50 protein-coding genes and 2 pseudogenes (1 of these 52 only partly in view) are annotated in these 56133 nt (G+C 63.8%); 24 read left to right on the top strand and 28 right to left on the bottom strand.

Annotation, left to right across the window (positions count from 1 at the left end; translation table 11 throughout):
- From F6X59_RS26635 to ycaC, 4 genes are all read right to left on the bottom strand, one after another.
- Window positions 1-1677, bottom strand: partial view of an amidohydrolase gene (locus F6X59_RS26635; protein WP_178120133.1) — the 5' portion only. It extends 165 nt beyond the left edge of the window; 1677 of the gene's 1842 nt are visible here — the first part of the coding sequence; its start codon is at window positions 1675-1677; the stop codon falls past the left edge of the window.
- Window positions 1678-1986: 309 nt separating this feature from the next.
- The gene (locus F6X59_RS26630) at window positions 1987-2805 is read right to left on the bottom strand and encodes an alpha/beta fold hydrolase (RefSeq protein ID WP_152959061.1); all 819 of its coding nucleotides are present in this window, start codon (window positions 2803-2805) and stop codon (window positions 1987-1989) included.
- Window positions 2806-2843: 38 nt separating this feature from the next.
- Window positions 2844-3410, bottom strand: coding sequence for an antibiotic biosynthesis monooxygenase (locus F6X59_RS26625; protein ID WP_152959060.1), 567 nt, complete (start codon window positions 3408-3410; stop codon window positions 2844-2846).
- A 114-nt stretch (window positions 3411-3524) separates the two neighbouring features.
- Entirely contained in the window at window positions 3525-4154 is a 630-nt protein-coding gene (gene ycaC, locus F6X59_RS26620; protein WP_152959059.1) for an isochorismate family cysteine hydrolase YcaC, read from the bottom strand.
- A 223-nt stretch (window positions 4155-4377) separates the two neighbouring features.
- Here ycaC and F6X59_RS26615 point away from each other — a divergent pair, with 223 nt between their 5' ends.
- The gene (locus F6X59_RS26615; protein ID WP_152959058.1) at window positions 4378-5805 is read left to right on the top strand and encodes a mechanosensitive ion channel family protein; all 1428 of its coding nucleotides are present in this window, start codon (window positions 4378-4380) and stop codon (window positions 5803-5805) included.
- A gap of 8 nt (window positions 5806-5813) precedes the next feature.
- Here F6X59_RS26615 and F6X59_RS26610 read toward each other — a convergent pair whose 3' ends face one another.
- A complete protein-coding gene (locus F6X59_RS26610; RefSeq protein WP_152959057.1) occupies window positions 5814-7100 on the bottom strand; it encodes an FAD-binding oxidoreductase in 1287 nt (428 codons plus the stop codon).
- Between the two features lie 156 nt (window positions 7101-7256).
- Entirely contained in the window at window positions 7257-8747 is a 1491-nt protein-coding gene (locus tag F6X59_RS26605; RefSeq protein WP_152959056.1) for an aldehyde dehydrogenase family protein, read from the bottom strand.
- A gap of 136 nt (window positions 8748-8883) precedes the next feature.
- On the opposite strand from F6X59_RS26605, the gene F6X59_RS26600 reads away from it, so the two are divergent.
- Window positions 8884-9774: a LysR family transcriptional regulator gene (locus F6X59_RS26600; RefSeq protein WP_152959055.1), complete on the top strand. Its 891-nt coding sequence runs from the start codon at window positions 8884-8886 to the stop codon at window positions 9772-9774.
- Window positions 9775-9902: 128 nt separating this feature from the next.
- Window positions 9903-11288: a VOC family protein gene (locus tag F6X59_RS26595; RefSeq protein WP_152959054.1), complete on the top strand. Its 1386-nt coding sequence runs from the start codon at window positions 9903-9905 to the stop codon at window positions 11286-11288.
- Between the two features lie 40 nt (window positions 11289-11328).
- Here F6X59_RS26595 and F6X59_RS29060 read toward each other — a convergent pair whose 3' ends face one another.
- The 3 genes and pseudogenes from F6X59_RS29060 to F6X59_RS26585 form a co-directional block, all read right to left on the bottom strand.
- The gene (locus tag F6X59_RS29060; RefSeq protein ID WP_372240553.1) at window positions 11329-12051 is read right to left on the bottom strand and encodes a methyl-accepting chemotaxis protein; all 723 of its coding nucleotides are present in this window, start codon (window positions 12049-12051) and stop codon (window positions 11329-11331) included.
- Between the two features lie 135 nt (window positions 12052-12186).
- Window positions 12187-13227, bottom strand: a pseudogene (locus tag F6X59_RS29055) (Cache 3/Cache 2 fusion domain-containing protein); the annotation flags it as partial.
- Between the two features lie 187 nt (window positions 13228-13414).
- Window positions 13415-14341 carry a LysR substrate-binding domain-containing protein gene (locus tag F6X59_RS26585; RefSeq protein ID WP_152959052.1) on the bottom strand — a complete coding sequence of 309 codons (927 nt, stop codon included), beginning with the start codon at window positions 14339-14341 and terminating at the stop codon, window positions 13415-13417.
- Between the two features lie 154 nt (window positions 14342-14495).
- On the opposite strand from F6X59_RS26585, the gene F6X59_RS26580 reads away from it, so the two are divergent.
- Complete coding sequence (locus tag F6X59_RS26580) at window positions 14496-15878, top strand: NorM family multidrug efflux MATE transporter (protein WP_152959051.1); 1383 nt, start codon at window positions 14496-14498, stop codon at window positions 15876-15878.
- 41 nt (window positions 15879-15919) lie between these two features.
- On the opposite strand, the gene F6X59_RS26575 is transcribed toward F6X59_RS26580, so the two are convergent.
- Entirely contained in the window at window positions 15920-17587 is a 1668-nt protein-coding gene (locus tag F6X59_RS26575) for a bifunctional diguanylate cyclase/phosphodiesterase (RefSeq protein ID WP_152959050.1), read from the bottom strand.
- A gap of 300 nt (window positions 17588-17887) precedes the next feature.
- Here F6X59_RS26575 and rep point away from each other — a divergent pair, with 300 nt between their 5' ends.
- Entirely contained in the window at window positions 17888-19897 is a 2010-nt protein-coding gene (gene rep, locus F6X59_RS26570; protein WP_152959049.1) for a DNA helicase Rep, read from the top strand.
- 64 nt (window positions 19898-19961) lie between these two features.
- Window positions 19962-20534: a xanthine phosphoribosyltransferase gene (locus tag F6X59_RS26565; protein WP_003253535.1), complete on the top strand. Its 573-nt coding sequence runs from the start codon at window positions 19962-19964 to the stop codon at window positions 20532-20534.
- Window positions 20535-20593: 59 nt separating this feature from the next.
- On the opposite strand, the gene F6X59_RS26560 is transcribed toward F6X59_RS26565, so the two are convergent.
- The 5 genes from F6X59_RS26560 to dadA form a co-directional block, all read right to left on the bottom strand.
- Window positions 20594-22459 carry an acetyl-CoA hydrolase/transferase C-terminal domain-containing protein gene (locus tag F6X59_RS26560; RefSeq protein ID WP_152959048.1) on the bottom strand — a complete coding sequence of 622 codons (1866 nt, stop codon included), beginning with the start codon at window positions 22457-22459 and terminating at the stop codon, window positions 20594-20596.
- 144 nt (window positions 22460-22603) lie between these two features.
- Window positions 22604-23008, bottom strand: coding sequence for a cytochrome c5 family protein (locus tag F6X59_RS26555; RefSeq protein WP_152959102.1), 405 nt, complete (start codon window positions 23006-23008; stop codon window positions 22604-22606).
- Window positions 23009-23162: 154 nt separating this feature from the next.
- Entirely contained in the window at window positions 23163-23711 is a 549-nt protein-coding gene (locus tag F6X59_RS26550) for a cupin domain-containing protein (RefSeq protein ID WP_152959047.1), read from the bottom strand.
- A gap of 110 nt (window positions 23712-23821) precedes the next feature.
- Window positions 23822-24895, bottom strand: a complete 1074-nt coding sequence (alr, locus tag F6X59_RS26545) for an alanine racemase (protein WP_152959046.1) — start codon at window positions 24893-24895, stop codon at window positions 23822-23824.
- 129 nt (window positions 24896-25024) lie between these two features.
- Window positions 25025-26329, bottom strand: coding sequence for a D-amino acid dehydrogenase (gene dadA, locus F6X59_RS26540; RefSeq protein WP_152959045.1), 1305 nt, complete (start codon window positions 26327-26329; stop codon window positions 25025-25027).
- Window positions 26330-26482: 153 nt separating this feature from the next.
- On the opposite strand from dadA, the gene dadR reads away from it, so the two are divergent.
- Complete coding sequence (dadR, locus tag F6X59_RS26535; RefSeq protein ID WP_003258963.1) at window positions 26483-26971, top strand: transcriptional regulator DadR; 489 nt, start codon at window positions 26483-26485, stop codon at window positions 26969-26971.
- A gap of 2 nt (window positions 26972-26973) precedes the next feature.
- On the opposite strand, the gene F6X59_RS26530 is transcribed toward dadR, so the two are convergent.
- On the bottom strand, window positions 26974-27327 hold the full coding sequence (locus F6X59_RS26530) for a YkgJ family cysteine cluster protein (RefSeq protein WP_110639854.1): 354 nt from the start codon (window positions 27325-27327) through the stop codon (window positions 26974-26976).
- Window positions 27328-27429: 102 nt separating this feature from the next.
- On the opposite strand from F6X59_RS26530, the gene F6X59_RS26525 reads away from it, so the two are divergent.
- On the top strand, window positions 27430-28722 hold the full coding sequence (locus F6X59_RS26525) for an FAD-binding oxidoreductase (RefSeq protein ID WP_152959044.1): 1293 nt from the start codon (window positions 27430-27432) through the stop codon (window positions 28720-28722).
- A 12-nt stretch (window positions 28723-28734) separates the two neighbouring features.
- Here F6X59_RS26525 and F6X59_RS26520 read toward each other — a convergent pair whose 3' ends face one another.
- On the bottom strand, window positions 28735-28965 hold the full coding sequence (locus F6X59_RS26520; RefSeq protein ID WP_152959043.1) for a DUF1127 domain-containing protein: 231 nt from the start codon (window positions 28963-28965) through the stop codon (window positions 28735-28737).
- Window positions 28966-29144: 179 nt separating this feature from the next.
- On the opposite strand from F6X59_RS26520, the gene F6X59_RS26515 reads away from it, so the two are divergent.
- Together F6X59_RS26515 and F6X59_RS26510 are read left to right on the top strand one after the other, a co-directional pair.
- Window positions 29145-30575, top strand: coding sequence for a PLP-dependent aminotransferase family protein (locus F6X59_RS26515; protein WP_346653334.1), 1431 nt, complete (start codon window positions 29145-29147; stop codon window positions 30573-30575).
- A 60-nt stretch (window positions 30576-30635) separates the two neighbouring features.
- Window positions 30636-32192: a phospholipase D family protein gene (locus F6X59_RS26510; protein ID WP_152959042.1), complete on the top strand. Its 1557-nt coding sequence runs from the start codon at window positions 30636-30638 to the stop codon at window positions 32190-32192.
- Between the two features lie 2 nt (window positions 32193-32194).
- Here the strand turns inward: F6X59_RS26510 and F6X59_RS26505 are convergent, their stop codons facing one another.
- Together F6X59_RS26505 and F6X59_RS26500 are read right to left on the bottom strand one after the other, a co-directional pair.
- A complete protein-coding gene (locus F6X59_RS26505; protein ID WP_152959041.1) occupies window positions 32195-33334 on the bottom strand; it encodes an MFS transporter in 1140 nt (379 codons plus the stop codon).
- A 103-nt stretch (window positions 33335-33437) separates the two neighbouring features.
- The gene (locus F6X59_RS26500) at window positions 33438-34931 is read right to left on the bottom strand and encodes an aldehyde dehydrogenase (RefSeq protein WP_060507675.1); all 1494 of its coding nucleotides are present in this window, start codon (window positions 34929-34931) and stop codon (window positions 33438-33440) included.
- 190 nt (window positions 34932-35121) lie between these two features.
- On the opposite strand from F6X59_RS26500, the gene F6X59_RS26495 reads away from it, so the two are divergent.
- Window positions 35122-35481: a cupin domain-containing protein gene (locus F6X59_RS26495; protein ID WP_152959040.1), complete on the top strand. Its 360-nt coding sequence runs from the start codon at window positions 35122-35124 to the stop codon at window positions 35479-35481.
- A gap of 71 nt (window positions 35482-35552) precedes the next feature.
- Here the strand turns inward: F6X59_RS26495 and rpmG are convergent, their stop codons facing one another.
- Together rpmG and rpmB are read right to left on the bottom strand one after the other, a co-directional pair.
- Entirely contained in the window at window positions 35553-35708 is a 156-nt protein-coding gene (gene rpmG / locus F6X59_RS26490; protein ID WP_003253507.1) for a 50S ribosomal protein L33, read from the bottom strand.
- Between the two features lie 11 nt (window positions 35709-35719).
- Complete coding sequence (gene rpmB, locus F6X59_RS26485) at window positions 35720-35956, bottom strand: 50S ribosomal protein L28 (protein ID WP_003253504.1); 237 nt, start codon at window positions 35954-35956, stop codon at window positions 35720-35722.
- A 361-nt stretch (window positions 35957-36317) separates the two neighbouring features.
- On the opposite strand from rpmB, the gene F6X59_RS26480 reads away from it, so the two are divergent.
- Window positions 36318-37907, top strand: a complete 1590-nt coding sequence (locus F6X59_RS26480; protein WP_152959039.1) for an ABC transporter substrate-binding protein — start codon at window positions 36318-36320, stop codon at window positions 37905-37907.
- 94 nt (window positions 37908-38001) lie between these two features.
- On the opposite strand, the gene radC is transcribed toward F6X59_RS26480, so the two are convergent.
- Window positions 38002-38682: a DNA repair protein RadC gene (radC, locus tag F6X59_RS26475; protein WP_152959038.1), complete on the bottom strand. Its 681-nt coding sequence runs from the start codon at window positions 38680-38682 to the stop codon at window positions 38002-38004.
- Between the two features lie 129 nt (window positions 38683-38811).
- On the opposite strand from radC, the gene coaBC reads away from it, so the two are divergent.
- The 4 genes and pseudogenes from coaBC (at window position 38812) to argB (ending at window position 42932) form a co-directional block, all read left to right on the top strand.
- A complete protein-coding gene (gene coaBC / locus F6X59_RS26470; protein WP_054886763.1) occupies window positions 38812-40023 on the top strand; it encodes a bifunctional phosphopantothenoylcysteine decarboxylase/phosphopantothenate--cysteine ligase CoaBC in 1212 nt (403 codons plus the stop codon).
- A 5-nt stretch (window positions 40024-40028) separates the two neighbouring features.
- Entirely contained in the window at window positions 40029-40484 is a 456-nt protein-coding gene (gene dut / locus F6X59_RS26465; RefSeq protein WP_152959037.1) for a dUTP diphosphatase, read from the top strand.
- A 135-nt stretch (window positions 40485-40619) separates the two neighbouring features.
- A pseudogene (locus F6X59_RS26460) lies at window positions 40620-41993 on the top strand (phosphomannomutase/phosphoglucomutase); the annotation flags it as partial.
- A gap of 30 nt (window positions 41994-42023) precedes the next feature.
- On the top strand, window positions 42024-42932 hold the full coding sequence (argB, locus tag F6X59_RS26455) for an acetylglutamate kinase (protein WP_103448477.1): 909 nt from the start codon (window positions 42024-42026) through the stop codon (window positions 42930-42932).
- Between the two features lie 65 nt (window positions 42933-42997).
- Here the strand turns inward: argB and pyrE are convergent, their stop codons facing one another.
- Window positions 42998-43639, bottom strand: a complete 642-nt coding sequence (gene pyrE / locus F6X59_RS26450; RefSeq protein WP_008091580.1) for an orotate phosphoribosyltransferase — start codon at window positions 43637-43639, stop codon at window positions 42998-43000.
- 80 nt (window positions 43640-43719) lie between these two features.
- Between pyrE and F6X59_RS26445 the strand changes: the two genes are divergently transcribed.
- Entirely contained in the window at window positions 43720-44499 is a 780-nt protein-coding gene (locus F6X59_RS26445) for an exodeoxyribonuclease III (RefSeq protein WP_008091582.1), read from the top strand.
- Between the two features lie 28 nt (window positions 44500-44527).
- On the opposite strand, the gene F6X59_RS26440 is transcribed toward F6X59_RS26445, so the two are convergent.
- Window positions 44528-44896, bottom strand: a complete 369-nt coding sequence (locus F6X59_RS26440; protein ID WP_152959035.1) for a DUF4870 domain-containing protein — start codon at window positions 44894-44896, stop codon at window positions 44528-44530.
- A 23-nt stretch (window positions 44897-44919) separates the two neighbouring features.
- Window positions 44920-45642 (bottom strand): ribonuclease PH, encoded by a 723-nt coding sequence (gene rph / locus F6X59_RS26435; RefSeq protein ID WP_085621521.1) that lies wholly within the window; start codon window positions 45640-45642, stop codon window positions 44920-44922.
- A 205-nt stretch (window positions 45643-45847) separates the two neighbouring features.
- Between rph and F6X59_RS26430 the strand changes: the two genes are divergently transcribed.
- Window positions 45848-46711 (top strand): YicC/YloC family endoribonuclease, encoded by an 864-nt coding sequence (locus F6X59_RS26430; RefSeq protein WP_152959034.1) that lies wholly within the window; start codon window positions 45848-45850, stop codon window positions 46709-46711.
- Window positions 46712-46724: 13 nt separating this feature from the next.
- Window positions 46725-47345, top strand: a complete 621-nt coding sequence (gene gmk, locus F6X59_RS26425; RefSeq protein ID WP_152959033.1) for a guanylate kinase — start codon at window positions 46725-46727, stop codon at window positions 47343-47345.
- 35 nt (window positions 47346-47380) lie between these two features.
- Here gmk and F6X59_RS26420 read toward each other — a convergent pair whose 3' ends face one another.
- The 3 genes from F6X59_RS26420 to F6X59_RS26410 all read right to left on the bottom strand — a co-directional run bounded on the left by F6X59_RS26420 (window position 47381) and on the right by F6X59_RS26410 (window position 51179).
- Window positions 47381-48919: an APC family permease gene (locus F6X59_RS26420; protein WP_152959032.1), complete on the bottom strand. Its 1539-nt coding sequence runs from the start codon at window positions 48917-48919 to the stop codon at window positions 47381-47383.
- Window positions 48920-49036: 117 nt separating this feature from the next.
- A complete protein-coding gene (locus F6X59_RS26415) occupies window positions 49037-49792 on the bottom strand; it encodes a gamma-glutamyl-gamma-aminobutyrate hydrolase family protein (protein WP_152959031.1) in 756 nt (251 codons plus the stop codon).
- 4 nt (window positions 49793-49796) lie between these two features.
- Window positions 49797-51179: a glutamine synthetase family protein gene (locus F6X59_RS26410; RefSeq protein WP_152959030.1), complete on the bottom strand. Its 1383-nt coding sequence runs from the start codon at window positions 51177-51179 to the stop codon at window positions 49797-49799.
- 205 nt (window positions 51180-51384) lie between these two features.
- On the opposite strand from F6X59_RS26410, the gene F6X59_RS26405 reads away from it, so the two are divergent.
- The 5 genes from F6X59_RS26405 (at window position 51385) to F6X59_RS26385 (ending at window position 56066) form a co-directional block, all read left to right on the top strand.
- Window positions 51385-52257: a LysR family transcriptional regulator gene (locus F6X59_RS26405; protein WP_060507695.1), complete on the top strand. Its 873-nt coding sequence runs from the start codon at window positions 51385-51387 to the stop codon at window positions 52255-52257.
- Between the two features lie 192 nt (window positions 52258-52449).
- Window positions 52450-52713 (top strand): DNA-directed RNA polymerase subunit omega, encoded by a 264-nt coding sequence (rpoZ, locus tag F6X59_RS26400; RefSeq protein WP_012312123.1) that lies wholly within the window; start codon window positions 52450-52452, stop codon window positions 52711-52713.
- A 59-nt stretch (window positions 52714-52772) separates the two neighbouring features.
- Complete coding sequence (gene spoT / locus F6X59_RS26395; protein WP_103448468.1) at window positions 52773-54881, top strand: bifunctional GTP diphosphokinase/guanosine-3',5'-bis pyrophosphate 3'-pyrophosphohydrolase; 2109 nt, start codon at window positions 52773-52775, stop codon at window positions 54879-54881.
- Between the two features lie 23 nt (window positions 54882-54904).
- Window positions 54905-55285: a RidA family protein gene (locus tag F6X59_RS26390; RefSeq protein ID WP_003253379.1), complete on the top strand. Its 381-nt coding sequence runs from the start codon at window positions 54905-54907 to the stop codon at window positions 55283-55285.
- Between the two features lie 55 nt (window positions 55286-55340).
- Window positions 55341-56066, top strand: a complete 726-nt coding sequence (locus F6X59_RS26385; protein ID WP_152959029.1) for a hypothetical protein — start codon at window positions 55341-55343, stop codon at window positions 56064-56066.
- Window positions 56067-56133: the final 67 nt, after the last annotated feature.

Genomic DNA, 56133 nt, shown 5'->3' with positions numbered 1-56133 from the left:
CCCCGGCACCTTGACCACTGGCGACCACTCCGGCAACACCGGCACCTGCGGCGGGCCGAGCTTGTCGAACTCGCCGGCACCGTACACGACCTTGCCATCGACAATGGTCAGCACCGACTCGATGCCCTTGATCGCTTCTTCATCGACACTGAAGAAGTCCAGCGACAGTGCCGCCAGGTCGGCCAGCTGGCCGACCTTGATCTGGCCCTTCTTGCCTTGCTCGCTGGAGAACCAGGCACTGCCCTGGGTGAACAGTTGCAGCGCGGTGTCGCGGCTGAGGCCTTCCGGGTACAGCTCCATGCCGCCGACGGTCTTGCCGCTGACCAGCCAGTACAGCGAGGTCCATGGGTTGTAGCTGGACACGCGGGTGGCGTCGGTACCGGCACCCACCGGCACGCCCATGTCGAGCATGCGCTTGATCGGCGGGGTCTGCTCAGCGGCCTTGGCGCCGTAACGGTCGACGAAGTACTCACCCTGGAAGGCCATGCGGTCCTGGATGGCGATGCCGCCGCCCAGTGCACGCACGCGTTCGATGTTCTGCGGGGTGATGGTTTCGGCGTGGTCGAAGAACCACGGCAGGCCATTGAACGGGATGTCGCGGTTGACCTTCTCGAACACGTCGAGCATGCGCGTGATCGACTCGTTGTAGGTGGCGTGCAAGCGGAATGGCCAACGTTGCTCAACCAGGTGGCGCACCACCGGCTCCAGCTCTTCTTCCATGGTCTGCGGCAGGTCCGGGCGCGGTTCGAGGAAGTCCTCGAAGTCGGCGGCGGAAAACACCAGCATCTCGCCAGCGCCGTTGTGGCGCAGGAAGTCGGTGCCGCTGTGCAGCTTGACGCTCGAAGTCCACTTGCGGAAGTCGTCGAGCTCTTCCTTGGGCTTCTGGGTGAACAGGTTGTAGGCGATGCGTACGGTCAGCTGGTTGTTGTCGGCCAGCTCCTGGATCACCGAGTAGTCATCAGGGAAGTTCTGGTAGCCGCCGCCGGCATCGATGGCACTGGTCAGGCCCAGACGGTTCAGCTCACGCATGAACTGGCGGGTGGAGTTGACCTGATATTCCAGTGGCAGCTTCGGCCCTTTGGCCAGGGTGGCGTAGAGGATCATCGCGTTGGGGCGGGCAATCAGCATGCCGGTCGGGTTGCCGAATTTGTCGCGCTGGATCTCGCCACCCGGCGGGTTCGGCGTGGTCTTGTCGTAGCCAACCGCCTTGAGTGCGGCGCGGTTGAGCAGCGCACGGTCATACAGGTGCAGCAGGAACACCGGGGTGTCGGGCGCGGCCTGGTTGATTTCTTCCAGGGTCGGCATGCGCTTTTCGGCGAACTGGAATTCGTTCCAGCCACCAACCACACGCACCCACTGCGGCGTCGGCGTGCGCGCAGCCTGGTCCTTGAGCATGCGCAGGGCATCGGCCACCGACGGCACGCCTTCCCAGCGCAGTTCCAGGTTGTAGTTCAGGCCACCACGGATCAGGTGCAGGTGCGAGTCGTTCAGGCCGGGTATCACCGTGCGCTGCTTGAGGTCGATGATCTGCGTGGCGCTGCCCTTGTGGGCCATGGCCTCGGCGTCGTTGCCCACGGCGATGAAGCGGCCGTCCTTGATGGCGACGGCAGTGGCGGTGGGCTTTTCGCGGTCAACGGTGTGCAGTTTGCCGTTGAACAGAATCAGGTCGGCGGTCATGGAACCTCCTTGGGTGGATGCGTGGGCGGAACCGGCTTGGCCGGTAAAGGGCAATGCGGACCAGAGGGCGCCGGCGGCACCTAGCACGGTGCTGGTGGCGAGGAACTGGCGACGAGTCTTGTCGTTGCGGTCCTGGGGCATGGGCTTCTCCATCTGGGTGCAGCGGCAAGCACAACTGCGGAGCATGCCAGCTGATACAGGGTCAGGGCTTGGATGGATGTGCGGTGGGTTGTTGAAGGTTAGCCCTGTTCACGTATTGTGCTGCCTGGGCTGGTCACTTCGCGGGCGAACCCGCGAAGGCCTCCACCGTCACTTCTGGAGAAACGCCAGCAGGTCCTCGTTCAACTGCTGCGCATGCGTAACGGCAAACCCGTGCGGCGCGCCGGCATACACTTTCAGCTCGGCCCCGCGAATCAGCTCCGCCGCCCGCTTGCCGGTGGCCTCGAACGGCACGATCTGGTCATCATCGCCATGGATCACCAGGGTCGGCACATCGATCCTGGCCATGTCCGGACGGAAGTCGGTCTCCGAGAACGCCGTCACGCAATCCAGCGTGCCCTTGATCGAGGCCATCAGCGCGATGTTCAAGGTCTGCGTCTGCACGCCCTGGGATACCTGCTGGCCATGGTTCAGGCCATAGAACGGTGTGGCGAAATCGGCGATGAACTGCGCACGATCGGCACGCAGGCCAGCAACGATACCGTCGAACACCGACAGGTCGACTCCTTCCGGGTTGTCCTCACGCTTGCCGAACACCGGCGTCACCGCGCCCAACAGCACCAGCCCGGCCACCCGCGCGCTGCCGTGGCGGGCGATGTAGCGGCTGACATCACCGCCACCCATCGAAAAGCCCACCAGGGTCACGTCGCGCAGGTCGAGGTGTTCGATCAGCTGGGCGATGTCGTCGGCGAAGGTGTCGTAGTCGTAGCCGGTCCACGGCTGGCTCGAACGGCCGAAGCCACGGCGGTCGAAAGCGATGGCACGGTAGCCGCGGCTGGCCAGGAACTCCATCTGCGAGTCCCACATGTCGGCGTCTAGTGGCCAGCCGTGGCTGAACAGCACCGGTTTGCCGCTGCCCCAGTCCTTGTAGTAGATCGAAGTGCCGTCGCGGGTAACGAGAGTGGTCATGTCGGTATCTCCTTGAAGTGTCGGGTTGAAGGCGTGGCTCAGCCGCGCAGCCAGTTGGCGCAGCGGCGGGTTACCCAAGGCATGATGTAGAACACCACGGGCAGGATGACGAACAGGTTGGCGATGAGGTTGCCGCTGATCGGGCCGCCCAACTGCGGGAAGCGTGCAAACAGCGGCGCCAGCAATTGCGGGATGACCATGGTCATCGGGCAGATCACCAGGTAAGTCAGCAGCGCCTGCTTCCAGCGCGGTGGTTGCGCGGCGTTGACGCTCGGCGGGGTGAACCAGAACTCCGGGTCGTCGTGCACCTGGGTATGGTCACCGCCTTCGAGCAAGGGCAGTACTTCGTTGACCAGCGCCTGGCGTTCGGCCGAGTTGACCCAGGCCTGCAGCAGGCTGGCGTCGGCGAAGCGCACCACGGTGGTGAAGTGCAGCCCGCCTTCATCGGGGCGGATGACGTTGACGTCCAGGTGCCCCGGCTGGCGACGTGCGGCGCTGACCGTACGCTTGAGCCACGCTTCGTAAGCCGCCAGCGACTCGGCGCGGGCCTTGTGCTGGATGACCAGGGTCACCACGTTGCGGTTGTCTTGGAGTGCGGTGTTCATCGGCGTTCCTTGGGATGAGCTTGCCCGCATCCACTGTGCAACGGCAGACGGGCGGAGGATTGGATGGGTGTGCTGCCCTTGCCGGGCACCGCCTGGCGGTGCCCGGCGCCCGGCTTACTGGTTGGCGTTGAAGGCGTTGTAGCTGGTCATCAGGTTGCGGTAGTCCGGGATGTGGTTGGAGCACAGCGCGGCCAGGCCTTCGATGTCGTTGCGCCAGTCGCGGTGCAGCTCACAGGCCACGCCGAACCAGGTCATCAGTTGCGCGCCGGCCTGGCTCATGCGGTCGTGGGCGGCGTCGCGGGTCATGGCGTTGAAGGTGCCGGAGGCATCGGTCACCACGAACACGTCGAACTCTTCTTCCAGGGCCGACAGCGCTGGGAAGGCCACGCACACTTCAGTCACTACGCCAGCGATGATCAGTTGCTTCTTGCCGGTGGCCTTCACCGCTTTCACGAAGTCTTCGTTGTCCCAGGCGTTGATCTGGCCTGGGCGGGCGATGTACGGGGCGTCCGGGAACAGCGCTTTCAGTTCCGGCACCAGCGGGCCATTGGGGCCTTGCTCGAAGCTGGTGGTGAGGATGGTCGGCAGGTTGAAGAACTTGGCCAGGTCCGCCAGGGCCAGCACGTTGTTCTTGAACGCGTCCGGCTCGATGTCGCGGACCAGGGACAGCAGGCCCGCCTGGTGGTCGACCAGCAGGACTGCGGCGTCGTCTTTGTTCAGGCGGTTGTATTTGAAGTTGGTCATGGTCGTAGCTCCTAAGGGTTTTGATTTGTTCAGTAAGTTGGGTGTTTCGCGTTGATGGGAGAAGATTAAAACCAACACCTTTGGAGCGGTAGATAGCGGTTTTTGGCTTTAGCGTTCCATTTAAGGAACGATCGGTTGGCAGCGGATTTACTGGCCTCATTGCTTGCCCGACCAAGCTGCTCTATTACTACGCACAGCCCTCCCTTCATCCCCCGAGACTTCCATGCTGGCGTTCATCCAGTCGTCCCCGTTGTTGCTCGGCACCATCCTCATCCTGCTCGACCTCGTGCTCTGGCAGTTGATCCCTATCCAGCGCCGGGCCTGGCGGATCGGCGCGCGGCTGGTGACCTTCCTGCTGTTCAGCGCGGTGCTGGTGGCTGCCGGGATGAGCCCGCTGCAACCGCCGCCGTGGCCCGACGATGTAGCGCGCAACCTGATCGCCACGGTATTGGCCATCGGCTGGTGGCTGTTTGGCGCGCGCACGGTGACGGTGGTGTTCGGCCTGCTGCTGGTGGCCCGTGGCAGCCATGGTGGGCGCTTGCTGCAGGATGTGCTGGGGGCACTGATCTTCCTCGCGGCCGTGGTCGCGGCTGCGGGCTATGTGCTGCAACTGCCGGTGAAGGGCCTGCTGGCCACTTCCGGGGTGATGGCCATCGTCATCGGCCTGGCGCTGCAAAGCACCCTGGCCGACGTGTTCAGCGGCATCGTGCTGAACACCACGCGGCCCTATCAGATTGGCGATTCGATCTCCATCGACGGCACCGAGGGCAAGGTGCTGGATATCGACTGGCGCGCCACGCGCCTGCTCACCGGCAGTGGCAGTTTGGCGGTGATCCCCAACTCGGTGGCGGCCAAGGCGCGGCTGCTCAACCACAGCCGCCCGGCCGATGTGAACGGGGTGTCGATCTGTGTGGTGGTGCCGGCCAAGGTACGCCCGAGGCGGGTTTTCGATGCGCTGGAAAAAGCCCTGCAGGGCACCAGCGCGATCCTCGCCTCACCCAAGCCCAAGGTCACGGTAAAGGCCTCGACACTGGAGTCGGTGGAGTACGAAGCCAGCGGCTTCATCATGGACATGGCCGGCAAGACCGATGCTCGCAACCAGCTGTTCGACCTGGCGCATCGCCATCTGGAAGCCAACGGGGTGATGTGGAACGTCGACCTGGCCATGCCACCACGCAGCCGCCAGCGCGAAGTGCTGGACGAGGTGCGGGTGTTCCGCTCGCTGAGTGGCGAAGAGCGGGATGCCTTGAGCCAACGCATGACTGCCGTGGAGTACCTGGCCGATCAGGTGATCCTGGGCGTTGGCGAACAGTCCGATCATTTGCTGGTGATTGGCAGCGGCGTGGTTTCAGCGTCGGTGCGCGATGGCGACAAGCTGCTGGAGGCCGGGCGCATGGGGCCGGGTGAGGTGTTGGGGATCGAGGGGATCATCGACGAAGACGACTCGATGGCCGAGTTCCGGACCTTGACCAGTTGCGTGCTGTACCGCATTGAAAAGGCACAGGTGAAAAGCTGCCTTGAGCAGCGTGGGGAGGTGCAGGCGGCGCTGAGCAAGTTGCAGCGGTTCCGGCGCCAGAATCGGGAATCGTTGTTGCTGCAGAAGCCGGTTTCGATCAAGAAAGGCGGCTTCCTCAGCTGGTTGCACAAGTAAGCCGGTGCTTACAGCACAACTCTCAGGCATTGCCCCGCGTGGTACAGCGAGAAGCCGGACTCATAGAACGCGGTCCGCAACGAAGGCGCACTCACGCCCTTCATCGGCGAGAACGGGATCGGCAGGCTGTCCGCCTCGCCCTTCAGCAGGAACTCGGCAAACGCCCGGCCAATCACGGTCCCGGTGGTATTGCCGCGGCCGTTATAGCCCGTCACCGCCACCAACCCCGGGGCCGGCTCGAACAACCGCATCAGGTGGTCCGGCGTGAAGTCGATGCAGCCGGTCCAGTGCATTTCCCACTCGACCTTGCCCAGCTCCGGGTAGTAATGGCTCTGGATCCGGTCGGCCCAGCTGCGCACGAACCAGGACGGCTTGTTGTCGACCCGGCCGAGGCTGCCCAGCAGCAGGCGGCCCTGGTCGTCACGGCGAATGCTGCTGAGTACGGTGCGGGTGTCCCACGAACCTTGGCCGTGCGGCAGCACCTTGTCAGCGGCCGCGCCGTGCAGCGGCTTCGACGCCACCTGATAGTAGTAGCCACGGAAGAACTGCTTCTGCAGGTTGCTCCAGTCGCCTTCGGTGTAGGCGCCAGTGGAAATCACCACTTTCTCGGCGCGTACCGAGCCACGTGCGGTCTTCACCCGCCAGGCATCGCCATCGCGCTCAAGGCCCTCGACCGAGGATTGCTGGAACAGCTTGCCGCCCAGGCGGGCCACGGCGGCGGCCAGGCCTTGGGTGTAGCCCATCGGGTTGATGGTGCCAGCGCGGCGGTCGAGCAGCGCGGCGGAAATCTTGTCGGTACCGCAGTATTCCTGGCACTGGGCGCCGGTCAGCAGCTCGACGTCGGCACCACGGCGGCGCCATTGTTCGTGGCGGGCTTCGAGGTCGGCGATGCCGGTGGCGTTGTGCGCCATGTGCAGCGTGCCTTTGTGCTGGGCCTGGCAGTCGATGCCGAGGCGCTCGATCATGGCGAACACTTCAGCCGGGGCTTCACCCAACACCTTGTTCAGGCGGCTGCCCTGCTTCTGGCCAAGGGTTGCCTCAACGTCATCGGGGCGGATCCAGGTGCCGGCGTTGACCAGGCCGACGTTGCGCCCGGAGCCGCCGTGGCCGATTTTCCAAGCCTCCAGCAGGATCACCGACTTGCCCTGTTCGAGCAGGTGGATGGCCGCCGACAGGCCGGTGATGCCGCCGCCGATCACGCAGACATCGGCCTTGTGCTCACCGGCCAGGGCCTGGCTGGCGACGGTCGGTTGGCTGACGTGTTCCCACAAGCATTGTTGACGCAGTTCGGACATGGCCCGGCTCCAGCAGTGTTGTTCTTGTTGGGGCTGCCTTGCAGCCCATCGCTGGCAAGCCAGCTCCCACAGGGAGCTCACAAGCCTGGGGCCTGAGTGTTCCCTGTGGGAGCCGGCTTGCCGGCGAAACGGGGGCAAAGCCCCCGCCTGCGATCATCAATCGAACACGATACCCTGCGCCAGCGGCAGCTCGCGCGAGTAGTTCACGGTGTTGGTCTGACGACGCATGTAGCCTTTCCAGGCATCGGAACCGGACTCACGACCACCGCCCGTCTCCTTCTCGCCACCGAACGCACCGCCAATCTCGGCGCCGCTGGTGCCGATGTTGACGTTGGCAATGCCGCAGTCGCTGCCGGTAGCACTCTGGAAGCGCTCGGCTTCGCGAATGTCGGTGGTGAAGATGCACGACGACAGGCCTTGTGGCACTTCGTTGTTCAGGCGCAGGGCCTCTTCGAAGTCGTCGTAGGCCAGCACGTAGAGGATCGGCGCGAAGGTCTCGTGGCGCACCACGTCGCTTTGCGCAGGCATCTCGGCAATGGCCGGGGTGACGTAGTAGGCGTTCGGATACTGCTCGGCCAGCTGACGCTCGCCCCCGAATACCTGACCACCCTCGTCACGGGCCTTGGCCAGTGCGCCCTGCATGGCGTCGAACGACTGCTTGTCGATCAGCGGGCCAACCAGGTTGTCCTTGCGTGGGTCACCGATGCGCACTTTGCCGTAGGCGGCTTTGACGCGGGCAACCACTTCGTCCTTGATCGAGCGGTGCACGATCAGGCGACGCAGGGTGGTGCAGCGCTGGCCGGCGGTGCCGACAGCGGAGAACAGGATGCCGCGCACGGCCAGGTCGAGGTCGGCGCTCGGGGCCAGGATCATGGCGTTGTTGCCACCCAGCTCCAGAATGCTGCGGCCGAAACGGGCCGCAACGCGTGGGCCGACTTCACGACCCATGCGGGTGCTGCCGGTGGCGCTGACCAGCGGTACGCGTGGGTCGTCGACCATGGCTTCGCCAGCTTCACGGCCGCCGATCACCAGCTGCGCCAGGCCAGCCGGGGCTTCACCGAAGGCTTTCAGGGCTTTCTCGAACAGCGCCTGGCAAGCCAGGGCGGTCAGCGGGGTCTTCTCGGAAGGCTTCCACACCACCGAGTTACCGGCCACCAGGGCCAGTGCGGTGTTCCAGGCCCATACCGCAACCGGGAAGTTGAAGGCGCTGATCACGCCGACCACGCCCAGCGGGTGCCAGGTTTCACGCATGTGGTGGCCCGGGCGCTCGGAGGCGATGGTCAGGCCGTACAGCTGGCGCGACAGGCCGACGGCGAAGTCGCAGATGTCGATCATTTCCTGCACTTCGCCCAGGCCTTCCTGGGTGATCTTGCCAGCTTCGATCGAGACCAGCTCGCCGAGGTCGGCCTTGTGCTCACGCAGCACTTCGCCAAACAGGCGCACCAGCTCGCCACGGCGCGGGGCCGGCACGCTGCGCCAGGCTTCGAAGGCGCTCTGGGCCTGATCGATGCGGGCGATGGTCTCGGCTTTGCCGAGCAATTTCACCGAGGCGATCTGGCTGCCGTCGATCGGCGTGTGAACAGGGTAGTCGCCCTGGGTGTAAGCCTCGGCAGCAACGCCAAGGCGCTCGAGCAATCCAGCAACCATTTGTGCTTCTCCTACATCGGGTGATGGGGTGGAAAAATGATGTGGATCAGTATTAATCCGATCACACCGGTGCAACAAACGACCTTTATTCCGCATATCATTCCGTCAGGTAATGATTTGAGCCGCAGAGACCGCTATGTCCAAACGCCTGGTGCCCTCCATGACCGCCCTGCAGTGCTTCGAAGCTGCAGCCCGTCACCTGAGCTTTACCCGTGCCGCCGAAGAACTGCACCTGACCCAGAGCGCGGTCAGCAAGCAGGTGGCGCAGCTCGAAGAGATGCTGCGCCACCACCTGTTCCTGCGTATCCGCCGGCGCCTGCAACTTACCCCCGCTGGCAGCCTGTACCTGGCCGAGGTCAACAAGATCCTCACCCAGGTCGACATGTCCAGCCGCTACGTGCTCACCTACGGCGAGCAGACCGAGATATTGAAGGTAGCCACTCAACCGAGTTTTGGCGTGCGCTGGCTGATCCCGCACCTCAAGGGCTTCGGCAAACGGCACACGAACATCCACCTCGACATCCGCAACGAAATGGAACCGTTCGCTTTGCTGCAGGGCTCGGCGGACGTGGTGTTCTTCTATGGCCAGGGCACCTGGCCGGGGGCCACTTGCGTGGAGCTGTTCGGCGAAGAGGTGGTGCCGGTGTGCGCGCCGGAGTTGCTGGCCGGGCGCAAGCTGGGGGATGCCGGTGAGTTGGCGGACATGGTGTTGCTGCAGAGCACGTCGCGCCCAGAGGCCTGGCATGAGTGGTTCCTGGAACTGGGGTTGCACAGTGTCAGTGCCTACCATGGACCGCGCTTCGATACGTTCTATATGGCATTGAGTGCGGCGCAGGCCGGCTGTGGGGTGGCGTTGGTGCCACGGTATCTGGTGGCTAAAGAGCTGACTGAGGGTAGCTTGGTGATTGCGTGGAATCATGCGATGCCCAGTGCCGGCAAACATTACCTGGCGTATGCCGAGCATGCGGCGGAGGTGCCCAAGGTGCGGGCGTTGGTGGAGTGGATTCGCGAGCAGCTAGCGACTTGAGGGCGTGCCCGCGAAAAGGCCCTTGAGGTCGATCAAAAATGGAATGACTGACTCACTTTTTTTCGCTTGTGAGCCAAGTGCATTCCCAGCTTTCATGTAAGCGTCCGAACCTAACCAGGAAGCTAGCGATGCCCGCCCACGATTTCGTCAGCCCCGACAGCATCCGCGCGCAGTTCTCTGCCGCCATGTCGCTCATGTACAAACAGGAAGTGCCGCTGTACGGCACGCTGCTGGAGCTGGTGAGCGAAATCAACCAGCAGGTCTTGGCCGATCAGCCCAAGGTGGCTGAGGCCCTGCGCTGGACCGGCGAGATCGAGCGCCTGGACCAGGAACGCCACGGCGCCATCCGCGTCGGCACCGCCGAAGAGCTGGCGACCATCGCCCGCCTGTTCGCGGTGATGGGCATGGCGCCGGTCGGCTACTACGACCTCAGCTCAGCCGGCGTGCCGGTGCACTCCACCGCGTTCCGCGCCGTGCATGAACAATCGCTGCACGTCAGCCCGTTCCGTGTGTTCACCTCGCTGCTGCGCCTGGAGCTGATCGACAACCTGCCACTGCGCGAACTGGCGCAGGGCATCCTGGCCAAGCGCCAGATCTTCACCGCGCGCGCACTCGAACTGATTGCCCAATCCGAGCGCGATGGCGGCCTGAACGCAGCCGATGCCGACGAGTTCGTCCGCGAAGCACTGCATACCTTCCGCTGGCACCAGGACGCCACGGTCACCGCCGAGCAGTATCAGCAGTTGCATGACCAGCACCGCCTGATCGCCGACGTGGTGGCCTTCAAAGGCCCGCACATCAACCACCTGACCCCACGCACCCTGGACATCGACGCGATCCAGCTCGGCATGCCGGCCAAGGGCATTCCGCCGAAGGCCGTGGTCGAAGGCCCGCCCACCCGCCGTCACCCGATCCTGCTGCGCCAGACCAGCTTCAAGGCACTGCAGGAGAAGGTTGCGTTCAGCGATCACCAGGGTAGCCATACCGCACGTTTCGGCGAGATCGAACAACGCGGTGCAGCACTGACGCCGAAAGGCCGACAGCTGTACGACAAGCTGCTCGACGCCACCCGCGCCGCCTTGGGTGGCGCGCCGGTCGAGGCCAATGCCGAACGCTACATGGCGCTGCTGCAGGAAAGCTTCGCTGAGTTTCCGGATGACCTGGCGCAGATGCGTGAGCAAGGGTTGGCGTATTTCCGTTACTTCGCCACCGAGCAGGGCCTGGCGGCGCGTGAGCAAGCGGATCGCCCGACCCGGCTGGAAGACCTGATCGCGGCTGGCCATGTGCACTTCGAGGCGCTGGTGTACGAGGACTTCCTGCCAGTGAGTGCGGCGGGGATCTTCCAGTCGAACCTGGGGGATGAAGGCCAGGCCGAGTACGGCAGCAATGCCAACCGTGAGGCGTTCGAAGCGGCGCTGGGGCTGCAGGTGCAGGATGAGCTGGCGCTGTACGCGCAGAGCGAGCGGCGCTCGTTGCAGGCCTGTGCCCAGGCGCTGAACCTCGGTTCGATGTAAGGCTCAGGATTGCCGGGGGCGCTTTGCGCCCCCAGCGGTCTCAGCGGAAGCGGTCCACTTCCTCGCGCAGTTGCGCCGCCAACCCTTCCAGCTCTCGCGCAGTAAAGGCCAGCTCATTGGCCACATCACGCTGCTCGCTGTTGGCCTGGGCAATGCTCTGCAGGTTACGGCTGAGCACAGTGGCCGTGCTGCTCTGCTCCTGAGTCGCCGTGCTGATCACGGCAAACTGCTCACCCGCCGTACGGCTCTGCTCATCGATCCGCGCCAGCGCTTCGGCGACCTTGTCGTTGCGCGCCAGCCCTTCCTGCATCAGCTGGTTGCCCTGCTCCAGGGTATGGATGGCGTGCCCGGTCTGCTGCTGGATGCTGGTAATCATCCCGGAAATCTCATCGGTAGCCTGGCGCGTGCGCGCGGCCAGCCCGCGCACCTCATCCGCGACCACGGCAAAGCCACGGCCCTGCTCACCAGCCCGCGCTGCCTCGATGGCGGCGTTCAGCGCCAGCAGGTTGGTCTGCTCGGCAATCGCGGTAATCACGCTGATGATACCGCCGATCTCCTGCGAACGCGCACCGAGGCTGTCCATCACCGTGGCCGTGCCGCCCAGCGCTTCGGCAATCTGCCGCAGCGAACTCGACGCTTCATCCATGGCACTGCGGCCGATGCGGGTCTGCTGCGCGTTGACGCGGGCCATGCGCTCGGTACCGGCCATGTTGTCGGCGATGTTCATCGAGGTCGCGCTGAACTCCTCCACCGCACCGGCCATGCTGGTGATCTCGCCGGACTGCTGGTCCATGCCTTCACAGGCACCGGTAGACAACCCGGACAGCGAACGCGCACGGCTGCTGACCTGCTCGGAGGCGCTGCGGATGTGCTCGACCATGGTCGCCAGCGCTTCGCCCATCTTGTTGAAGCTGCGGGCCAGCTGGCCGATCTCGTCATGGCTGGTCACGCTCAGGCGCGCATTCAGGTCGCCGGCACCCAGTGCCTCGGCCTGGCGCACCAGGTCATCCAGCGGCCGCAACTTGCGGCGCAGCAGCCACAGGGTGGCAGCCACCGCCAGCAGCATCGCCAACAGGCTGCCGATGGCCAGGCGCAGGCCGACGCTCCAGGTCACCTCGCGGATTTCCACCTTGGGCATGCTGGCGACCACGGTCCAGGGGCCCTCGGCGAACGGCGCACTGGCGCTGAACAGGTCCTGGTCGGCATTGGCCGGCGGCACCAGCCATTGGCCCTGTTGATCGCGAATGGCCAACGAGCCGGTTGCACCGATGCGGAAACGCTTGAGGTTGGCGAACTGGGCGTTCTGCGCGTCGGTGTAGTCGAAGCCGACAAACAATACCGCGATCACCCGGCCGCTGCTGTCGCTGACCGGCACATAGCGGGTCATGTAGTTGCGTTCGAACAGCACGGCGCGGCCGACGTACATCTGCCCGGCCAGTAGCTTGGTGTAGGCCGGGTGCTGGCGGTCAAGCTGGGTGCCGATGGCGCGGGTACCGTCCTGCTTCTTCAGGTTGGTGCTGATCCGCACGAAGTCATCGCCGCTGCGCACGAACAGGGTCGCGATGCCAGCGGTCATCTGCTGGAATTCGTCGACCACCTGGAAATCGTTGTTCAGCAGCCGATCTCCCAGGTACAGGGCGGGCGTGCTTTGGCCGGCGACCTGCACGGTCTCGCCAGCATGCAGCGACAGGCCCGAGGCAAAGCGGCGCTCGAACAGGCCGCTCAGGCGCTGGGTGTTGTCCTTGAGCGAACCGTGGAAGGTATCGAGCTGGTCGGCCAGCAGTCGCGCTTCACTGGCCAGGTGGGCCTGGCGGGTGGCGAGGTTGGCGTCGTCCAGCGCACGCAGGGCGAACAGGGTACTGCCGGAAATCACCAGCGCCAGCACGATGGCGAGGGCGACACCGAGTTGCGAGGCAATTCGGGCACGCGGTTGAGACATGAAGAAGCTCCTGGCAAGAGGCCCGGATCGTCCTGATCACGCTGACCACCCGCTTGTTGAGACGGGAAGCGCGCCCTCTTCCGAGACGCTGGTACCACTAGATCGGCGTCGCACTTGAATACTTGAGTGTCGGACCGGGGCATTCGCAAACGTTTTCGCATTCCTGTACCGGCCCTGGCGTCGGCAGTCAGAGAGTCGGCAGGATTTCCACGGCGGGCAGATCTACCGCTGCGGCTTCTTCCTGCAGAAACACACTCAAGCGCCGCAACCGCTCGCCACCCGGCCGGGTCCGCGGCCACACCAGGTAATAATCCATGCCACTGGGCACCGCCGTCGGCCAGGGCAAGCTCAGGCGCCCCTGAGCCACATCCTCGGCGACCATCAGCAGGTCGCCCATCGAAATGCCATACCCCCGCGCCGCCGCGATCATGCCCAGTTCCAGGGTGTCGAACACCTGCCCGCCCTTGAGCGACACCTTGTCGCTGAGCCCCATGCGCTCCAGCCATTCGCGCCAGTCACGCTTGTCGGGGGTGGGGTGCAGCAGCTCGATACCTGCCAGCCGCCGCTCATCCCACGGCCCCTCCTTCAACAGGTCTGGCGCGCCCACCGGGATCAACAGCTCGGAAAACAACCGACGCACCTCCCAGTCCGCCGGAAACACCCCGTCGCTGAGCAACACCGCGCAATCGAACGGCTCCTGGTTGAAGTCCACATGGTCGACATCCATCCAGGCGCTGGTCAGTTGCACCTCGTTGCCCGGCTGCAAATGGCGGAAACGGCTCAGCCGCGCCAGCAGCCAGCGCATGGTCAGGGTCGACGGCGCCTTCATGCGCAGGATGTCATCTTCCCCGCGCAAGGTATCGCAGGCGCGTTCCAGTGCAGCGAAGCCTTCGCGCACGCCGGGCAGCAGCACCCTGGCCGCCTCGGTCAGCTGCAGGCTGCGGCCGCTGCGCACGAACAGCCGGCAAGCGAAATGCTCTTCGAGGGTGCGGATATGCCGGCTGACCGCGCTCTGGGTAATCGACAGCTCTTCACCGGCACGGGTGAACGACCTCAGCCGCGCAGCCGCTTCGAATGCGCGCAGTGCATACAAGGGGGGCAGCTGGCGGGACATGGGCACCTGGCATCCGGGGGTGGAATGGAATGCACAGAATCATACATACATGAGTTCAACTCATGCCAACCATCGCATTTATCCTTTTGTGCAAAGTTGACCGAAGCCTCAGAATCGTCCCTCGCTCACAGGATCAGGCACAAGGACTACACCCATGCATGTCGCGCCCACCACCGAACTCAAGGCTTTGCTGCGCCTGGCCGGGCCGCTGATCGCCTCGCAGTTGGCGCACATGCTGATGGTGCTCACCGACACCCTGATGATGGCCCGCATCAGCCCGCAGGCCCTGGCCGGCGGCGGGCTGGGCGCGGCGAGCTATTCGTTCGTGTCGATCTTCTGCCTGGGCGTGATCGCCGCGGTCGGTACGCTGGTGGCCATTCGCAAGGGCGCCAACGACATCGAGGGTGCTACCCGCCTTGCGCAGAACGGCCTGTGGCTGGCCTGGGGCCTGGCGCTGCTGGCAGCACTGGTGCTGTGGAACCTGAAGCCGGTGCTGTTGCTGTTCGGCCAGCAGCCGGAGAACGTCGACTCGGCCGCCGAGTTCCTCACCCTGCTGCCACTCGCCCTGCCCGGCTACCTGACTTTCATGGCCCTGCGCGGCTTCACCAGCGCGCTGGGGCGCTCGACCCCGGTGATGGTCATCAGCCTGGTTGGCACGGTGCTCAACTACCTGTTCAACGTCGCCCTGATCGAAGGCATGTTCGGCTTGCCCAAGCTGGGCCTGATGGGTATCGGCCTGGTCACTGCGGTGGTGTCGATGGGCATGGCCATCGCCCTGGCGCTCTACATCCGCTGGCACCCGGCCTATGCCGCCTACCCGCTGCGCAAAGGGCTGTCGCGCCCTTCGCTGCCGGCCCTGCGCGAGCTGTGGCGGTTGGGCCTGCCGATTGGCGGCACCTACATGGTGGAAGTCGGGCTGTTCGCCTTCGCCGCGCTGTGCATGGGCGTGCTGGGCAGCACGCAACTGGCAGCGCACCAGATTGCCCTGCAGATCGTCTCCACCGCGTTCATGGTGCCGACCGGGCTGTCGTATGCGGTGACCATGCGTGTGGGCCTGTACTACGGCGCCGGCAACCTGTTGGCCGCACGCAGCGCCGGGCGGGTGGGGATCGGTTTCGGGGCAACAATCATGTTTGCCTTTGCGGCGTTGTTCCTGCTGATGCCGGAGGCGCTGGTGGGGCTGTTCATCGACCGTGACGACCCGGGCTTTACCGCGATCTATCAACTGGCGGTGCAGCTACTGACGGTGGCGGCGTGGTTCGAGCTGTTCGATGGCATGCAGACCATTGCCATGGGCTCGATCCGTGGTTTGAAAGACGCCAAGACCACGTTCCTGATCGGGCTGTGCTGCTACTGGTTGGTGGGGGCGCCGAGTGCCTGGCTGTTCACCTTTACCCTGGGTGGCGGGGCGGTGGGGGTATGGTGGGGGCTGGCGTTGGGGCTGGCCTGTGCGGCGGTGGCACTGACCATTGGCTTCGAGTGGCGGATGAAGCGGTTGCTGGGCAAGGCCGGGGTTGGGGCTGCTGTTTCAGCCTGACTTGAGGGCCCTTCGCGGCGTCGAACCGCCGCGAAGAGGCCCTAGAGGGCGACTTCGAGGGGGCGGTCAGACGCCTGCAGCAAGTAATCGATCAACTCCCCCACCGGCAGCGGCTTGCTGACCAGGAACCCTTGCACCTGGTCGCAGCCAAACCCGCGCAGCAAGTCCATCTGCTCCTGGCTTTCCACGCCTTCGGCCACCACTTCCAGGTTGAGGTTGTGCGCCAGGTTGATCATGGCGTGCACCAGCTTGCGGTTCTCTTCGCGCATTTCCATCCCGGCGACGAAGCTGCGGTCGACCTTGAGCAAGGTGATCGGCAAGCTGTTCAGGTGCACGAACGACGAGAAGCCGGTACCAAAGTCGTCCAGCGAGAAACGCACCCCCAGCCGCCCGAGGGCATCCATGGTCTGGCGCACCAATTCGTTGCGGCGCATGACCGCGGTTTCGGTCAGTTCGAATTCCAGCCAACGGGCATCCACACCGTGCTCGATGATCAGCCGGCTCAGGGTGGCCAGCAACTGGCTGTCCTGGAACTGGCGGAAGCTCAGGTTCACCGCCATGTGCAGCGGCGCAAGCCCCTGCTCGCGCAGCGCCTGCATGTCGCGCAGGGCACGGGAAATCACCCAGTAGCCCAGCGGCACGATCAGCCCGCTCTGTTCGGCCAGCGGCACGAACTCGCTGGGCGGCAGCAGGCCGCGCTCGGCATGGCGCCAGCGCACCAGGGCCTCAAGGCCGACGATGCGCCCATCGGCCAGGTTCAGCCGCGGCTGGTAGTGCAGCTCCAGTTCGTCGCGGCGCAGCGCCCGGCGCAGCTCGCTTTCGAGGTCGGCCAGGCTGCGTGCATTGCGGTTGATGCGTTCGTTGAACACGTGGAAGGTGCAGCCCTGGCTACCCTTGGCCTGGCGCATGGCGATGTGCGCATGCCACATCAACGGGTCGGGCCCGCCCTGGGCACGGGCGTGGGCCAGGCCCAGGCTGCAGCCGAGCAACAGGCTTTCGCCATCAATCCAATAGGGTTCGGCCAGCGCCTCGACGATGCGTTCGGCAATCCATTCGGCGCGGTTGGCATCGCGGCGGGTGTCGATCAGCAGGGCGAATTCGTCGCTGCCCAGGCGCGCCAGCTGGTCACCGGCCTCCAGCTGCTGCTTGAGGCGCGCCACCACCTGCAGGATCAGGCGGTCGCCGCACTGATGGCCGAGGGCGTCATTGACATGGCGGAAGTTGTCCAGGTCCAGATGGCCGAGGGCCACGCCGCGGCCTTCGTTCTCTGCCAGGCGCGTGGTCAGCAGGGCCTGGAAACCCTGGCGGTTGGCGATGCCGGTCAGTGGGTCCTGCTCGGCCAGGCGCTGCAAGGTGGCCACCAGCACACCGCGCTCACGCACATGGCGCAACGAACGGCGCAGGGCATCGACGTTGAGCTGGTCGCGTACCAGCCAGTCACTGACGCCCGTGGGCGAAGTGTCTGGTTCATGGTCGAGCAACAGGATGGTCGGCAGCTCACAGCGCCCAGGCGCGGGCTGCAACGCCGGCGTTGCCAGCACCACGGCCTGGCGGTCATTGCTGAACAGGGTATCGACCGCCGCCCAGTTCGGCGCGGTCAGCAGTACTGCGGTACCGTCCAGCGGTAGCAGACACTCGCGTAGCAAGGCGGCCCATTCCGGCTCATCAGCCAACAGCAGCAAACGCAGAGGTTCGACAGGCGTGGACAAGCGGGCTCCTTAAAGGCTCGAAAGGTATAGCGTTGGATGTCGGACATGCTACTGCATAAATGAAAATGATTTTCACTTTTAGACATATCCTTTGCCTACAGTGCCTCCCGTCGCATTTTGACGTGCATCCTGCGGGAAAGTCGTCCAACCGGCAATTACGATTTTTTCGGTGAATAGCATTAGTTTCGCTAATGCTTATCCCTGAACAAAAGTCTGACTCAAACGTCAGACGGTCGCGCCACAAGTGGCCCATGCCTGTTAGAATGCGCGGCTATTTTCTGGCGACCCCCGGTTTCTAGCATGTCCCGACTCAATCCCCGGCAACAGGAAGCCCGTGACTACGTCGGCGGCCCTCTATTGGTGCTCGCCGGTGCGGGCTCCGGCAAGACCAGCGTGATCACGCGCAAGATTGCCCACCTCATCCAGAACTGCGGCATCCGTGCCCAGTACATCGTGGCGATGACCTTCACCAACAAGGCCGCCCGCGAGATGAAGGAGCGGGTCGCCACCCTGTTGCGTCCGGGGGAAGGCCGGGGCCTGACGGTGTGCACGTTCCACAACCTGGGCCTGAACATCATCCGCAAGGAGCACCAGCACCTGGGCTACAAGCCAGGCTTCTCGATCTTCGACGAGTCCGACATCAAGGCGCTGCTGTCGGACATCATGCAGAAGGAATACTCCGGCGACGACGGCATCGACGAGATCAAGAACATGATCGGTGCCTGGAAGAACGACCTGATCCTGCCCGCCGAAGCCCTGGAAAAAGCGCGCAACCCGCGCGAGCAGACCGCCGCCATCGTCTACACCCACTACCAGCGCACGCTCAAGGCGTTCAACGCCGTGGACTTCGACGACCTGATTCTGCAACCGGTCAAGCTGTTCCAGGAGCATCCTGAAGTGCTGGAGCGCTGGCAGAACCGCGTGCGCTACCTGCTGGTGGACGAATACCAGGACACCAACGCCAGCCAGTACCTGCTGGTGAAGATGCTGATCGGCATGCGCAACCAGTTCACCGTGGTGGGCGATGACGACCAGTCGATCTACGCCTGGCGTGGCGCGCGCCCCGAGAACCTGATGCTGCTCAAGGAGGACTACCCCTCCCTGAAGATCGTCATGCTCGAACAGAACTACCGCTCCACCAGCCGTATCCTGCGCTGCGCCAACGTGCTGATCGCCAACAACCCGCACGCGTTTGAAAAGCAGCTGTGGAGCGAGATGGGCGTAGGCGACGAGATCCGCGTGATCCGCTGCAAGAACGAGGACGCCGAGGCCGAGCGCGTGGCCATGGAGATCCTCACCCTGCACCTGCGCACCAACCGCCCGTACAGCGACTTCGCCATCCTCTACCGCGGCAACTACCAGGCCAAGCTGATCGAACTGAAGCTGCAGCACCACCAGGTGCCGTATCGCCTGTCGGGCGGCAACAGCTTCTTCGGCCGCCAGGAGGTCAAGGACCTCATGGCCTACCTGCGCCTGCTGGTGAACCCGGACGACGACAACGCCTACCTGCGGGTGATCAACGTGCCGCGCCGGGAAATCGGCTCGACCACCCTGGAAAAGCTTGGCAACTACGCCACCGAGCGTGGCATCTCGATGTACGCCGCCAGCGAGGAGCTGGGCCTGGGCGAGCACCTGGATGCCCGCTACACCGAGCGCCTGCAGCGCTTCAAGCACTGGCTCGACGGGGTGCGCCACAAGGTCGCCCTGGAAGACCCGATTGCCGCGCTGCACGAGATGATCCGCGACATCGACTATGAGAACTGGATCCGCCAGCAGACCGCCAGCGACAAGGCGGCGGAGTTCCGCATCAGCAACGTCTGGTTCCTGGTCGAAGCGCTGAAGAACACCCTCGAGAAGGACGAAGAGGGTGACATGACCATCGAGGACGCCATCGGCAAGCTGGTGCTGCGCGACATGCTGGAGCGCCAGCAGGAAGAGGAAGAAAACGCCGAAGGTGTGCAGATGATGACCCTGCACGCCTCCAAGGGCCTGGAATTCCCTTACGTGTTCATCATGGGCATGGAGGAGGAAATCCTCCCCCACCGCTCCAGCATCGAGGCCGACACCATCGAAGAGGAACGCCGCCTGGCCTACGTGGGCATCACCCGCGCGCGCCAGACCCTGGCCTTCACCTTCGCCGCCAAGCGCAAGCAGTACGGCGAGATCATCGACTGCACGCCAAGCCGGTTCCTCGACGAACTGCCACCGGACGACCTGGCCTGGGAAGGCCTGGACGACGCGCCGGTCGAGGTGAAGGCCGCACGCGGCAACAACGCCCTGGCCGATATCCGGGCGATGCTCAAACGCTGATCAACCATTACTCTTTAACTCTGCCGCTTTTAGCGGCCACCTTTGTTACATCGAGGAATACACAGTGGAAGCACTGCATCAGAAGATTCGCGAAGAAGGCATCGTGCTTTCCGATCAGGTTCTCAAAGTCGACGCGTTTCTCAACCACCAGATCGACCCGGCGCTGATGCAGCTGATCGGTGACGAATTCGCCCGCCTGTTCGCCGATGCCGGCGTGACCAAGATCGTCACCATCGAAGCCTCGGGCATCGCCCCGGCGGTGATGACCGGCCTGAAGCTGGGCGTACCGGTGATCTTCGCGCGCAAGCACCAGTCGCTGACCCTGACCGAGAACCTGCTGACCGCCTCGGTGTACTCCTTCACCAAGCAGACCGAGAATACCGTGGCCATCTCGCCGCGCCATCTCAACAGCAGTGACCGCGTGCTGGTGATCGACGACTTCCTGGCCAACGGCAAGGCGTCGCAGGCGCTGATCTCGATCATCAAGCAGGCCGGTGCGACCGTTGCCGGCCTGGGCATCGTCATCGAGAAGTCGTTCCAGGGCGGCCGTGCCGAGCTGGACAGCCAGGGCTACCGCGTTGAATCGCTGGCCCGGGTGAAGTCGCTGGAAGGCGGTGTGGTCAGCTTCATCGAGTAAGCCCACACGCGATCTCTGTGGGAGCGGGTAAACCCCCTCCCACAGAGGACGGTGTGCCTTCAGGTTGGTTTTGCGGCCTGCAAGCCCGCCAGCAACAACCGCTGGTAAAGCTCTTCCTTCAACCCCTTCGGCTTCTCCAGCTGCATCCGCACCAGGTGCGCCTCATACCCCTCCGGCCCCGGCGCTTCCAGTGCCGCCTTGCCAAGCTCCAACACTTCGCTCAGCTTGAACTTGCTCTTCAACCAGTTCAGCGCCCGCAACAGGTCGCGTTCCTCTGCCGTGAAATCCGTACCCAACGGATACTCCGGGAACAACCGCCCATGACGCGCCTTGATCGCTTCCAGCCGCTCAGGCGTATTGTCGGTAAACCGCGCATCCAGCTGAAAGTCGCGCGCCAGCTTGCCGGCACGCTTGGCCTGCTCCATCAATTCACCCTGGAACCGCGAATCACTCACCGCCAACAGCCGCGCAATCACTTCGCTGTCGGTCTGCCCACGCAGGTCGGCGATCCCGTACTCGGTCACCACGATATCGCGCAGGTGCCGGGGAATGGTGCAGTGGCCATAGTTCCAGAACAGGTTGGAAGTCACCTCACCACCCGCCTCACGCCAGCTGCGCAGCAGCAGGATCGAGCGCCCGCCCTCCAGCGCATGGCCCTGGGCGACGAAGTTGTACTGCCCGCCCACCCCGCTGAGCACCCGCCCGTCTTCCAGCTGGTCGGCTACCCCGGCGCCGAGCAGGGTCATGCCGAACACCGTGTTGACGAAGCGCGCATCGCGGCGCTGGCGGCGCTTGAGGTCTTCCTGCCCGTACAGTTCGTTGATGAAGCTGATGCGGGTCATGGCGAAACGGGCACGCTGCTCCAGCGGCATCTCGCGCAAACGCTGGTAGAACGCCTGCGGACCGAGGAAGAAGCCACCATGCACCAGCACACCTTGCTCATCCGCCGGGCGCCGCACCACACCCGCCTCGGCCAGCGCCAACAGGCCGTTGACGAACATTTCGCTGCAGCCGTACAAGCCTTGGGCAAAGGCCTCCAGCCCCCCTTCTCGCTCGATCAGCGCCTGCCAAGGGCCAACGTCCAGCTCGTCGAGCAAAGCCCGGTAGCCCTCGTTGTCGCCCTGGCGCGCCAGCAACGCTGCCGCCAGCGCATCACCCATGGCGCCAATGCCGATCTGCAGGGTGCCGCCATCGCGCACCAGCGAACTTGCATGCAAACCGATGCAGTGGTCCTGGGTGGTGACCGGCATATTCGGGGTAGAAAACAGTCGGCGCTGCTCCGCTTCGTCGATCAACAGGTCGAACGCATCAATCGGCAGCTCCGCATCGCCCGGCATGTAGGGCAACTCGCTGTGAACCTGGCCGAGCATGAGGATGGTTTCCCCTGCCGCACGCCGCTTGGCGATCATCGGCTGCAGGTCGAGGGTGATGTCGGGGTTGCAGGCCAGGCTCAGGTGAACGGGCTTGTCCGGCGTGGCAGCGACCAGCTGGGCGACCAGGTTCAGGCCCTTGGCGTTGATGTCACGCGCGGCGTGGCTGTAGTTGCTGCTGATGTAGTCCTGCTGGGCGGTTTCGCTGTGCAGCAGGCTGCCGGGTTGCATGAAGAACTGCTCGACGCGGATGTTCGGCGGCAGGCTGTCGTTGCGCAGGTCGGCGAGGTAGGTGAGCTCTTCGTAGTCGGCGAACACGCGCTTGACGAAGGGTTCAAGGAAGCGCCGTTGCAGGCCGTCGCCCAGGGGTGGGCAGCCCAGGGACAGGGCGGTGTAGATGGTCAGTTGACGCTCAGGGAGTTCGCGGACCCGAGCGTACAATGCGTTGACGAACGCGTTGGGTTTGCCCAGGCCCAACGGCAGGCCCATGTGGATGTGGGCTGGCAGGCGGGAGAGAACATGCTCTACTGCCTGGTCGATGGAGCAGAGGTGCATCGGGGCCTCCTGAATCTTCCATGGGGTCAGGGGTTGGACATGGCCTCAAGGGGGTTGGTTGCTTTAGCCGCGAAAGGGCCGGCACAGGCAACCCAAAAACAAAGCCCGCCAAAGAAGGCGGGCCTTGTGCAATTCATCTGGGGCTCAAAGCCCGGACATCTTCTTGATGGCCCCTTTCAGGTCATCATCCGAGCAGTCCGCGCAGGTGCCCTTCGGCGGCATGGCGTTCAGGCCGGTAATGGCCTTGGCCAGAATCCCGTCCAGGCCGCCCTGATGGTCAGCGCGCTCTTTCCACGCGGCCGTATCGCCAATCTTCGGTGCCCCCAGCAAGCCGGTACCGTGGCAGGCGTTGCAATGCTTGGCAATCACCTCATCCGGGGTCTTGGCCCCACCGCCGCCTGCTGCGGCGGCCACTTCCATGCCCTTGCATTCCTGGCCCTGCACGCATACCTGGCCGACCGGCTCAAGGCGTTTGGCAAGCTCATCGTTGGTCGCTGCGGTTGCGCTCATTGCCCAAAGGGCGAATACGGCTGCTGGTACGGCCAGCATCTTCTTGATTTGGTTCACGCGAACACCCTCATGGTGGCTAATCACGCCCGCGGCCACGGTAATGCGAGCGTTGAAAAGTATAGCGGGAACCCGGAAACCGTGGAACGACCCTACTCAGGAAAGGGGTATTGCCGAAGCAATGCACTGCGCTGGATCAAAAGTTCGAAGGGGTAGCCGCGCTGATCAGCCGCGCAGGCGCGTCGAACGGGTTGCGGAAGCGGTGCGGGCGGGTGCTTTCGAAGTAATAACTGTCGCCCGCTTCGAGGACGAATATCTCGTTGCCCACCACCAGTTCGAGCTTGCCCTCGAGCAGGATGCCGGTTTCTTCACCATCATGGGTGAGCATCTCGGCGCCGGTGTCGGCACCCGGTGGATAGACCTCGGTGAGGAAGGCGATAGCGCGGTTGGGGTGCGACTTGCCGACCAGCTTCATGGTCACTGCGCCGTCGGAGATGTCGATCAGCTCATGGGCCTTGTAGACGATCTGTGCCGGGCTTTCGGCCTCCAGCTCCACCGAAAAGAATTCGACCATCGACATGGGGATGCCGCTGAGCACCTTGCGCAGCGAGCTGATCGAGGGGCTCACGCTGTTCTTCTCGATCATCGAGATGGTGCTGTTGGTCACCCCCGCGCGCTTGGCGAGTTCCCGCTGGGACAGGCCCTTGAGCTTGCGGATGGCTTGCAGTCGTTCGCCGACGTCCAAAGCTTGCGCCTCCTGAAACGGTGAGATGGCGGGGTGAATGTGAACGATATCATGGCAATGCCGTTCAGTATTTACAACACACCGCCCCTCAAGCTGTCCGCTTCGGCGCCTTATTCGCCGTAATAGTCCAGCGGCACGCGTTTCAGGTTGCAGAAGATCTGGTAGGGAATGGTCCCAGCCTGCATGGCCACATCACTGGCCAGCACCTGCTTGCCCCACAGCTCGACCGGGCTGCCGACAGTGGCTTCGGGCACGTCGGTGAGGTCGATGCAGAGCATGTCCATCGACACGCGGCCAATCAGCTGGCTACGCTTGCCGGCGACCATCACCGGCGTGCCAGTGGGCGCGTGGCGCGGGTAGCCGTCGGCATAGCCCATGGCGACCACACCAACGCGGGTCGGGCGCGGGCTGACGAACTTGGCACCGTAGCCTACCGGCTCACCGGTAGGCAACTCGCGCACGCTGATGACGCGCGATTGCAGGGTCATCACCGGCTGCAGGCGTGCGGCCTGGGGCTGCTCGGCTTCGAAAGGGCTGGCGCCGTACAGCATGATGCCTGGGCGCACCCAGTCGCTCGGGGCCTGCGGCCAGGCCAGTACGCCGGGCGAATTACGCAGGCTGCATTCGGCGGCCAGGCCTTCGCGGGCAGCGTTGAACACGGCGATCTGCTGGGCGGTGGCGTCGGCCTCCGGCTCGTCGGCGCGGGCAAAGTGGCTCATCAGCACGATGCGCGCAACCTTGCCGCTGGCCAGCAGGCGCTGGTAGGCGTTGTGGTAGTCCTTGGGGTGCAGGCCGACACGGTGCATGCCGCTGTCGAGCTTGAGCCAGATGGTCAGCGGCTTGTGCACCTGGGTCTGCTCGATGGCTTCGAGCTGCCACAGCGAATGCACCACACACCACAGGTCGTGCTCGGCGATCAGCGCCAGCTCGCTGGCTTCGAAAAAACCTTCGAGCAGCAGCACCGGGGCCTTGATGCCGGCGGCGCGCAACTCCAACGCTTCTTCGATGCAGGCCACAGCAAAGCCGTCGGCTTCGGGCTCCAGGGCCAGGGCACAACGCACGGCACCATGGCCGTAGGCGTCGGCCTTGACCACGGCAAGGGCCTTGGCACCGGACAGTTCACGGGCCAGGCGATAGTTATGGCGGAGGGCTTGCAGGTCGATCAGGGCGCGGGCGGGACGCATGGCGGCTGCCTTATGGTGATTCACAGGTTGAAAACGGTGTTGGGCTCTTCGCGGCTAAAGCCGCTCCTACAGGGATCGCACACACCTGTGGGAGCGGCTTTAGCCGCGAACAGGCCGGTACAGGCGACCTTACTGCTGGTGGGCAGGCGCGGCCTGGCCGTGCTTGGCGATTTCCGGGCTGTTGCCATACCGGGAGATGTCCAGGCCTTCGGCGCTGATCTGCGGCTTCTTGCGCGCAATCAGGTCGGCCAGCAGGCGGCCGGAACCGCACGCCATGGTCCAGCCCAACGTACCGTGACCGGTGTTGAGGAACAGGTTGCGGAACGCGGTGGCACCCACGATCGGCGTACCGTCCGGGGTCGCCGGGCGCAGGCCGGTCCAGAAGCTGGCCTGGCTCAGGTCGCCGCCGCGAGGATAAAGGTCGTTGACGATCATCTCCAGCGTTTCACGTCGACGCGGGTTCAGCGACAGGTCAAAACCGGCGATTTCAGCCATGCCGCCCACGCGGATGCGGTTGTCGAAACGGGTGATCGCAACCTTGTAGGTCTCGTCGAGAATGGTCGAGGTCGGCGCCATGTCGGCATTGGTGATCGGCACGGTCAGCGAGTAACCCTTGAGCGGATACACCGGAGCCTTGATGCCCAGTGGCTTGAGCATCTGCGGCGAGTAGCTGCCCAGGGCAAGCACATAGCGATCGGCGGTTTCCAGCTTGCCGTCGATCCATACGCCGTTGATGCGGTCACCGGCGAAGTCCAGGCGCTGGATGTCCTGACCGAAGCGGAATTCCACACCCAGATTCACGGCCATTTCAGCGAGCTTGGTGGTGAACAGCTGGCAGTCGCCGGTCTGGTCGTTGGGCAGGCGCAGGGCACCAGCAAGGATGTCTTTCACCCCGGCCAGGGCCGGTTCGACACGGGCGATGCCATCGCGGTCGAGCAGCTCGTAAGGCACGCCAGACTGTTCGAGCACGGCGATGTCTTTGGCCGCGGCGTCCACCTGGGCCTGGGTGCGGAACAGCTGGGTAGTACCCAGGCTACGGTTTTCGTAGGCAATACCGGTTTCGGCACGCAGCTCGTCGAGGCAGTCACGGCTGTACTCGGACAGGCGCACCATGCGCTCCTTGTTCACCGCGTAGCGGCTGGCGGTGCAGTTGCGCAGCATCTGCGCCATCCACAGGTACTGGTCGACATCACCGGTCAGCTTGATGGCCAGGGGCGCGTGGCGCTCCAGCAGCCACTTGATGGCTTTCAGCGGCACGCCTGGGGCGGCCCAGGGCGAGGCATAGCCGGGCGAGATCTGGCCTGCGTTGGCGAAGCTGGTTTCCAGGGCCACTGCCGGTTGGCGGTCGACCACGGTCACCTCGAAGCCTTGCCGGGCCAGATAATAGGCACTGGCGGTACCGATCACACCGCTACCAAGTACCAATACTCGCATCGTTCATCCCTCGCACGCGGCGCACCGCTATTTTGTTGATATGGCATTGATGCGCGCAGTATAAGAATCTGAGACCAGTGCAATTCACTATATAAAAGCCTATTATTGGCGAGAATTCTCGGCAAAATCGCCTTTCACGGAGGGGCATCCCCTATGAGAACCCAGCACCAGAGCAAGCGTGAACTGGACAAGATCGACCGCAACATCCTGCGCATCCTGCAGAATGACGGGCGAATTTCCTTCACCGAACTGGGCGAGAAAGTCGGGCTGTCCACCACCCCCTGCACCGAGCGCGTACGCCGCCTGGAGCGCGAGGGCATTATCATGGGCTACAACGCCCGGCTGAATCCGCAGCACCTCAAGGGCAGCCTGTTGGTGTTCGTGGAAATCAGCCTGGACTACAAGTCCGGCGACACCTTCGAGGAGTTCCGCCGTGCGGTGCTCAAGCTGCCCCATGTGCTGGAGTGCCACCTGGTGTCCGGCGACTTCGACTACCTGGTGAAAGCGCGCATTTCGGAAATGGCCTCGTACCGTAAGCTGCTCGGCGACATCCTGCTGAAACTGCCACACGTGCGCGAGTCGAAGAGCTACATCGTGATGGAAGAGGTGAAAGAGAGCCTCTGCCTGCCTATCCCGGACTGAGGCTAGACCAGCACCTGGCGAGTGCTGGCGATGAACTGGTGGACCAGTTGCTCGGCTTCGGGCTCGATCATCGGGTCCGGGCCACGACCGCGCGGGCAGGCCATGCGTGGCGTGGTGCCGAACAGGCGGCAGATCATCGGCCGTTCTTCATAGACGGTGCAGCCGTTGGGGCCCAGGTGCACGCAGTTGAGGTGCTCTAGCGCGGCGTCCTGTTCGGCCTGGGTCTTGCGCGGCAGGCGGGCCATCTCTTCGGACGAAGTGGTGACCGGGCCGCAGCAGTCGTGGCAGCCGGGCTCGCATTCGAATGAAGGAATGAGTTCGCGCAGGAAGTGGATCTTGTGACGGTTGCAGGACATGGCCGGATAAACAAATGAAATTTAAATCAGGCTGAATTATAAGGCCAATTATCAGGCCACGGCTTATTCTGCCACTTTCAACACAGCAACAGGACTTCGCCCATGATCCACAGCGCGCAGCACGCCGCCTCCTATTACGCCGCCAGCAGCGCGCCCCACCCGGACCATTCCTTCCTGCAAGGTGAGCACAGCGCTGACGTGTGTATCGTCGGCGGGGGCTATTCGGGGCTGAACACGGCCATCGAACTGGCCGAGCGCGGCTTCTCTGTGATCCTCCTGGAAGCGCGCAAGCTCGGCTGGGGCGCCAGCGGGCGCAATGGCGGCCAGCTGATTCGCGGCGTCGGCCACGGCCTGGAGCAGTTTGTTCCGGTGATCGGCGAGGAAGGCGTACGCAGCATGAGGCTGATGGGCCTGGAAGCGGTGGAGATCGTCCGCGAACGGGTCGAGCGCCACGCCATCGCCTGCGACCTGACCTGGGGCTACTGTGACCTGGCCAACAAACCCGACGAGCTGAAGGGCTTTGCCGAGGATGCCGATGAACTGCGCAGCCTGGGCTACCGCCACGAACTGCGCCTGGTCGGCAAGGACGACATGCACAGCGTGGTGGGCTCCGATAGCTATGTCGGCGGCCTGATCGACATGGGCTCGGGCCACCTGCACCCACTCAACCTGGCCCTGGGTGAGGCGGCTGTGGCCAGTCGCCTGGGCGTCAAGCTGTTCGAGCAGTCCGAGGTCACGCGCATCGACTACGGCCCTGAAGTGCAGGTGCACACCGCCCAGGGCCGGGTGCGGGCCAAGACCCTGGTGCTGTGCTGCAACGCCTACCACAACGACCTCAACCGCGAGCTGGGCGGCAAGGTGCTGCCAGCCGGCAGCTACATCATTGCCACCGAGCCACTCAGCGAAGAACGCGCCCATCAGTTGCTGCCGCAGAACATGGCCGTGTGCGACCAGCGCGTGGCGCTGGACTACTATCGCCTGTCGGCCGACCGCCGCCTGCTGTTCGGCGGTGCCTGCCACTATTCCGGGCGCGACCCCAAGGACATCGCAGCCTACATGCGGCCGAAGATGCTCAAGGTGTTCCCGCAGCTGGCAGACGTGCGCATCGATTATCAGTGGGGCGGCATGATCGGCATTGGCGCCAACCGCCTGCCCCAGGTCGGCCGCCTGGCCAGCCAGCCGAATGTCTATTACGCCCAGGCCTACTCGGGCCACGGCCTCAACGCCACCCACCTGGCCGCGCGCCTGCTGGGCGAAGCCATCAGCGGCCAGGAAAGCGGGCGTTTCGACCTGTTCGCCAAGGTGCCGCACGTCACCTTCCCCGGCGGCAAGCACCTGCGCTCGCCAATGTTGGCCCTGGGGATGCTCTGGCATCGGCTCAAAGAGCTGGTTTGAGGCCCCGGATTCCTAGTCTCTCCAGAAGGGTTTGCGCCCCTCGGTACGCGCCTGCTCCCAGCTCAGCCCGATATCCCGCAGCTGCTCATCATCCAGCTGCAGGAGGGCCCGGCGGGTGTGCCAGCGATGCAGCATCAGCCCCCAACGCCCGAGCCCTGCCGGTGCGTTGAAAACCTTGGTCTGCTGCCCGGCGTCCAGTTCCTTGGCCAACAGTTGCAAGCGCACATCGCTCATGCCACCCATCGCTGCTCTCTCCCATTCAGTGTGTAACCGTAGAGAAAGCATGCGCGGCGACAGGCCCGGCAATACAGACCCAATACAGGCTTATTATTCCCATACAGAATTGGCCGTCTGACGCCTGAATGCTGTATTTTCCACGCAACTGTACTGGTCGCTTCCTACAAGAAGCGTAGGAGTATGCCGTGACCCTCTACCTGAACCTCGCCGAACTGCTCGGTGCGCGCATCGAACAAGGCCTCTACCGCCCCGGCCAACGCCTGCCATCGGTACGCGCCCTGAGCGTGGAGCACGGCGTCAGCCTGAGCACCGTGCAGCAGGCCTACCGCATGCTCGAAGACAGCGGCATGGTCTCGCCACGCCCCAAGTCCGGCTACTTCGTCAGCGACCACCGCCACCTCCCTGCCCTGCCCGCGGTCAGCCGCCCGGCCCAACGCCCGGTGGATATCTCGCAATGGGAACAGGTACTCGAACTGATACGCAGCACCCCACGCCAGGACGTGATTCAGCTTGGCCGCGGCATGCCCGACATCGACAGCCCGACCCTCAAGCCGCTGCTGCGCAGCCTCGCCCAGCTGAGCCGGCGCCAGGATATGCCGGGCCTGTACTACGACAACATCCACGGCAACCTGGGCCTGCGCGAGCAGATCGCCCGGCTGATGCTCGACTCCGGCTGCCGTCTGGGCCCGGCCGACCTGGTGGTGACCACCGGCTGCCACGAGGCGCTGTCGTGCAGCATCCGCGCAGTGTGCGAGCCGGGCGATATCGTCGCGGTCGACTCGCCGAGCTTCCACGGTGCCATGCAGACCCTCAAGGGCCTGGGCATGAAGGCCCTGGAGATTCCTACCGATCCGGTCAGCGGCATCAGCCTCGAAGCCCTGGAGCTGGCGCTGGAACAATGGCCGATCAAGCTCATCCAGATCACCCCGAGCTGCAACAACCCGCTCGGCTACATCATGCCCGAGGCGCGCAAGAAGGCCCTGCTGAGCCTGGCCCAGCGCTACGATGTGGCGATCCTCGAAGACGATGTGTATGGCGACCTTGCTTACACCTACCCACGCCCGCGCACCCTCAAGTCGTTCGACGATGACGGCCGCGTGCTGCTGTGCAGTTCCTTTTCCAAGACCCTCGCCCCGGGCCTGCGCATCGGCTGGGTCGCCCCCGGCCGCTACCTGGAACGGGTGCTGCACATGAAGTACATCAGCACTGGCAGCACCGCCAGCCAGCCGCAACTGGCGATCGCCGACTTCATCGCCGCCGGCCACTACCAGCCCCATGTGCGGCGCATGCGCAGCCAGTACCAGCGTGGCCGCGACCTGATGAGCGACTGGGTGACCCGGTATTTCCCGCCCGGCACTCGGGTCAGCCGGCCCCAGGGCGGCTTCATGCTGTGGGTGGAATTGCCCGAACATTTCGATACGCTGCGGCTGAACCGCGCTTTACTGGAGCAGGGTGTGCAGATTGCCGTGGGCAGCATCTTCTCGGCCTCGGGCAAGTTCCGCCATTGCCTGCGCATGAACTTCGCCGCGCGGCCAACGTCGCAGATCGAAGCGGCCGTGCGCAAGGTCGGTGAAACCGCCCTTCGTCTACTGGATGAAGACCACACCGAGGCGTAACTTTGCGCCGCCTTTCGTAGTCCAACCCGTTAGCGCTTTGCCGTACAGGACGATCCACCCTTGAGACTGCAGCGAGCCTTGCCTCTGCTGCTGATGCTGCTGCTCGGCCTCAATGGCTGCGCCAGCGTCGGCACGCCCCGCGAAACCAGCCAGGCGCTACCCGCCAGCGAATCGGCCTTCGGCCGTTCGGTGCTGCGCCAGGCCGCGCCCTATGACGGGCGCTCGGGCTTTCGCCTGCTGCCCAACAGCAACGAGGCTTTCCGCGCCCGTGCCGAGTTGATCCGCAACGCCCAGGCGAGCATCGACCTGCAGTACTACATCGTCCACGATGGCCTGAGCACCCGCGCCCTGGTGCACGAACTGCTGCGTGCAGCCGACCGCGGCGTACGCGTGCGCATCCTGCTCGACGACACCACCAGTGATGGCCTGGACACCATCATGGGCACCCTCGATGCCCACCCGAACATCCAGATCCGCGTGTTCAACCCGTTGCACCTGGGGCGCAGTACCGGCGCGACACGTGCTGTCGGCCGCCTGTTCAACCTGTCGCGCCAGCACCGGCGCATGCACAACAAGTTGTTCCTGGTGGACAACAGTATGGCCATCGTCGGCGGGCGCAACCTGGGTGACGAGTACTTCGATGCCGAACCCAACCTCAATTTCACCGACATCGACCTGCTCGGTGTCGGCCCGGTGGCCGAGCAACTGGGGCACAGCTTCGACCAGTACTGGAACAGCGCCCTGAGCCGGCCGATCACCGACTTCCTCTGGCAACCCCCGGGCGCCGACGACCTGCGCGCCAGCCGCCAGCGCCTGGAAGTATCCCTGGCCCAGGCGCGGGTCCAGCGCCAGGCTTTGTACGACCGGCTCATGTCCTATCAGACGCAGCCGCGCCTGGATGTATGGCGCAACGAGCTGATCTGGGCCCACGCCCAGGCACTATGGGATGCACCGAGCAAGGTGCTGGCCGAAGATGAGCCCGACCCACACTTGCTGCTGAGCCAGCAACTGGCACCGGACCTGGCCAGCGTGCAGCGCGAGCTGATCCTGATGTCGGCGTATTTCGTACCGGGCGAGCCGGGCCTGCTGTACCTGACCGGCCGGGCCGACGCCGGGGCTTCGGTGAAGTTGCTGACCAACTCGCTGGAGGCCACCGACGTGCCCGCGGTGCATGGCGGCTATGCACCCTACCGCCGTGCGCTGCTCGAGCACGGCGTACAGCTGTTCGAATTGCGTCGTCAGCCGGGTGACCCGACGCCAGCACGGTTGAGCTTCCATGGCAGCAGCTCCGACTCGAGCCTGCACACCAAGGCCATCGTGTTCGACCGGCGCAAGACCTTCATCGGCTCGTTCAACTTCGACCCCCGCTCGGTGCTGTGGAACACCGAGGTCGGCGTGCTGGTGGACAGCCCGGAGCTGGCCGAATACACCCGCGAGCTGGCCCAGCAGGGCATGGCGCCGGCGTTGAGCTATCAGGTGAAGCTGGTGGGCGACAAGCTGGTCTGGGCGACCGAGGACAATGGCCAACGGCACATGCTGACCTCAGAGCCGGGTGGCATCTGGCGGCGGTTCAATGCCTGGATCAGCAAGGCCGTCGGCCTGGAGAAGATGTTGTAGGTTCAGGCCGAGGCTGGCTCGAACGCTCCGCGCCTGCAGGTCAGTACCACCAGGCCGGCCGCCCCCGCCGCCATCAGCCACAGCAGCGCATGGCCACTGACCCACTGGCTCCCCGCGCCGGCCAGCAATGGGCCGAGCAGGCAACCGATACCCCATAGCTGCGCCACATGCGCATTCGCCCGCACCAAGGCATCATCACGGTAGCGCTCGCCGATCAAAATCAGCGACAAGGTGAACAGGCCGCCGGCGCTGGCGCCGAACAACACCCACAGAGGCCAGATCACCGGCGTATCGAGCAGCAACGGAATCGCCAGGCTAGAAACCATCAAGGTCACCGCACAACCGGTGAACAGCGATTGCCGCGACATGTGGTCGGCCAGCGCCCCAATCGGCAGCTGCAGCACCGCATCGCCTACCACCACGGTGCTGACCATGAACAAGGCAATTTCGGTAGTGAAGCCCTGCTGCAGGCAATACACTGGCAACAGCGTCAGAATCATTGCCTCAAAGGCGGCGAACAAGGCGACAGCCCAGGCGATCACCGGCAAACGCCGACAGAAGGCGAACAGGTCGCCGAAGGTCACGCTGCAGGCCTCGGTGCTCGGTGCACCACCGCGGCCCAACAACAGTAACGGCGCCAGCAGCAGCAGGCCGGTCGCGGCCCAGAAGCCGAAGTCATCGGCGGAACCGAGGAAGCCCAGCACCAGTGGCCCGGCCAGCTGGCTCAAGGCGTAGCTGCTACCGTACAGCGCCACCAGGCGACCGCGCCACTGCTCGACCACCAGCTGGTTGATCCAGCTTTCGCCAAGAATGAACACCACGGTCAGCGACATGCCGATGAGCAAACGCAGGGCCAGCCACAGTGGGTAGCTTGGCAGCAGCGCTACCAGGCCAATGGACAGCGCCCCACCCCACAGGCACAGGCGCATCGCCGAGGGTACGCCGACCCAGCCGGCCAGGCGGCTGGCCAGGCTGGCTCCGAGCAGCACGCCCAGCGCCGGCATCGCCGCCATCACACCGATGGCGAACCCACCGTAGCCCCAAGCCTCAAGGCGCAGAGACACCAGCGGCATGCTCACACCGAGCGCGAGCCCGACACTGAGCACCGACGCCAGCACGGCAAAGTAGGTTCCCCAACGCATTGCAGCCTCCCAGGCAGAATTCTTGAATAGCAGAAACGACGAAGCCGGGGCGGTTTGAGCCGCCCCGGCTATTGTTGGGGCCGCAATGCGGCCCCCACTGGATTTACAGCTTGATCCAGGTCGCTTTCAGCTCGGTGTACTTCTCCAGTGCGTGCAGCGACTTGTCACGGCCGTTGCCCGACTGCTTGAAGCCGCCGAACGGTGCGGTCATGTCGCCGCCGTCGTACTGGTTGACCCAGACGCTGCCTGCGCGCACGGCACGGGCGGTCTTGTGGGCCTTGGAGATGTCCGAGGTCCAGATGCCGGCGGCCAGGCCATACGGGGTGTCGTTGGCGATGGCGATGGCTTCTTCGGCGGTGTCGAAGGCGATCACCGACAGCACTGGGCCGAAGATTTCTTCCTGGGCGATGCGCATGGCGTTGGTCACGCCATCGAAGATGGTCGGCTCGACGTAGGTGCCGCCGGTCTCTTCCAGGGTGCGCTTGCCACCGGCCAGCAGCTTGGCGCCGTCCTTGTGGCCGGCGTCGATGTACGACAGTACGGTGTTCATCTGCTGAGTGTCGACCAGAGCACCGACGGTGGTCTGTGGGTCCAGCGGGTTGCCTGGCTTCCAGCCTTTGAGGGCCTCGACCACCATCGGCAGGAACTTGTCCTTGATCGAACGCTCGACCAGCAGACGGGACCCAGCGGTGCACACTTCGCCCTGGTTGAAGGCAATGGCGCTGGCGGCCGCTTCAGCAGCAGCTTGCAGGTCCGGGGCGTCGGCGAAGACGATGTTCGGGCTTTTGCCACCGGCTTCCAGCCAGATGCGCTTCATGTTCGATTCGCCCGCGTAAACCATCAGCTGCTTGGCGATCTTGGTGGAACCGGTGAACACCAGGGTGTCGACGTCCATGTGCAGGGCCAGGGCCTTGCCCACGGTGTGGCCGTAGCCTGGCAGCACGTTCAGCACACCCGCCGGGATACCGGCTTCGATCGCCAGCTGGGCGATGCGGATGGCGGTCAGCGGGGATTTTTCGGACGGTTTGAGCACCACCGAGTTACCGGTGGCAAGGGCCGGGCCGAGTTTCCAGCAGGCCATCAGCAGCGGGAAGTTCCACGGTACGATGGCACCGACCACGCCAACCGGCTCACGGGTGACCAGGCCGAGCTGGTCGTGCGGGGTCGGGGCGACTTCGTCGTAGACTTTGTCGATGGCTTCGGCAGTCCAGTGAATGGCTTGCGCCGCGCCCGGAATGTCGATGCTGGAGGAGTCGCCGATCGGCTTGCCCATGTCCAGGGTTTCCAGCAGCGCCAGCTCTTCCACGTTTTTACGCAGCAGGTCGGCGAAGCGGATCAGCTTGGCCTTGCGCTTGGCCGGGGCCAGCTGCGACCAGACGCCGGAATCGAAAGTAGCACGGGCGTTTTCCACGGCGCGGTTGGCGTCGGCCAGGTCGCAGCTGGCGACCTTGGCCAGGAAGCGTCCGTCGACCGGGCTCAGGCAGTCGAATGTTTCACCGGATGCGGCGTCGGTGTATTCGCCGTTGATGAAGGCGCGGCCTTCGATCTTCAGTTGCTGGGCACGTTGTTCCCAGTCCGCACGGGTCAGGGTGGTCATACGAAACTCCTCCTCTTGTTAGGAGCAGTACCGTACCGAGGAGTTACAGGTACTGCTGAAAATTCTGTCGAGATGAAGGCCAACAGATTGCCGACACCCTAAACCAGCTAGGGTAGACTATCAATATAATTGACGCTAAAAGAGAAAAAACCTACTTACGTCCATTTTTTTTAACACACAGGAGCCCGCTATGAGCATCAAGAGCATCATCGATTTCGCCCAGGTTCTCACCGAGGCCGAACGCTACCGCCCGGCGGCGGAAAAAATCCTCAAGGGCGAGCCGGACCAGGCTGTCTACAACCACTATTCCAGCCCATGCGGGCAGTTTGCCGCGGGCGTCTGGGAAGGCGAGGTGGGGCAGTGGACGGTGAACTACACCGAGCACGAATATTGCGAGATCGTGCAGGGCGTTTCGGTACTGCGCGACCAGGATGGCGGAGCCAAGACCCTGCGTACCGGCGATCGGTTTGTCATCCCGGCAGGCTTCAAGGGCACCTGGGAGGTGCTGGAACCGTGCCGCAAGATCTATGTGATGTTCGAGCAAAAATGACCTGAGCCCCGAACAGGCATAAAAAAACCCGCGTCCTCTCGGATGCGGGTTTTTTTCAGGTCGCCGATCAATTACTTGATCTTGGCTTCCTTGTACACCACGTGCTTGCGAACAACCGGATCATATTTCTTGATCTCGATTTTGTCCGGGGTGGTGCGCTTGTTCTTGTCGGTGGTGTAGAAGTGGCCGGTACCGGCACTCGAAACCAGACGGATCAATTCACGCATGATGTTCTCCCTTAAACCTTGGCGCCAGCTTTACGGATATCAACCAGAACGGCGTCGATGCCGCGCTTGTCAATGATACGCATGCCTTTGGCGGATACGCGCAGACGCACGAAACGCTTCTCGGATTCAACCCAGAAACGGTGGTGCTGCAGGTTCGGCAGGAAACGACGACGGGTTTTGTTGTTTGCGTGGGAAATGTTGTTCCCGGTTACTGGACCCTTACCAGTAACTTGACAGACTCTCGACATGACTCAGCCCTCTAAAACCACATGCCCAACCCGGCATGGGTTGGCCGCTTAATCTCTCAGTCTTTGGCGCCAGGCGCCGTGATTCTGGAGGTCTTATCGACCGGATTCGCTGATGCGACAGGCCGAGCCCCTAGAAAAGAGCGCTGCTTTATACCAGAAAGACTACGCCGCAACAACAGAAGATGAGCATTCGTGTGCTGCAAATTGCGCGAGAGCAGCATAGCGACTCGCCCGCCGCACTGTCGACCGCTCGTCGCCAAGCGGCTGAAAAAGAAGGTGGTCATTTCCGAAAACGCGCACTAGGGTAGGACGTTTCCAGACTGCGCCGGCAGATGGGCCATAGACCAGCCAAGGAGCCACGATGCGTGCTGCCGCCCTTTCCTTATTGTTCACCTCCCTGTTCGCCGCGGGCGTTGCCCAGGCCGCCCCGCTGAGCGTCTGCACCGAGGCCAGCCCCGAAGGCTTCGACGTGGTCCAGTACAACTCGCTGACCACCACCAACGCCTCTGCCGACGTGCTGATGAACCGCCTGGTCGAGTTTGACGCGGGCCAGGGCAAGGTGGTGCCGAGCCTGGCGCAGAGCTGGACGGTATCGCCCGATGGCCTGACCTACGACTTCAAGCTGCGTGACGGGGTGAAGTTCCACACCACGCCATACTTCAAGCCTACCCGCGAACTGAACGCCGACGACGTGCTGTTCAGCTTCCAGCGCATGCTCTACCCCGCCCACGCCTGGCACAAGACTGCCCCGGGCGGCTACCCACATGCCCAGTCGCTGCAGCTGGACAAACTGATCGCGTCGATCGAGGCGCCCGAGCCGAACACCGTGCGCTTTACCCTGTCCCACGCCGACGCCACCTTCCTGGCCACCCTGAGCATGGGCTTCGCCTCGATCTACTCGGCCGAGTACGCCGACAAGCTGATGAAGGATGGCACCCCGGAGAAGCTCAACAGCCAACCGATCGGCACCGGCCCGTTCGTCTTCCAGCGCTTCCAGAAGGATGCCGTGGTGCGTTATCGCGCCAACCCGGATTACTTCGACGGCAAGCCGGCGGTCGACCCGCTGATCTTCGCCATCACCACTGACGCCAACGTGCGCCTGCAGAAGCTCAAGCGCAACGAATGCCAGGTGGCCCTGTCGCCCAAGCCGGTGGACATCGCCGAAGCTGGCAAGGACGGCAATCTCAAGGTCGCCACCACCCCGGCGTTCATGACCGCCTTTGTCGCCATCAACAGCGAGCACCCGCCGCTGGACAAGCCTGAAGTGCGCCAGGCGATCAACCTGGCCTTTGACAAGCAGGGCTACCTTAAGGCGGTGTTCGAAGACACCGCCACCGCCGCCAACGGCCCCTACCCGCCCAATACATGGAGCTACGCCAAGGACCTGCCTGGCTACCCGCTGAACCTGGCCAAGGCCAAGGCGTTGCTGGCCAAGGCCGGCCTGGCTGATGGCTTCAGCACGACCATCTGGACCCGGCCGTCGGGCAGCCTGCTCAACCCCAACCCGAGCCTGGGCGCACAGATGCTCCAGGCCGACCTGGCGAAGATCGGCATCAAGGCCGAGATCCGCGTGATCGAGTGGGGCGAGCTGATCCGCCGGGCCAAAGCTGGCGAGCATGATTTGCTGTTCATGGGCTGGGCCGGCGATAACGGCGACCCGGACAACTTCCTCAGCCCGCAGTTTTCCTGCGCGGCGGTGCAGTCGGGGACCAACTTCGCGCGCTTCTGCGACACCCGCCTGGACCAGCTGATCAGCGCCGGGCGCACCACCAACGACCAGAGCGTGCGCAGCCGGCTGTACCAGCAGGCGCAGACCTTGATCCAGCAGCAGGCGCTGTGGGTGCCGCTGGCGCACCCGACGGCGGCGACGCTGCTGCGCCAAGGGGTCGAGGGGTACCAGGTGAGTCCGTTCGGGCGGTTGGATTTCAGCAAGGTGTCGGCGAGCAAGTAAACCTGTTCCGGCCTCTTCGCGGGTAAACCCGCTCCCACAGGTATCGCGGTCCCTGTGGGAGCGGGTTGACCCGCGAAAGGGCAAATACGAAGACCTAAGCCACAATCCACCCCTGCTCGACCATCGACAGCGGCTCCCCGTCGCCAATGATGATGTGGTCCAGCACCCGCACATCGATCAGCGCCAACCCCCGTTTCAGCGACAGCGTCAGGTGCACATCATCCTGGCTCGGCTCACTGTTGCCCGAAGGGTGGTTGTGACACAGGATCAGCGCCGCCGCGTTGTGTTGCAGCGCCCGACGCACCACTTCTCGCGGGTAGACGCTCGCTCGGTCTATCGTGCCCCTGAACAGGATCTCGAACGCCAGTGGCCGGTGCTTGGAATCCAGAAACAAGCAGCCGAACACCTCACTGGATTCATGACGCAACATGGATTTCAGGTATCGCCGCACTGACGCGGGGCTCTCCAGAACCGGCTTGCGTTCGATGGACTCGTCCAGATAACGCCTGCCAATCTCCAGCAACGCCTGCAACTGCGCATATTTCACCGGCCCCAGCCCTGGCTCAAGCAGCACGGCCTCGCGGTCAGCCTCAAGAAACGGCCGGAGCCCACCAAAGCGCGCCAGAAGCCCCCGAGCCAGATCCAGCACATTGCGCCCGGCAACCCCCGAGCCCAGCAATACGGCCAATAACTCGGCATCCGACAGCACCGCCGCCCCACGCCGCAACAATTTCTCCCTCGGCCGCTCTTCAGCCGGCCACTCCCTGATATTCATCCCCGCTCCCCTGCCCCTGCTGCGGCCCGTTTCGGCCCTGTGTTAATCTATTTCGCCTCGTACATGCGACGTTCTGCCGCAGGCATTTGCAAACGTCGCCGCCCGCTCTCACTGGAAAAAGGCAAGCCTATGCAGCGGCTGTATCGCAAGCGCATCGTTCTCGGCGTCGGAGGTGGCATTGCCGCCTACAAAAGTGCCGAGCTGATTCGCCGACTCCTGGAGCACGGCGCGCAGGTGCGCGTCGTCATGACCCGTGGTGGTGCCGAATTCATCACCCCGCTGACCCTGCAGGCGCTGTCTGGCCACCCGGTGCACATGGATCTGCTCGACCCTGCCGCCGAAGCGGCCATGGGCCACATCGAACTGGCCAAGTGGGCCGACCTGGTGCTGATCGCCCCGGCCACCGCCGACCTCATGGCGCGCCTGGCCCAGGGCATGGCCGACGACCTGCTGACCACCCTGGTGCTGGCCACCGACGCCACCGTGGCCGTGGCCCCGGCGATGAACCAGGCGATGTGGCGCGACCCGGCCACCCAGGCCAACCTTGACCTGCTCAAGAGCCGCGGCATCCAGGTGTTCGGCCCGGCCTCCGGCAGCCAGGCCTGTGGCGACGTGGGCCTGGGCCGCATGCTCGAAGCCACCGACCTGGCCTGGTGCGCCGCAGAAAGCTTCAAGCGCCAGGCGCTGACCGGCAAACACGTGCTGATTACCGCCGGCCCGACCCAGGAAAACATCGACCCGGTGCGCTACATCACCAATCATAGCTCCGGCAAGATGGGCTTCGCCTTGGCCGAAGCCGCCGCCGAAGCCGGTGCTCGGGTGACCCTCGTCACCGGCCCTGTGCACCTGCAGACGCCCGATCGCGTTCAGCGTATCGACGTAGTCAGCGCGCGGGACATGCTCGCAGCCTGTGAAGCCGCCATGCCGTGCGACCTGTTCATTGCTTCCGCAGCGGTCGCGGACTACCGCCCGGAGGTGGTCGCCCCGCAAAAGCTCAAGAAGGATCCTACGACCGGCGACGGCATGCTGCTGCAGATGGTGCGCAATCCCGATATCCTTGCCACCCTCGCTGGCCGCGCCGACCGCCCGTTCAGCGTCGGCTTCGCCGCCGAGACCGAACACTTGCTCGATTACGCCACGCGCAAGCTCAAGGACAAGAACCTCGACCTGATCGTCGCCAATGATGTGGCCAACCCCAGCATCGGCTTCAACAGCGAGGAGAACGCCCTGACCGTGATCGACCGCCAGCAGCACCAGACTCTCTTCGCGCAGACCAGCAAGGGCAAGATCGCCCGGCAACTGGTCGCCTTCATCGCCGAACGGCTCAATCAGGTTCAATAAGTTACATGCACGCTCTTCAAGCCAAGATCCTCGACCCACGCCTGGGCAGCGAATTCCCGCTGCCGCAATACGCCACCCCGGGCTCCGCCGGCCTCGACCTGCGCGCCCTGCTGAAAGAGGACACCGTCCTCGAGCCGGGCCAGACCCTGCTGATCCCGACCGGCCTGTCGATCTACATCGGCGACCCGGGCCTGGCGGCCATGATCCTGCCGCGCTCGGGCCTGGGCCACAAACACGGCATCGTGCTCGGCAACCTGGTCGGCCTGATCGACTCGGACTACCAGGGCGAGCTGATGGTGTCGTGCTGGAACCGTGGCAACACGCCGTTCACCATCGCCGTTGGCGAGCGCATCGCTCAACTTGTCCTGGTTCCTGTGGTACAAGCACATTTCGACATCGTCGAGACCTTCGACGAGAGCCAGCGCGGCACGGGCGGCTTCGGCCATTCCGGTAGCCACTGAGCCGACCAATAACCGTTCAGGCCAAGGATGGCGAACTCTCTGGCGATTCAACCGTCCAAGCGTTCAGTTTGCGCCTGCCCAGAAAGCCTTTGACTAATGGAGTTTCCCGAGATGAACGACATGGCCCACCTGGTCCCGGCACTGCCGGAAAGCATCTTCCGCGCCTATGACATCCGTGGCGTGGTCGGCAAGACCCTGCACGGCGAAACCGCCTACTGGATCGGCCGCGCCATCGGCGCGCAGACCATCGCCCAGGGCGAACCGCAGATTTCCGTTGGCCGCGATGGCCGCCTGTCTGGCCCGATGCTGGTCGAGCAGTTGATCAAAGGCCTGGTCGATGCCGGTTGCCAGGTCAGCGACGTCGGCCTGGTACCGACCCCTGCCCTGTACTACGCCGCCAACGTGCTGGCCGGCAAGTCAGGCGTGATGCTCACCGGCAGCCACAACCCGTCGGACTACAACGGCTTCAAGATCGTCATCGCGGGTGACACCTTGGCCAACGAGCAGATTCAGGCCCTGCTGACCCGCCTGAAGACCAACGACGTGCCGAGCGGCGAAGGCAGCGTGCAAAAGGTCGAGATCCTTGATCGCTACTTCCAGCAGATCGTTGCCGACGTGAAGCTGGCGAAGAAGCTCAAGGTCGTGGTCGATTGCGGCAACGGCGCCGCCGGTGTGGTCGCGCCGCAGCTGATCGAAGCCCTGGGCTGCGAAGTCATCCCGCTGTTCTGCGAGGTGGACGGCAACTTCCCCAACCACCACCCGGACCCGGGCAAGCCGGAAAACCTCGAAGACCTGATCGCCAAGGTCAAGGAAACCGGTGCCGACATCGGCCTGGCCTTCGACGGCGACGGTGACCGCGTGGGCGTGGTAACCAATACCGGCAACATCGTCTACCCCGATCGCCTGCTGATGCTGTTCGCCCTGGACGTGCTGGAACGCAACCCGGGCGCCGAGATCATCTTCGACGTCAAATGCACTCGCCGCCTGACCCCGCTGATCGAACAGCACGGTGGCCGCGCCCTGATGTGGAAAACCGGCCACTCGCTGATCAAGAAGAAGATGAAACAGACCGGCTCGCTGCTGGCTGGCGAGATGAGCGGGCATATCTTCATCAAGGAACGCTGGTACGGTTTCGACGACGGCATCTACAGCGCCGCACGCCTGCTGGAGATCCTCAGCAAGGCCTCGCAGAACGCCGAAGACCTGTTCGCCGCCTTCCCGAACGATATTTCCACGCCGGAAATCAATATTGATGTGACCGACGAGGGTAAATTCAGCATCATTGATGCACTGCAACGCGACGCCGACTGGGGCGAAGCCAACCTGACCACCATCGACGGTGTGCGGGTCGACTACGCCAGCGGCTGGGGCCTGGTCCGCGCTTCCAACACCACACCGGTGCTGGTGCTGCGTTTCGAGGCTGAAAGCGCCGCCGAGTTGCAACGTATCAAGGATGTTTTCCGTGCCCAGTTGCTGCGGGTAGCCCCTGATCTGCAACTGCCGTTCTGACCGACTATCTGTTCCTTACAGGAGCCCTGCATGACCCTCGATCGCGATGCCGCTTCCCATGTAGCCGAGGTTTTGTCCGAAGCACTGCCTTACATTCGCCGCTTTGTCGGCAAGACCCTGGTGATCAAGTACGGCGGCAACGCGATGGAGAGCGAAGAGCTCAAGACCGGCTTTGCCCGTGACATCGTGCTGATGAAGGCCGTGGGCATCAACCCGGTAGTCGTGCACGGTGGCGGCCCGCAGATCGGCGACCTGCTCAAGCGCCTGTCGATCGAGAGCCACTTCATCGATGGCATGCGCGTCACCGACGCCGCGACCATGGACGTGGTGGAAATGGTCCTCGGCGGCCAGGTCAACAAGGACATCGTCAACCTGATCAACCGCCACGGCGGCAGCGCCATCGGCCTGACCGGCAAGGACGCCGAGCTGATTCGTGCGAAGAAGCTCACCGTCAGCCGCCAGACCCCAGAGATGACCCAGCCGGAAATCATCGACATCGGTCACGTCGGCGAAGTGGTCAGCGTCAACACCGACCTGCTGAACATGCTGGTGAAAGGCGACTTCATCCCGGTGATCGCGCCAATTGGCGTGGGCGCCAACGGTGAGTCGTACAACATCAACGCCGACCTGGTGGCGGGCAAGGTTGCTGAAGCGCTGAAGGCTGAGAAGCTGATGCTGCTGACCAACATCGCCGGCCTGATGGACAAGCAGGGCCAGGTCCTGACCGGCCTGACCACCGAGCAGGTCAATGAGCTGATCGCCGACGGCACCATCTACGGCGGCATGCTGCCGAAGATCAAGTGCGCGCTGGAAGCGGTCCAGGGCGGCGTCAACAGCTCGCACATCGTCGACGGCCGCGTGCCGAACGCGGTTCTGCTGGAGATCTTCACCGACAGCGGCGTCGGCACCCTGATCACCAACCGCAAGCGTCACGCATAATCTGCCCGGCAGCAGAAACGAAAAAGGCGACCCGATGGGTCGCCTTTTTCATTACCAGGCCAGGATCAGATCCCGTATTGCGCCCGGTAAGCCTCGACAGCCGGCAGATGCTGCTTGAGCTGCGGGTCGTCTGCCAGGAACTCCAGCACCTGGGTCAGCGAAACGATGCTGACCACCGGAATGCCAAAGTCGCGCTCCACTTCCTGGATCGCCGACAGCTCGCCATTACCACGCTCTTCGCGGTTCAGCGCGATCAGCACGCCAGCGGCCTTGGCCTGCTGGGCATTGATGATCTGCATCACTTCACGAATCGCGGTACCGGCAGTGATCACGTCGTCGATGATCAGCACATCACCGGCCAGCGGCGCGCCCACCAGGCTACCGCCTTCGCCGTGATCCTTGGCTTCCTTGCGGTTGAAGCACCAAGGCACATCGAGCTGATGCTGATCGGCCAGGGCCACGGCAGTGGTTGCCGCCAGGGGGATACCCTTGTAGGCCGGGCCGAACAGCACGTCGAACGGGATCTTGCTGTCGACGATGGCTGCCGCGTAGCAACGGCCCAGTTGCGCAAGGGCGGAACCGGTGTTGAACAGGCCGGCATTGAAGAAATACGGGCTGGTACGCCCCGATTTCAGGGTGAATTCACCGAAGCGCAGCACGCCGCGATCGATGGCAAAACGGATGAAGTCGCGCTGATACGGCTGCATGTAAGGTCCCGGACACCACGGATTTAGCTAAATGGGTTGAGCTCGGGTATCATACACGCACGAGATTTTTGGGGCCATTTATGCGGATCATCAGTGTGAACGTGAATGGCATTCAGGCTGCGGCCGAGCGTGGATTGCTCAGCTGGCTGCAAGCCCAGAATGCCGACGTCATCTGCCTTCAGGATACCCGCGCCTCGGCCTTTGAACTCGACGACCCAGCTTTCCAGCTCGATGGCTATTTCCTTTATGCCTGCGACGCGGAGGTACCCGCCCAAGGTGGCGTGGCACTGTACTCGCGCATGCAGCCCAAGGCAGTCATCACCGGCCTGGGTTTCGAGACAGCCGATCGCTACGGGCGTTATCTGCAAGCAGATTTCGACAAAGTCAGTATTGCCAGCCTGCTGCTGCCTTCGGGTATGAACGGTGACGAAGACTTGAACCAGAAGTTCAAGTTGATGGACGACTTCGCCAAGTACCTGGACAAACAGCGTCGCAAGCGTCGTGAGTACATCTATTGCGGCTCGTTCTACGTGGCGCAGCAGAAGCTCGACATCAAGAACTGGCGTGACAGCCAGCAGTCGCCGGGCTTCCTGCCGCCAGAGCGGGCGTGGATGGATGCGATCACCGGCGACATGGGCTATGTCGATGCCTTGCGCGAAGTCAGCCGTGAAGGCGACCAGTACAGCTGGTGGCCGGACAACGAGCAGGCCGAGATGCTCAACCTGGGCTACCGGTTCGACTACCAGATCCTTACCCCGGGCCTGCGCCGCTTCGTGCGCAACGCCCGCCTGCCGCGTCAGCCGCGCTTCTCGCAACATGCGCCGCTGATTGTCGACTATGACTGGACGTTGACCATCTAAGAAAAAGGGCCGCGAAAGCGGCCCTTTTTTATTGGATCGGTCGCCAGATGAAGGGGTAGCGATACGCCTTGCCTTCATTGGCCCTGACCGCCGCCAGGATGATCAGGATCAGTACCGCCAGCATCAGCACCGGGAACAGCACGAAGCCGATGACCACGAACATCAGGGCGCTACAGATGAACCCGGCAATGGTCACGTTGATCTGGAAGTTCAGCGCTTCCTTGCCTTGGGCATCGATGAAGGGGTCCTGCTCGCGCTTGAGGTGCCACAGCACCAACGGGCCCAGCAGGTGCCCGAGGGGCACCACCAGGCCTAGCAGCGCGGAGAGGTGACAGAACATCGCCCATTGCCGGACTTCGGCATTGGGCGGGGTGACCGACAGTTCGGAATCGTTCATGCCCCTCACCTCCCTGGCCGGGATCAGTCGGCCAGTGCGGCCTGCTGCAGTTCGAAAATTTCGTTCATGCCCTTTTGCGCCAGCGCCAGCATGGCGTTGAAGTCTTCAGGCTGGAACGGTGCGCCTTCGGCGGTGCCCTGCACTTCGATGAAACCACCGGCGCTGGTCATGACCACGTTGAGGTCGGTTTCTGCTGCGGAGTCTTCCAGGTAGTCCAGGTCGAGTACCGCTTCGCCCTGGTACATGCCCACCGATACGGCAGCGATCATGTGCTTGAGCGGGTTGCCGGCCTTCAGGCCGCCGCGCTTCTTGATCACCGCCAGGGCATCGCACAGGGCGACCATGGCGCCAGTGATCGATGCGGTGCGGGTACCGCCATCGGCCTGGATCACGTCGCAGTCGATGTACAGGGTGATGTCACCGAGTTTGCTCATGTCCAGTGCGGCGCGCAGCGAACGGCCGATCAGACGCTGGATTTCCAGGGTGCGGCCACCTTGCTTGCCACGGCTGGCTTCGCGCTGGTTACGCTCGCCGGTGGAACGCGGCAGCATGCCGTACTCGGCAGTCAGCCAGCCTTGGCCCTGGCCTTTGAGGAAGCGCGGTACGCCGTTTTCGACGCTGACCGTGCAGATGACCTTGGTGTCACCGAACTCGACCAGTACCGACCCTTCGGCGTGCTTGGTGTAGTTGCGGGTGATGCGGATCGAGCGGAGCTGATCGGCGGCGCGACCACTTGGACGTTTCATCTGGGATACCTGTACTGGGACTTTGAATCTGCCCGCCATTATAGAGCCCGTCGCCCACGGAGGACATGCCTATTGTCGCGCTCCCGGCAGCCTGTCGCCTTTTCCCACTCGCGGGCACGTGCTCTGTAACATGGGCGGATTGGGCGCCACGTGCGCACTGCGCTACAATCGCGCGCCTTCAATTCATTAACGCGAGGTACTTCCCATGGTGCACAGCATGACCGCTTTTGCTCGTGTCGAACGCGCAGGCAGCCAAGGCACCCTGGTCTGGGAACTGCGCTCGGTCAACCACCGTTACCTTGAACCTCACCTGCGCCTGCCAGACGCCCTGCGCGACCTTGAAGGCGCGGTACGTGAGGGCCTGCGCCAGGGCCTCTCACGCGGCAAGGTCGAATGCACCCTGCGCCTGCACGAAGACAGCAATGGCAAGCCGCTCAAGGTCGACCGCGAGCGCGCCGCGCAGCTGGTCGCCGCTGCCGAAGAGGTGGCCGGGCTGATCAAGCAGCCGGCGGCGCTCAACCCGCTGGAAGTGCTGTCCTGGCCCGGCGTGCTGGTGGCCGACGCCACTGACCCCCAGGCCCTGAACGCCGAAGCCGTGGCGCTGTTCGACGAAGCCCTGGCCGAACTCAAGGCCGGGCGCCTGCGCGAAGGCCAGGAGCTGGCCCGGCTGATCAACGAGCGCCTGGACAACATGACCACCGAGGTCACCACCCTGCGCGCCCTGGTGCCGCAGATGCTCGCCACCCAACGGCAGAAAATCATCGACCGTTTCGGTGACCTGAAGGCCGAGCTCGACCCGCAGCGCCTGGAGCAGGAGATGGTACTGTTGGCGCAGAAGAGCGACGTCGCCGAGGAACTCGACCGCCTCAGCACCCACGTCAACGAAGTGCGCCGAGTGCTCAAGTCCGGCGGTGCCGCCGGCCGGCGCCTGGACTTCCTGATGCAGGAACTCAACCGCGAAGCCAACACCTTGGGCTCCAAGGCCTTCGACCCACGCAGCACGCAAGCGGCGGTCAACCTCAAGGTGTTGATCGAACAGATGCGTGAACAAGTACAGAACATCGAGTAAGGCCACCCCGACCATGAATCAAAGCAGCGGCACCCTCTACATCGTTTCGGCCCCGTCCGGCGCTGGCAAGACCAGCCTGGTCACCGCCCTGATCAAGGCCGACCCACGCGTCAGCGTCTCGGTCTCGCACACCACCCGCGCCATGCGCCCGGGTGAAGAGCACGGCGTGAACTACCACTTCGTCAGCCATGACGACTTCAAGGGGCTGATCACCAAGGGTGACTTCCTCGAGCACGCCGAAGTGTTCGGCAATTTCTACGGGACTTCGCGCAGCACGCTGCAAGAGGTGCTGGACCGGGGCAATGACCTGATCCTGGAAATCGACTGGCAAGGCGCCCAGCAGGTGCGCAAGTTGATGCCCGAGGCACGCTCGGTGTTCATCTTGCCGCCGAGCCAGCAGGCCCTGCGCGAGCGTCTGGATGGCCGTGGCCAGGACAGCGAAGCGATCATCGCCGGGCGCATGAAGGAAGCCGTCAGCGAGATGGAGCACTACGACGAGTACGAGTACGTCATCATCAACGACGACTTCGACGTGGCGCTGGAAGAATTGAAGGCGGTGTTCGTGGCCAACCGCTTGCGGCTGAAGAAGCAGCAGCAGCGCTACAGCGGGTTGCTGCAAGAACTGCTCGCCTGACAGACCGAACGGGGCCGCTTTGCGGCCCCTTTGCATTACTCCTGCAGTGGCAGGGTGGCCTGCTGACGCAGGGTCGCCCCCAGGAAGTAAGCCGGCGCACGCATCCGCGAAATCATCATCAGCACGATCCCCAGTGCCGAAATGATCGCCGCAATCACGAACACCAACCCCAGCCCCGCCACATGCGAGCCACTGCCGAAGTCCGGCGAGGCACTGTCGATGGCTGTGCGCACAAAGATCACCGACAGGATCACCCCACCCACCAGCGGGCACAGGCCACGCATGAAGAAGTGGCGCAGGCTGCCGAACAGGCTGTCGCGGAAGTACCAGACACAGGCGAACGCCGTCAGCGAATAGTAGAAGCAGATCATCATGCCCAGCGCCGTGATGGTGTCAGCCAGCACGTTCTCGCTGAGGGTACGCATGGTCACGTAGAACAGGCCCGCCGCCACACCGGCGCAGATGGTCGCGTAACGCGGGGTCTGCGAACGTGGGCAGACGCTGGCGAATTTCTGCGGCACCGCGCCGTAGTAACCCATGGCCAACAGTGTGCGCGCCGGCGACACGAAGGTCGACTGCAGCGACGCTGCTGTGCTCGCCAGCACGGCGATCGACATCAGGATCGCCAACGGCCCCATCACCGGACCGGCCAGGTGGGCGAACACGTTTTCCTGGATGCGCGGGTTGTTCAGCCCCAGGCCTTGCTCGCTGATGCCGGCGAACTGCAGGGTGGCGATGGCAGTGACCAGGTACAGGCCAAGGATCAGCAGCACGGTCCAGGTGGCCGCCTTGCCCGGCACCTCGTCACTGCCGATCGACTCTTCACTGACGGTCAGGCAAACGTCCCAGCCCCAGAAGATGAAGATCGATAGCGAAAGCCCCGCAGCAAAGGCCGAGAACGACTCGACACCGAACGGGTTGAACCAGGCGAAATCGAACTCCAGTGGCGGTGGAGCGGTGGTGCTGCCAAAGGCCGCGAAGGCAAAGCCAAGCAGTACCAACAGCTGCAGCGCCACCAGCCCGTACTGCACGGTCATGGTGGTAGCCATGCCACGGCAGCAGATCCACACCGCCATGGCGATGAACACGCAACAGGTGGTGATGTTGATCAACAGGTTGTCGGCCAGCGCCGCCAGCTCATGCTGGCCGGTGATCTGACTGAGGAACAGATAGAAGAAGTCGACGGCAACGCCCGCCAGGTTGGACAGCACGATGGTGGTGGCAACCACCAGCCCCCAGCCGCCGATCCAGCCGATCATCGGGCCGAAGGCACGGGCCGACCAGGTAAACGAAGTGCCGCTGTCCGGCTCGGCCGAATTCAGCTCGCGGTAGCCCAGGGCAACCAGCAACATCGGCAGGAAGCCGACGATGAACACGGCGGGAAGATGAGCACCGACCTCACGTACGGTCGGGCCAAGGGCACCGGTCAGGGTGTAGACCGGGGCAATGGTGGAAATGCCCAGCACCACGCTGGCCAGCAGGCCAAGACGGCCCTTGGCCAGGCCTTTGCTGCGCTGAGTGCTGCCCGAGTCGGCCACGTCGGGTGGGCGGCCGGCTTCTGTGTAATTGCTCATGAGTTTTTGCCGTAACTATTGGAATTGTTTTCACAGGCCCTGTCCCCAGGGCCTGCTTCCACTCATTGAAAGCGCGCTGCCGGGGTGAGTCATCCCGTACTTTTGGCTGACTTGCGGTCAGGCCTCCCGTGCAGCATGGGCAATGCAGGCCTCGCGGAATGCCTGGAAAAGGCTCCGGGAGACCGGGTTGTCGGCGAAACGCCATTCCGGGTGCCACTGCACACCAAGCACAAAGCCCGGCGCGTCAGGCATCGACACCGCTTCGATCAGGCCATCAGGGGCCCGTGCCTCGACCCGCAGGCCTGGGGCCAGGCGGTCGATGCCCTGGCTGTGCAGCGAGTTGACCTCAAACTGCGCAGCCAGGCCCAGGCGCTCGAACAACCCGCCAGGCGCAACGCTGACGGGATGGCGAGGGCCATATTGCACCTCAAGGGGTGCATCCTCGGGTTCACGATGATCCATGTAGCCGGGCAGTTCCTGCACACGCTGGTGCAGGCTGCCGCCCAGGGCCACGTTCAGTTCCTGGAAACCTCGGCAGATGCAGAACACCGGCACACCGGCGGCAATCGCCGCCTGCAGCAGCGGCAGGGTCAGCCGGTCGCGGGCAAGGTCGTGCCGGGTCCCTTCGGCGCTGGCGGCGCCATTGTAATGATGCGGCTCGATATTTGAAGGCGAGCCGGTAAAAACAATGCCGTCAAGCTGGGCCAGCAGCGCCTGCGTGTCGCTGCCGCCGTCGCGGGCCGGCAGAATCAGTGGCAATCCGGCGAAACCGGCGGCCTCCACATACTTGTCGCCCACCGTGTGCGACGAGTTCTTCCCCACCTGCTGGCGGCAGGCGCTGATACCGATCAAGGGGACCGCAATTGCGCTCATGGGCTTACACCGTGTGCAGGTACCAGTTGTACTCGAGGTCGGAAATCGAAACTTCGAATTCGGCCAGCTCACTTTCCTTGCAGGCCACGAAGATATCGATGTAGTCCGGGCTGATGTATTGGTTGAGGACTTCGCTGTCATCCAGCGCACGCAGGGCGTCGCGCAGGTTGTTCGGCAAGCTTTGCTCCAGCTGCTCGTACGAGTTGCCTTCGATCGGTGCACCCGGCTCGATCTTGCTGGTCAGGCCGTGGTGAATACCGGCCAGGATGGCCGCCAGCATCAGGTACGGGTTGGCATCGGCACCGGCCACGCGGTGCTCGATACGCACGTTGTCGCTGCTGTCGGTCGGTACGCGCACGGCTACGGTGCGGTTGTCCAGGCCCCAGCTCGGCGCGTTCGGCACATAGAACTGCGCACCGAAGCGGCGGTAGGAGTTGATGTTCGGGCACAGGAAGGCCATCGACGCCGGCATGGTCTCCAGCACACCGCCGATGGCGTGGCGCAGGGCGTCGCTTTGCAGCGGGTCTTCATGGGCAAAGATGTTCTTGCCGGTTTTCTTGTCCAGCAGCGAAATGTGCACGTGCAGGCCGTTACCCGCCTGGCCCGGATAGGGCTTGGCCATGAACGTGGTGTCCATTTCATGGTCGTAGGCGACGTTCTTGATCAGGCGCTTGAGCAGGATCGCGTAGTCGCAGGCCTTCATCGGGTCGGCAACGTGGTGCAGGTTGACTTCGAACTGCGCCGGGGCGCTTTCCTTGACGATGGCATCGGCTGGCAGGCCTTGCTCCTTGGCCGCTTCGAGCATGTCCTGCAGGCAGTCGGCGTATTCGTCGAGGTCGTCGATCAGGTACACCTGGGTCGACTGCGGGCGCTTGCCGGAAATCGGCGAACGCGGCGGTTGCGGCCGGCCGTTGAGGTTGTCCTGATCGATCAGGTAGAACTCCAGCTCGAACGCGGCGCAGATATCCAGGCCCATGGCGTCGAACTTGCTCACCACTTGGCGCAGCACTTCGCGCGGGTCGGCGAAGAACGGCTCACCGTCGAGCTCGTGCATGGTCATCAGCAGTTGCGCGGTCGGGCGCTTCTGCCACGGCTCGTCGGACAGCGTACCGGCAATCGGGTAGCAGATGCGGTCGGCGTCGCCGATATCGAGGCCCAGGCCGGTGCTTTCCACGGTCGAGCCGTTGATGTCCAGGGCGAAGAGGGAGGCCGGCAGGTTGATGCCTTTTTCGTAGACCTTGTGCAGGCTGGCGCGCTCGATGCGCTTGCCGCGTACCACGCCGTTCATGTCGGAAATCAGCAGATCGACGTACTGCGTATCCGGATGGGCCTGAAGGAAGTCATTCATCTCGCTGGAAGTACTGGCGCACGGGGTGACCGACGTCATGGCTTACATCCTATGATTTGCTGCGGCGATGTGGGGATACGGCTGGCGCCTCACGGGCGACGATGGTTGCAGCTGTTGTTCTTTTTACTTTCCCATCGTGGGGATTGGTTACCCGACCGGGCGCATTGATTCCCGGGGGCCGTTTCACTATAAAATGGCCCTGACGCAACAGACATTGGCAATTTGGCAAGCAGAGCGTGCACCAATGCAATATCAGATTACCCACGCCGACCTTTCTCTGGTCCTGGCACTGGAACGCGGGCGCTCACTGGCCAAGGCCGCCGAACTGCTCAAGGTCGACGTCTCGACCGTATTCCGCTCGATTCGCCGGCTGGAGTCGGCGCTGGGCACAGCGCTATTCGTTAAAAGTCGCAAAGGCTACCTGCCGACCGACACGGCCCAGGCCTTGGCAGAACAGGCCGAGCGTGCCGAACAGGCGCTGGAGGCCGCACGCATCGCCATGACCAGCGGTGAGCAGGTGGTCAGCGGCACCGTGCGCGTGACCTGCACCGAAGCCGTGATGCACAGCCTGCTGCTGCCGGCCTTGGCTGCGTTCATGCCGAACTACCCAGCGCTGTCGCTGGAGATGGGCACGTCCAATACGTTCGCCAACCTCAGCCGGCGCGATGCCGACATCGCCCTGCGCCTGACCAACACCCCGCCGGAGCATCTGGTGGGGCGTTGCCTGGGCTCCACCTCCTATGTGATCTGCGGTCAGCCGCAGTGGCGCGAGCGCCTGAACGAATCGGCCAGCAGCGTGCCGTGGATCGCCCCGGACGACTCGATGCAGGACCACCCCACCGTGGTCTGGCGCAACCAGCAGTACCCGGGGTTGAGCCCGCGTTATCAGTGCAGCAGCATGTCGACCATCGCCCAACTGGTGAGCACCGGGCTGGGCGTGGCGGCACTGCCGGACTATATGGTCGATGCCTTGCCGGGGGTGGATGCGTTGAGCGGGCCGTTGCCCGGATGCGATACCCAGTTGTGGCTGCTGACCCGGCCCGATTGCCGGGCGCTGCGTTCGGTGCAGACCTTGTTCGAGGAGCTGACGCCGCGGTTGCGGGATGCGATGCTCTGAGGTTATCGTCAGGAGCATGCATCGAGGGTGTCTGCTGCGGCCCTTTCGCGGCTGAAGCCGCTCCCACAGGGCAGGCCTGGCGAAGCAGCCGACAAAACAGCGCTTCCCTATTGGCTGGTGATTTTTTAAACTATCGAGTCCGCCTGCCCATATTGGGCTGCACGCCCACCGCATTTGCTACTGAGGAAGACCATGGCCCGCGTAACTGTTGAAGACTGCCTGGAACACGTGGATAACCGTTTTGAGCTGGTCATGCTCTCGACCAAGCGCGCCCGCCAGCTGGCCACCGGTGGCAAAGAGCCGCGCGTTGCATGGGAAAACGACAAACCAACCGTCGTTGCCCTGCGTGAAATCGCCGAAGGCATCGTCACCAACGAATTCATCGCCGCTGAAGAGATCGTCACCGAGGATCCGGTCTTCGCCGCGTTCGAGGACGAGTCCAACGAGGCTGTCTGATTGATGCCTGGTCGACGTCGCACGGCGCAAGGCCCTTATCCTCGGCAGGAGGTAACCCCATGCCGGGCATAGAAGCCTTAGCCGAACGGCTGTCGACCTATCTGGGCCCTGAACAGGTCAACCTGGTTCGGCGCGCCTATTTCTATGCCGAGCAGGCACACGATGGGCAGCGCCGCCGCAGCGGCGAGCCCTACGTGACCCATCCGCTGGCCGTGGCCAGCATCCTCGCCGACATGCACATGGACCATCAGAGCCTGATGGCGGCCATGCTGCACGACGTGATCGAAGACACCGGCATCGCCAAGGAAGCCCTCTGCCAGCAGTTTGGCGAGACCGTGGCCGAACTGGTCGACGGGGTCAGCAAGCTGACCCAGATGAACTTCGAGACCAAGGCCGAGGCGCAGGCCGAAAACTTCCAGAAGATGGCCATGGCCATGGCCCGCGATATCCGCGTGATCCTGGTCAAGCTGGCCGACCGCCTGCACAACATGCGTACCCTTGAAGTGCTGTCTGGCGAAAAACGCCGGCGCATCGCCAAGGAAACCCTCGAGATCTACGCCCCCATCGCCAACCGCCTTGGCATGCACACCGTGCGCGTGGAATTCGAGGACCTCGGTTTCAAGGCCATGCACCCGATGCGTTCGTCGCTGATCCACCGGGCCGTCAAGAGCGCACGCGGCAACCGCAAAGAGATCGTCGCCAAGATCGAACACTCGCTGGCCAACTGCCTGGCCGCCGACGGCATCGAGGGCGAGGTCAGCGGCCGGCAGAAACACCTCTATGGCATCTACAAGAAGATGCGTGGCAAGCGCCGCGCCTTCAACGAGATCATGGACGTGTACGCCTTCCGCATCATCGTCGACAAGGTCGACACCTGCTACCGCGTGCTCGGCGCCGTGCACAACCTGTACAAGCCGCTGCCCGGTCGCTTCAAGGATTACATCGCTATCCCCAAGGCCAACGGCTACCAGTCGTTGCACACCACGCTGTTCGGCATGCACGGCGTGCCCATCGAGATCCAGATCCGCACCCGCGAGATGGAAGAGATGGCCAACAACGGCATCGCCGCGCACTGGCTGTACAAGTCCAACGAGGACGAGCAGCCCAAGGGCAGCCATGCCCGGGCGCGCCAGTGGGTCAAGGGTATCCTCGAGCTGCAGCAGCGTGCTGGCAACTCGCTGGAGTTCATCGAGAGCGTGAAGATCGACCTGTTCCCGGACGAGGTCTACGTGTTCACGCCCAAAGGCCGGATCATGGAGCTGCCCAAAGGCTCCACCGCCGTCGACTTCGCCTATGCGGTGCACACCGACGTCGGCAACAGCTGCATCGCCTGCCGGATCAACCGCCGCCTGGCACCGCTGTCCGAACCACTGCAAAGCGGCTCGACGGTGGAAATCGTCAGCGCCCCGGGCGCACGGCCAAACCCGGCCTGGCTCAATTTCGTGGTCACCGGCAAAGCGCGCACGCACATTCGCCACGCCCTCAAGCAGCAGCGTCGCTCCGAGTCGATCAGCCTCGGCGAACGCCTGCTGAACAAGGTGCTGACCGGCTTCGACAGTAGCCTCGAGAAGATCCCTCAAGAGCGTATCCAGGCGATTCTCGCCGAGTACCGCCTGGAGCTGATCGAAGACCTGCTCGAAGACATCGGGCTGGGCAACCGCATGGCCTACGTGGTCGCCCGCCGCCTGCTGTCGGCCGAAGGCGAACAACTGCCGGCGCCGGAAGGCCCGCTGGCGATCCGCGGCACCGAAGGCCTGGTACTGAGCTACGCCAAGTGCTGCACACCAATCCCGGGCGACCCGATCGTCGGCCACCTGTCGGCGGGCAAGGGCATGGTCGTGCACCTGGAAAACTGCCGCAACATCAGCGAAATCCGCCACAACCCAGAGAAATGCGTACAACTCTCGTGGGCCAAGGACATCGCTGGTGAATTCAACGTCGAGCTGCGTGTCGAGCTTGAACACCAGCGCGGCCTCATCGCCTTGCTGGCCAGCAGCGTCAACGCTGCCGACGGCAACATCGAGAAGATCAGCATGGACGAACGCGACGGCCGTATCAGCGTGGTCCAACTGGTGGTCAGCGTGCACGACCGTGTGCACCTGGCGCGTGTGATCAAGAAGCTGCGTACCTTGACCGGCGTGGTCCGCATCACCCGCATGCGTACGTAGTCCGCCAACCGCAAGGAGTCATCATGAGCAAGACCGTAATCAACAGCGACAAGGCCCCTGCCGCTATCGGCACCTACTCCCAGGCGATCAAGGCCGGCAACACCGTCTACATGTCGGGCCAGATCCCGCTGGACCCGAAGACCATGGAACTGGTCGAAGGCTTCGAAGCCCAGACCGTACAGGTGTTCGAGAACCTCAAGGCCGTGGCTGAAGCGGCTGGCGGTTCGTTCAAGGATATCGTCAAGCTGAACATCTTCCTCACCGACCTGAGCCACTTCGCCAAGGTCAACGAGGTGATGGGCCGCTACTTCGAGCAGCCATACCCAGCCCGCGCTGCCATCGGCGTTGCTGCACTGCCGAAAGGCTCCCAGGTCGAAATGGACGCCATCCTGGTCATCGAATGATGCCCCTGGTGACGGGCGCCCTGCCCGTCACCCTTCTTTGCAAGGTTATCCCGTCATGCGTCAAGCACTGCCCCTCGCGCTGGCAGCCCTGCTTCTGGGCGGCTGCGCCAGCCACAAACCCGAAGATTTCAACGGCACCTGGATCAACCAGGCCGCCATCAAAGCCGCCAGCAAAGGCGGCAGCCTGCGCCAGGCCCTGAACGAGCATGGCCCGGTGTTCGAGTGGAAGCTCGATGTCGCCAACCAGCAGGCCAGCTTCAGCAATGGTTTCGAGGCTGCCGACGGCCAGCTGAGCGCCAACCAGAAACAATGGCAGGCCAGTTTCGCGGGTGGCCAGACCGAACAGCTCGCACTTGATGGCGATGAGCTGAAAGCCACCACCCAGAGCGGTGCCGAGCAGACCTTCGTGCGCGCCAAGCAGCCGGGCAATGCTCCATTGGGCGGCAGCTTCGAGAAGGCGCTGTACCAGGCTTATCTCGGTGGCGACTGGAAGATCATCGAGGGCCAGGGTAAGGGCGGAACCGTGCGCTTCAGCGATACCGGCAACGTCACCGGCCTGCCAGGCCCGGACCGTTTCGCCCTGTGCCTGGCCGGCGACTGCGCCAGCATGGGTGGCAACAACGACAGCCTGTGGCTGGAGCGTAACCAGCGTGGCGCGCCGTTCATCTTCAAGCGTGATGGCGACAAGATGGCGATCTACCAGGCGGTGAACACTGCTCAGGCAGATGAAATTCCGCAATTGGCGGCCGGTACTCAGCAGTGGGTGCTGGAGCGGGACTGAAGCCCGCTCCCAGGGGATTATCACCGGCTTCCAGGCCTGCGCTGTACTTGTGGGAGCCGCGCTTGCC

The organism is Pseudomonas sp. MN1F (genome assembly GCF_009391885.1).
Classification (GTDB): domain Bacteria; phylum Pseudomonadota; class Gammaproteobacteria; order Pseudomonadales; family Pseudomonadaceae; genus Aquipseudomonas.
The sequence above is the reverse complement of the archived record's forward strand: the minus strand, read 5'-3'. Positions and strand labels throughout refer to the sequence as shown.

What these genes read in the sequence shown, in the direction of transcription:
- F6X59_RS26630 (WP_152959061.1), bottom strand. Translation starts at nt 2,805, where the DNA reads ATGACCACTCTCGTTACCCGCGACGGCACTTCGATCTACTACAAGGAC.
- F6X59_RS26625 (WP_152959060.1), bottom strand. Translation starts at nt 3,410, where the DNA reads ATGAACACCGCACTCCAAGACAACCGCAACGTGGTGACCCTGGTCATC.
- ycaC (WP_152959059.1), bottom strand. Translation starts at nt 4,154, where the DNA reads ATGACCAACTTCAAATACAACCGCCTGAACAAAGACGACGCCGCAGTC.
- F6X59_RS26615 (WP_152959058.1), top strand. Translation starts at nt 4,378, where the DNA reads ATGCTGGCGTTCATCCAGTCGTCCCCGTTGTTGCTCGGCACCATCCTC.
- F6X59_RS26610 (WP_152959057.1), bottom strand. Translation starts at nt 7,100, where the DNA reads ATGTCCGAACTGCGTCAACAATGCTTGTGGGAACACGTCAGCCAACCG.
- F6X59_RS26605 (WP_152959056.1), bottom strand. Translation starts at nt 8,747, where the DNA reads ATGGTTGCTGGATTGCTCGAGCGCCTTGGCGTTGCTGCCGAGGCTTAC.
- F6X59_RS26600 (WP_152959055.1), top strand. Translation starts at nt 8,884, where the DNA reads ATGTCCAAACGCCTGGTGCCCTCCATGACCGCCCTGCAGTGCTTCGAA.
- F6X59_RS26595 (WP_152959054.1), top strand. Translation starts at nt 9,903, where the DNA reads ATGCCCGCCCACGATTTCGTCAGCCCCGACAGCATCCGCGCGCAGTTC.
- F6X59_RS29060 (WP_372240553.1), bottom strand. Translation starts at nt 12,051, where the DNA reads ATGGCCGGTGCGGTGGAGGAGTTCAGCGCGACCTCGATGAACATCGCC.
- F6X59_RS26585 (WP_152959052.1), bottom strand. Translation starts at nt 14,341, where the DNA reads ATGTCCCGCCAGCTGCCCCCCTTGTATGCACTGCGCGCATTCGAAGCG.
- F6X59_RS26580 (WP_152959051.1), top strand. Translation starts at nt 14,496, where the DNA reads ATGCATGTCGCGCCCACCACCGAACTCAAGGCTTTGCTGCGCCTGGCC.
- rep (WP_152959049.1), top strand. Translation starts at nt 17,888, where the DNA reads ATGTCCCGACTCAATCCCCGGCAACAGGAAGCCCGTGACTACGTCGGC.
- F6X59_RS26560 (WP_152959048.1), bottom strand. Translation starts at nt 22,459, where the DNA reads ATGCACCTCTGCTCCATCGACCAGGCAGTAGAGCATGTTCTCTCCCGC.
- F6X59_RS26555 (WP_152959102.1), bottom strand. Translation starts at nt 23,008, where the DNA reads ATGCTGGCCGTACCAGCAGCCGTATTCGCCCTTTGGGCAATGAGCGCA.
- alr (WP_152959046.1), bottom strand. Translation starts at nt 24,895, where the DNA reads ATGCGTCCCGCCCGCGCCCTGATCGACCTGCAAGCCCTCCGCCATAAC.
- dadA (WP_152959045.1), bottom strand. Translation starts at nt 26,329, where the DNA reads ATGCGAGTATTGGTACTTGGTAGCGGTGTGATCGGTACCGCCAGTGCC.
- dadR (WP_003258963.1), top strand. Translation starts at nt 26,483, where the DNA reads ATGAGAACCCAGCACCAGAGCAAGCGTGAACTGGACAAGATCGACCGC.
- F6X59_RS26530 (WP_110639854.1), bottom strand. Translation starts at nt 27,327, where the DNA reads ATGTCCTGCAACCGTCACAAGATCCACTTCCTGCGCGAACTCATTCCT.
- F6X59_RS26525 (WP_152959044.1), top strand. Translation starts at nt 27,430, where the DNA reads ATGATCCACAGCGCGCAGCACGCCGCCTCCTATTACGCCGCCAGCAGC.
- F6X59_RS26520 (WP_152959043.1), bottom strand. Translation starts at nt 28,965, where the DNA reads ATGGGTGGCATGAGCGATGTGCGCTTGCAACTGTTGGCCAAGGAACTG.
- F6X59_RS26505 (WP_152959041.1), bottom strand. Translation starts at nt 33,334, where the DNA reads ATGCGTTGGGGAACCTACTTTGCCGTGCTGGCGTCGGTGCTCAGTGTC.
- F6X59_RS26500 (WP_060507675.1), bottom strand. Translation starts at nt 34,931, where the DNA reads ATGACCACCCTGACCCGTGCGGACTGGGAACAACGTGCCCAGCAACTG.
- F6X59_RS26495 (WP_152959040.1), top strand. Translation starts at nt 35,122, where the DNA reads ATGAGCATCAAGAGCATCATCGATTTCGCCCAGGTTCTCACCGAGGCC.
- rpmG (WP_003253507.1), bottom strand. Translation starts at nt 35,708, where the DNA reads ATGCGTGAATTGATCCGTCTGGTTTCGAGTGCCGGTACCGGCCACTTC.
- rpmB (WP_003253504.1), bottom strand. Translation starts at nt 35,956, where the DNA reads ATGTCGAGAGTCTGTCAAGTTACTGGTAAGGGTCCAGTAACCGGGAAC.
- F6X59_RS26480 (WP_152959039.1), top strand. Translation starts at nt 36,318, where the DNA reads ATGCGTGCTGCCGCCCTTTCCTTATTGTTCACCTCCCTGTTCGCCGCG.
- radC (WP_152959038.1), bottom strand. Translation starts at nt 38,682, where the DNA reads ATGAATATCAGGGAGTGGCCGGCTGAAGAGCGGCCGAGGGAGAAATTG.
- coaBC (WP_054886763.1), top strand. Translation starts at nt 38,812, where the DNA reads ATGCAGCGGCTGTATCGCAAGCGCATCGTTCTCGGCGTCGGAGGTGGC.
- dut (WP_152959037.1), top strand. Translation starts at nt 40,029, where the DNA reads ATGCACGCTCTTCAAGCCAAGATCCTCGACCCACGCCTGGGCAGCGAA.
- argB (WP_103448477.1), top strand. Translation starts at nt 42,024, where the DNA reads ATGACCCTCGATCGCGATGCCGCTTCCCATGTAGCCGAGGTTTTGTCC.
- pyrE (WP_008091580.1), bottom strand. Translation starts at nt 43,639, where the DNA reads ATGCAGCCGTATCAGCGCGACTTCATCCGTTTTGCCATCGATCGCGGC.
- F6X59_RS26445 (WP_008091582.1), top strand. Translation starts at nt 43,720, where the DNA reads ATGCGGATCATCAGTGTGAACGTGAATGGCATTCAGGCTGCGGCCGAG.
- F6X59_RS26440 (WP_152959035.1), bottom strand. Translation starts at nt 44,896, where the DNA reads ATGAACGATTCCGAACTGTCGGTCACCCCGCCCAATGCCGAAGTCCGG.
- rph (WP_085621521.1), bottom strand. Translation starts at nt 45,642, where the DNA reads ATGAAACGTCCAAGTGGTCGCGCCGCCGATCAGCTCCGCTCGATCCGC.
- F6X59_RS26430 (WP_152959034.1), top strand. Translation starts at nt 45,848, where the DNA reads ATGGTGCACAGCATGACCGCTTTTGCTCGTGTCGAACGCGCAGGCAGC.
- gmk (WP_152959033.1), top strand. Translation starts at nt 46,725, where the DNA reads ATGAATCAAAGCAGCGGCACCCTCTACATCGTTTCGGCCCCGTCCGGC.
- F6X59_RS26420 (WP_152959032.1), bottom strand. Translation starts at nt 48,919, where the DNA reads ATGAGCAATTACACAGAAGCCGGCCGCCCACCCGACGTGGCCGACTCG.
- F6X59_RS26415 (WP_152959031.1), bottom strand. Translation starts at nt 49,792, where the DNA reads ATGAGCGCAATTGCGGTCCCCTTGATCGGTATCAGCGCCTGCCGCCAG.
- F6X59_RS26410 (WP_152959030.1), bottom strand. Translation starts at nt 51,179, where the DNA reads ATGACGTCGGTCACCCCGTGCGCCAGTACTTCCAGCGAGATGAATGAC.
- F6X59_RS26405 (WP_060507695.1), top strand. Translation starts at nt 51,385, where the DNA reads ATGCAATATCAGATTACCCACGCCGACCTTTCTCTGGTCCTGGCACTG.
- rpoZ (WP_012312123.1), top strand. Translation starts at nt 52,450, where the DNA reads ATGGCCCGCGTAACTGTTGAAGACTGCCTGGAACACGTGGATAACCGT.
- spoT (WP_103448468.1), top strand. Translation starts at nt 52,773, where the DNA reads ATGCCGGGCATAGAAGCCTTAGCCGAACGGCTGTCGACCTATCTGGGC.
- F6X59_RS26390 (WP_003253379.1), top strand. Translation starts at nt 54,905, where the DNA reads ATGAGCAAGACCGTAATCAACAGCGACAAGGCCCCTGCCGCTATCGGC.
- F6X59_RS26385 (WP_152959029.1), top strand. Translation starts at nt 55,341, where the DNA reads ATGCGTCAAGCACTGCCCCTCGCGCTGGCAGCCCTGCTTCTGGGCGGC.